Annotated in this window: 54 protein-coding genes, 1 tRNA gene and 7 pseudogenes (1 of these 62 running past the window's edge); 28 read left to right on the plus strand and 34 right to left on the minus strand. The window is 56.9% G+C overall.

The window, feature by feature from the left end:
• Positions 1 to 452: 452 nt before the first annotated feature.
• Both C7476_RS23905 and C7476_RS23910 read right to left on the minus strand, forming a co-directional pair.
• A complete protein-coding gene (locus C7476_RS23905) occupies positions 453 to 845 on the minus strand; it encodes a RidA family protein (protein WP_114432418.1) in 393 nt (130 codons plus the stop codon).
• Positions 846 to 1,129: 284 nt separating this feature from the next.
• Positions 1,130 to 1,765, minus strand: a complete 636-nt coding sequence (locus tag C7476_RS23910; RefSeq protein ID WP_342633359.1) for a L,D-transpeptidase — start codon at positions 1,763 to 1,765, stop codon at positions 1,130 to 1,132.
• A 144-nt stretch (positions 1,766 to 1,909) separates the two neighbouring features.
• On the opposite strand from C7476_RS23910, the gene C7476_RS23915 reads away from it, so the two are divergent.
• From C7476_RS23915 to C7476_RS23925, 3 genes and pseudogenes are all read left to right on the plus strand, one after another.
• Positions 1,910 to 2,812, plus strand: coding sequence for a LysR family transcriptional regulator (locus C7476_RS23915; RefSeq protein ID WP_114432422.1), 903 nt, complete (start codon positions 1,910 to 1,912; stop codon positions 2,810 to 2,812).
• A 286-nt stretch (positions 2,813 to 3,098) separates the two neighbouring features.
• Positions 3,099 to 3,482, plus strand: coding sequence for a nuclear transport factor 2 family protein (locus C7476_RS23920; protein ID WP_114432424.1), 384 nt, complete (start codon positions 3,099 to 3,101; stop codon positions 3,480 to 3,482).
• 241 nt (positions 3,483 to 3,723) lie between these two features.
• Positions 3,724 to 4,342, plus strand: a pseudogene (locus tag C7476_RS23925) (tyrosine-type recombinase/integrase).
• A gap of 221 nt (positions 4,343 to 4,563) precedes the next feature.
• Here C7476_RS23925 and C7476_RS23930 read toward each other — a convergent pair.
• Positions 4,564 to 5,150 (minus strand): annotated as a pseudogene (locus tag C7476_RS23930) (GNAT family N-acetyltransferase).
• Between the two features lie 367 nt (positions 5,151 to 5,517).
• Between C7476_RS23930 and C7476_RS23935 the strand changes: the two are divergent.
• From C7476_RS23935 to C7476_RS23945, 3 genes are all read left to right on the plus strand, one after another.
• Positions 5,518 to 8,898, plus strand: a complete 3,381-nt coding sequence (locus C7476_RS23935; protein WP_181872583.1) for an adenylate/guanylate cyclase domain-containing protein — start codon at positions 5,518 to 5,520, stop codon at positions 8,896 to 8,898.
• A gap of 22 nt (positions 8,899 to 8,920) precedes the next feature.
• On the plus strand, positions 8,921 to 9,301 hold the full coding sequence (locus C7476_RS23940) for a YybH family protein (protein ID WP_114432429.1): 381 nt from the start codon (positions 8,921 to 8,923) through the stop codon (positions 9,299 to 9,301).
• 292 nt (positions 9,302 to 9,593) lie between these two features.
• Entirely contained in the window at positions 9,594 to 12,926 is a 3,333-nt protein-coding gene (locus tag C7476_RS23945; protein WP_245426529.1) for an AAA family ATPase, read from the plus strand.
• A gap of 304 nt (positions 12,927 to 13,230) precedes the next feature.
• Here C7476_RS23945 and C7476_RS28350 read toward each other — a convergent pair whose 3' ends face one another.
• The 4 genes from C7476_RS28350 to C7476_RS23965 form a co-directional block, all read right to left on the minus strand.
• Positions 13,231 to 13,398 carry a hypothetical protein gene (locus tag C7476_RS28350; protein ID WP_181872584.1) on the minus strand — a complete coding sequence of 56 codons (168 nt, stop codon included), beginning with the start codon at positions 13,396 to 13,398 and terminating at the stop codon, positions 13,231 to 13,233.
• Positions 13,399 to 13,563: 165 nt separating this feature from the next.
• Positions 13,564 to 14,055 carry a BA14K family protein gene (locus C7476_RS23955; RefSeq protein WP_114432511.1) on the minus strand — a complete coding sequence of 164 codons (492 nt, stop codon included), beginning with the start codon at positions 14,053 to 14,055 and terminating at the stop codon, positions 13,564 to 13,566.
• 580 nt (positions 14,056 to 14,635) lie between these two features.
• Positions 14,636 to 15,238, minus strand: coding sequence for a general stress protein (locus C7476_RS23960; protein WP_114432434.1), 603 nt, complete (start codon positions 15,236 to 15,238; stop codon positions 14,636 to 14,638).
• 29 nt (positions 15,239 to 15,267) lie between these two features.
• On the minus strand, positions 15,268 to 15,588 hold the full coding sequence (locus C7476_RS23965) for a PepSY domain-containing protein (protein WP_114432436.1): 321 nt from the start codon (positions 15,586 to 15,588) through the stop codon (positions 15,268 to 15,270).
• A gap of 196 nt (positions 15,589 to 15,784) precedes the next feature.
• Here C7476_RS23965 and C7476_RS23970 point away from each other — a divergent pair, with 196 nt between their 5' ends.
• The 3 genes from C7476_RS23970 to C7476_RS23980 all read left to right on the plus strand — a co-directional run bounded on the left by C7476_RS23970 (position 15,785) and on the right by C7476_RS23980 (position 17,485).
• On the plus strand, positions 15,785 to 16,255 hold the full coding sequence (locus tag C7476_RS23970; protein WP_114432438.1) for a YciE/YciF ferroxidase family protein: 471 nt from the start codon (positions 15,785 to 15,787) through the stop codon (positions 16,253 to 16,255).
• 282 nt (positions 16,256 to 16,537) lie between these two features.
• Positions 16,538 to 16,873 (plus strand): hypothetical protein, encoded by a 336-nt coding sequence (locus C7476_RS23975; protein ID WP_114432440.1) that lies wholly within the window; start codon positions 16,538 to 16,540, stop codon positions 16,871 to 16,873.
• A gap of 535 nt (positions 16,874 to 17,408) precedes the next feature.
• Positions 17,409 to 17,485, plus strand: a tRNA-Met gene (locus C7476_RS23980).
• A gap of 422 nt (positions 17,486 to 17,907) precedes the next feature.
• Here C7476_RS23980 and C7476_RS23990 read toward each other — a convergent pair.
• Both C7476_RS23990 and C7476_RS23995 read right to left on the minus strand, forming a co-directional pair.
• Positions 17,908 to 18,216, minus strand: a complete 309-nt coding sequence (locus C7476_RS23990; protein ID WP_114432441.1) for a HigA family addiction module antitoxin — start codon at positions 18,214 to 18,216, stop codon at positions 17,908 to 17,910.
• A 42-nt stretch (positions 18,217 to 18,258) separates the two neighbouring features.
• Positions 18,259 to 18,537, minus strand: a complete 279-nt coding sequence (locus C7476_RS23995; protein WP_114432443.1) for a type II toxin-antitoxin system RelE/ParE family toxin — start codon at positions 18,535 to 18,537, stop codon at positions 18,259 to 18,261.
• A gap of 82 nt (positions 18,538 to 18,619) precedes the next feature.
• Between C7476_RS23995 and C7476_RS24000 the strand changes: the two genes are divergently transcribed.
• On the plus strand, positions 18,620 to 18,823 hold the full coding sequence (locus C7476_RS24000; RefSeq protein ID WP_114432445.1) for a hypothetical protein: 204 nt from the start codon (positions 18,620 to 18,622) through the stop codon (positions 18,821 to 18,823).
• Between the two features lie 20 nt (positions 18,824 to 18,843).
• On the opposite strand, the gene C7476_RS24005 is transcribed toward C7476_RS24000, so the two are convergent.
• On the minus strand, positions 18,844 to 19,125 hold the full coding sequence (locus C7476_RS24005; protein WP_147274718.1) for a hypothetical protein: 282 nt from the start codon (positions 19,123 to 19,125) through the stop codon (positions 18,844 to 18,846).
• On the opposite strand from C7476_RS24005, the gene C7476_RS24010 reads away from it, so the two are divergent.
• The 3 genes and pseudogenes from C7476_RS24010 to C7476_RS24020 all read left to right on the plus strand — a co-directional run.
• Positions 19,113 to 19,655: a putative metallopeptidase gene (locus C7476_RS24010; protein ID WP_114432449.1), complete on the plus strand. Its 543-nt coding sequence runs from the start codon at positions 19,113 to 19,115 to the stop codon at positions 19,653 to 19,655. The genes C7476_RS24005 and C7476_RS24010 overlap by 13 nt on opposite strands.
• A gap of 10 nt (positions 19,656 to 19,665) precedes the next feature.
• Positions 19,666 to 20,347, plus strand: a pseudogene (locus tag C7476_RS24015) (IS6 family transposase); the annotation flags it as partial.
• A gap of 51 nt (positions 20,348 to 20,398) precedes the next feature.
• A pseudogene (locus C7476_RS24020) lies at positions 20,399 to 20,707 on the plus strand (transposase); the annotation flags it as partial.
• 452 nt (positions 20,708 to 21,159) lie between these two features.
• Here C7476_RS24020 and C7476_RS24025 read toward each other — a convergent pair.
• Entirely contained in the window at positions 21,160 to 21,510 is a 351-nt protein-coding gene (locus C7476_RS24025; protein WP_114432451.1) for a hypothetical protein, read from the minus strand.
• Between the two features lie 384 nt (positions 21,511 to 21,894).
• Positions 21,895 to 23,919: an AfsR/SARP family transcriptional regulator gene (locus tag C7476_RS24030; protein ID WP_114432453.1), complete on the minus strand. Its 2,025-nt coding sequence runs from the start codon at positions 23,917 to 23,919 to the stop codon at positions 21,895 to 21,897.
• A 285-nt stretch (positions 23,920 to 24,204) separates the two neighbouring features.
• Here C7476_RS24030 and C7476_RS24035 point away from each other — a divergent pair.
• A pseudogene (locus tag C7476_RS24035) lies at positions 24,205 to 24,635 on the plus strand (transposase); the annotation flags it as partial.
• Between the two features lie 53 nt (positions 24,636 to 24,688).
• Here C7476_RS24035 and C7476_RS24040 read toward each other — a convergent pair.
• The 5 genes from C7476_RS24040 to C7476_RS24060 form a co-directional block, all read right to left on the minus strand.
• On the minus strand, positions 24,689 to 25,393 hold the full coding sequence (locus tag C7476_RS24040) for an IS6 family transposase (protein WP_114432454.1): 705 nt from the start codon (positions 25,391 to 25,393) through the stop codon (positions 24,689 to 24,691).
• A 137-nt stretch (positions 25,394 to 25,530) separates the two neighbouring features.
• Positions 25,531 to 26,526 carry an aldo/keto reductase gene (locus C7476_RS24045; RefSeq protein WP_114432456.1) on the minus strand — a complete coding sequence of 332 codons (996 nt, stop codon included), beginning with the start codon at positions 26,524 to 26,526 and terminating at the stop codon, positions 25,531 to 25,533.
• The gene (locus C7476_RS24050) at positions 26,523 to 27,389 is read right to left on the minus strand and encodes an amidohydrolase family protein (protein WP_114432458.1); all 867 of its coding nucleotides are present in this window, start codon (positions 27,387 to 27,389) and stop codon (positions 26,523 to 26,525) included. Before C7476_RS24050 ends, C7476_RS24045 begins: the two co-directional genes overlap by 4 nt.
• 6 nt (positions 27,390 to 27,395) lie before the next feature.
• Complete coding sequence (locus tag C7476_RS24055; protein WP_114432460.1) at positions 27,396 to 28,382, minus strand: aldo/keto reductase; 987 nt, start codon at positions 28,380 to 28,382, stop codon at positions 27,396 to 27,398.
• Positions 28,383 to 28,503: 121 nt separating this feature from the next.
• A complete protein-coding gene (locus tag C7476_RS24060) occupies positions 28,504 to 30,087 on the minus strand; it encodes a GMC family oxidoreductase (RefSeq protein WP_114432461.1) in 1,584 nt (527 codons plus the stop codon).
• A 226-nt stretch (positions 30,088 to 30,313) separates the two neighbouring features.
• On the opposite strand from C7476_RS24060, the gene C7476_RS24065 reads away from it, so the two are divergent.
• The 4 genes from C7476_RS24065 (at position 30,314) to C7476_RS24080 (ending at position 35,012) form a co-directional block, all read left to right on the plus strand.
• A complete protein-coding gene (locus C7476_RS24065; RefSeq protein ID WP_114432463.1) occupies positions 30,314 to 31,396 on the plus strand; it encodes a sugar ABC transporter substrate-binding protein in 1,083 nt (360 codons plus the stop codon).
• A 94-nt stretch (positions 31,397 to 31,490) separates the two neighbouring features.
• Positions 31,491 to 32,522, plus strand: coding sequence for an ABC transporter permease (locus tag C7476_RS24070; RefSeq protein WP_245426531.1), 1,032 nt, complete (start codon positions 31,491 to 31,493; stop codon positions 32,520 to 32,522).
• A 4-nt stretch (positions 32,523 to 32,526) separates the two neighbouring features.
• A complete protein-coding gene (locus tag C7476_RS24075; RefSeq protein WP_114432464.1) occupies positions 32,527 to 34,029 on the plus strand; it encodes a sugar ABC transporter ATP-binding protein in 1,503 nt (500 codons plus the stop codon).
• Between the two features lie 14 nt (positions 34,030 to 34,043).
• On the plus strand, positions 34,044 to 35,012 hold the full coding sequence (locus C7476_RS24080) for an ABC transporter permease (RefSeq protein ID WP_114432465.1): 969 nt from the start codon (positions 34,044 to 34,046) through the stop codon (positions 35,010 to 35,012).
• A gap of 74 nt (positions 35,013 to 35,086) precedes the next feature.
• Here C7476_RS24080 and gloA read toward each other — a convergent pair whose 3' ends face one another.
• Positions 35,087 to 35,503, minus strand: coding sequence for a lactoylglutathione lyase (gloA, locus tag C7476_RS24085; protein WP_114432466.1), 417 nt, complete (start codon positions 35,501 to 35,503; stop codon positions 35,087 to 35,089).
• Between the two features lie 158 nt (positions 35,504 to 35,661).
• Here gloA and C7476_RS24090 point away from each other — a divergent pair, with 158 nt between their 5' ends.
• The 3 genes from C7476_RS24090 to C7476_RS24100 are packed head-to-tail and all read left to right on the plus strand — an operon-like array spanning position 35,662 to position 38,630.
• Entirely contained in the window at positions 35,662 to 37,116 is a 1,455-nt protein-coding gene (locus tag C7476_RS24090; RefSeq protein WP_114432467.1) for an FAD-binding oxidoreductase, read from the plus strand.
• Positions 37,113 to 37,829, plus strand: coding sequence for a FadR/GntR family transcriptional regulator (locus tag C7476_RS24095; RefSeq protein ID WP_114432469.1), 717 nt, complete (start codon positions 37,113 to 37,115; stop codon positions 37,827 to 37,829). The genes C7476_RS24090 and C7476_RS24095 overlap by 4 nt, the downstream gene beginning before the upstream one ends.
• Before the next feature lie 57 nt (positions 37,830 to 37,886).
• Complete coding sequence (locus C7476_RS24100) at positions 37,887 to 38,630, plus strand: SDR family oxidoreductase (protein WP_114432471.1); 744 nt, start codon at positions 37,887 to 37,889, stop codon at positions 38,628 to 38,630.
• Here the strand turns inward: C7476_RS24100 and larB are convergent.
• Genes larB through C7476_RS24120 form a run of 4 tightly spaced genes read right to left on the minus strand, consistent with a single transcriptional unit; the run spans position 38,619 to position 42,215 of the window.
• Positions 38,619 to 39,296, minus strand: coding sequence for a nickel pincer cofactor biosynthesis protein LarB (larB, locus tag C7476_RS24105; RefSeq protein ID WP_114432472.1), 678 nt, complete (start codon positions 39,294 to 39,296; stop codon positions 38,619 to 38,621). The two genes, C7476_RS24100 and larB, sit on opposite strands and share 12 nt — an antisense overlap.
• Positions 39,293 to 40,093: an ATP-dependent sacrificial sulfur transferase LarE gene (larE, locus tag C7476_RS24110; protein WP_114432474.1), complete on the minus strand. Its 801-nt coding sequence runs from the start codon at positions 40,091 to 40,093 to the stop codon at positions 39,293 to 39,295. The genes larB and larE overlap by 4 nt, the downstream gene beginning before the upstream one ends.
• Complete coding sequence (gene larC / locus C7476_RS24115; RefSeq protein ID WP_114432476.1) at positions 40,090 to 41,289, minus strand: nickel pincer cofactor biosynthesis protein LarC; 1,200 nt, start codon at positions 41,287 to 41,289, stop codon at positions 40,090 to 40,092. Before larC ends, larE begins: the two co-directional genes overlap by 4 nt.
• 17 nt (positions 41,290 to 41,306) lie before the next feature.
• A complete protein-coding gene (locus tag C7476_RS24120; RefSeq protein ID WP_114432478.1) occupies positions 41,307 to 42,215 on the minus strand; it encodes an NAD(P)-dependent oxidoreductase in 909 nt (302 codons plus the stop codon).
• Positions 42,216 to 42,337: 122 nt separating this feature from the next.
• On the opposite strand from C7476_RS24120, the gene C7476_RS24125 reads away from it, so the two are divergent.
• Positions 42,338 to 43,090 carry a FadR/GntR family transcriptional regulator gene (locus tag C7476_RS24125; RefSeq protein WP_114432480.1) on the plus strand — a complete coding sequence of 251 codons (753 nt, stop codon included), beginning with the start codon at positions 42,338 to 42,340 and terminating at the stop codon, positions 43,088 to 43,090.
• 4 nt (positions 43,091 to 43,094) lie between these two features.
• Here the strand turns inward: C7476_RS24125 and C7476_RS24130 are convergent, their stop codons facing one another.
• From C7476_RS24130 to C7476_RS24155, 6 genes and pseudogenes are all read right to left on the minus strand, one after another.
• Positions 43,095 to 44,387, minus strand: a complete 1,293-nt coding sequence (locus tag C7476_RS24130) for a nickel-dependent lactate racemase family protein (protein WP_114432482.1) — start codon at positions 44,385 to 44,387, stop codon at positions 43,095 to 43,097.
• Between the two features lie 4 nt (positions 44,388 to 44,391).
• Positions 44,392 to 45,048, minus strand: a pseudogene (locus C7476_RS24135) (ABC transporter ATP-binding protein); the annotation flags it as partial.
• 62 nt (positions 45,049 to 45,110) lie between these two features.
• On the minus strand, positions 45,111 to 45,833 hold the full coding sequence (locus C7476_RS24140) for an ABC transporter ATP-binding protein (protein ID WP_114432486.1): 723 nt from the start codon (positions 45,831 to 45,833) through the stop codon (positions 45,111 to 45,113).
• Positions 45,833 to 46,831, minus strand: a complete 999-nt coding sequence (locus tag C7476_RS24145; RefSeq protein WP_114432487.1) for a branched-chain amino acid ABC transporter permease — start codon at positions 46,829 to 46,831, stop codon at positions 45,833 to 45,835. Before C7476_RS24145 ends, C7476_RS24140 begins: the two co-directional genes overlap by 1 nt.
• 29 nt (positions 46,832 to 46,860) lie before the next feature.
• The gene (locus tag C7476_RS24150; RefSeq protein WP_114432488.1) at positions 46,861 to 47,730 is read right to left on the minus strand and encodes a branched-chain amino acid ABC transporter permease; all 870 of its coding nucleotides are present in this window, start codon (positions 47,728 to 47,730) and stop codon (positions 46,861 to 46,863) included.
• A 77-nt stretch (positions 47,731 to 47,807) separates the two neighbouring features.
• Positions 47,808 to 49,028: an ABC transporter substrate-binding protein gene (locus C7476_RS24155; protein WP_114432489.1), complete on the minus strand. Its 1,221-nt coding sequence runs from the start codon at positions 49,026 to 49,028 to the stop codon at positions 47,808 to 47,810.
• Between the two features lie 344 nt (positions 49,029 to 49,372).
• On the opposite strand from C7476_RS24155, the pseudogene C7476_RS24160 reads away from it, so the two are divergent.
• The 4 genes and pseudogenes from C7476_RS24160 to C7476_RS27910 form a co-directional block, all read left to right on the plus strand.
• A pseudogene (locus C7476_RS24160) lies at positions 49,373 to 50,014 on the plus strand (TniB family NTP-binding protein); the annotation flags it as partial.
• Positions 50,015 to 50,281: 267 nt separating this feature from the next.
• Positions 50,282 to 50,641, plus strand: coding sequence for a hypothetical protein (locus tag C7476_RS28880; protein ID WP_245426534.1), 360 nt, complete (start codon positions 50,282 to 50,284; stop codon positions 50,639 to 50,641).
• A 1-nt stretch (position 50,642) separates the two neighbouring features.
• Entirely contained in the window at positions 50,643 to 51,209 is a 567-nt protein-coding gene (locus C7476_RS24170; RefSeq protein WP_114432490.1) for a type II toxin-antitoxin system VapC family toxin, read from the plus strand.
• Between the two features lie 36 nt (positions 51,210 to 51,245).
• Positions 51,246 to 51,653, plus strand: coding sequence for a hypothetical protein (locus C7476_RS27910; protein ID WP_147274719.1), 408 nt, complete (start codon positions 51,246 to 51,248; stop codon positions 51,651 to 51,653).
• 193 nt (positions 51,654 to 51,846) lie between these two features.
• Here the strand turns inward: C7476_RS27910 and C7476_RS24175 are convergent, their stop codons facing one another.
• From C7476_RS24175 to C7476_RS24190, 4 genes are all read right to left on the minus strand, one after another.
• On the minus strand, positions 51,847 to 52,077 hold the full coding sequence (locus C7476_RS24175) for a hypothetical protein (RefSeq protein ID WP_114432492.1): 231 nt from the start codon (positions 52,075 to 52,077) through the stop codon (positions 51,847 to 51,849).
• Between the two features lie 110 nt (positions 52,078 to 52,187).
• Complete coding sequence (locus C7476_RS24180; protein ID WP_147274720.1) at positions 52,188 to 52,391, minus strand: hypothetical protein; 204 nt, start codon at positions 52,389 to 52,391, stop codon at positions 52,188 to 52,190.
• 91 nt (positions 52,392 to 52,482) lie between these two features.
• On the minus strand, positions 52,483 to 52,731 hold the full coding sequence (locus C7476_RS24185; RefSeq protein ID WP_114432496.1) for a hypothetical protein: 249 nt from the start codon (positions 52,729 to 52,731) through the stop codon (positions 52,483 to 52,485).
• Positions 52,732 to 52,737: 6 nt separating this feature from the next.
• Positions 52,738 to 53,094, minus strand: a complete 357-nt coding sequence (locus C7476_RS24190; RefSeq protein WP_147274721.1) for a hypothetical protein — start codon at positions 53,092 to 53,094, stop codon at positions 52,738 to 52,740.
• 382 nt (positions 53,095 to 53,476) lie between these two features.
• Between C7476_RS24190 and C7476_RS24195 the strand changes: the two genes are divergently transcribed.
• On the plus strand, positions 53,477 to 53,752 hold the full coding sequence (locus C7476_RS24195; protein ID WP_147274722.1) for a helix-turn-helix domain-containing protein: 276 nt from the start codon (positions 53,477 to 53,479) through the stop codon (positions 53,750 to 53,752).
• Between the two features lie 349 nt (positions 53,753 to 54,101).
• Here C7476_RS24195 and C7476_RS24200 read toward each other — a convergent pair whose 3' ends face one another.
• Positions 54,102 to 54,311: a hypothetical protein gene (locus C7476_RS24200; RefSeq protein WP_114432501.1), complete on the minus strand. Its 210-nt coding sequence runs from the start codon at positions 54,309 to 54,311 to the stop codon at positions 54,102 to 54,104.
• A 348-nt stretch (positions 54,312 to 54,659) separates the two neighbouring features.
• Entirely contained in the window at positions 54,660 to 54,908 is a 249-nt protein-coding gene (locus tag C7476_RS24205; protein ID WP_114432502.1) for a hypothetical protein, read from the minus strand.
• A gap of 377 nt (positions 54,909 to 55,285) precedes the next feature.
• On the opposite strand from C7476_RS24205, the gene C7476_RS24210 reads away from it, so the two are divergent.
• On the plus strand, positions 55,286 to 55,325 hold the 5' portion of the coding sequence (locus C7476_RS24210; protein WP_114432503.1) for a hypothetical protein. Its footprint extends 290 nt past the window's final position; 40 of the gene's 330 nt are visible here — the first part of the coding sequence; it begins with the start codon at positions 55,286 to 55,288; the stop codon falls past the right edge of the window.

The following is a 55,325-nucleotide window of genomic DNA, read 5'->3' on the forward strand; positions in this document are numbered from 1 at the left end:
CCTTTCACACTTCGGCAGTTGATGACATCGAAGCGATTTGCTCCCAACTTTAGCAGAAATGCGATCAGAGACACCGACCGATTGCCATGCTGCCGGACCGTAAAGCGCCCTCATGTTAGCCATTCCTGAAACCACGCCGATTGCCAAAAGGGGACATCGCCATTGCAGAGGAAGCGGCAGCATGATTCAAATGAGAACAGCTCTCGCGCAGATTTCGCGAAGAAAGCCTACCCCGGGGCGGCCGCACAGTGACGTACGCACCCTGGGCCAGAATTGCGATAATGATCTGAAATGACTCAGCCGGACATTTGATCACACGCTTGCATGAAGGATCCGAATGCAGCATGCGCCGACTGCGCCGCTGGCCTCGCCGGAAATCCTTTCGAGCAGAAATTGCGTGCGCAAGCTACGAAAGGCATCGGCCGACTGTTTCAAACTCTAACCTGATGACATCAGCCGGGAATACGGGCGATCACCTTGATCTCGAAGTCGAACCCCGCGAGCCAGTTGACGCCGATCGCGGTCCAGTTCGGATAAGGCGCTGCCGGGAAGACTTCGCTTTTTACGGCCATGATCGTTCCGAACTGATTTTCGGGATCGGTATGAAAAGTCGTCACGTCGACGATGTCGTCAAGACCGCATCCACCTGATTGCAGGGTCGCCTCGAGATTAGCGAATGCCAGACGGACCTGAGCCTCGAAGTCCGGCTCGGGCGAGCCGTCGCTGCGACTGCCGACCTGACCGGACACGAACAGGAGATTATCTGATCTGATCGCAGCGGAATAGGTCTGTGAGGTGTAGAGGTCATGCCGACCGGCGGGGAAAACGGCGTCACGCTGGGCCATATGGAATTCTCCTCTGTTGCGGGTTGCTGGAAAGGGTGCCGACGAATCTGTCCGTCGCGTAGTCTTTTTGGTGCGGTGCACTATCCCGCCTCTCGCTTGAAGAAGTAATGCAGCACCAAGTGCGCCGGAGAGACAACCGCGACGAGCTCCCATCCTTCAGCGCCCAGCTTCCCAAGGTCGCCGGAATCCAAGGTTCTCTCGATCACTAGATATTCCCATTGCATCGTTCATTCTCCAATTGATCCTGAGCATATCCTTGGCAGCGGCGAGTACGATGAGCGGGTTCAACTGGTCGCAACGGCCATTGTCGGCAAGACCACCGCTTTCGTACCGACGGGAACTCGGTTGTAGAGGTCCATGATGTCCTGATTCAGGAGCCGGATGCAGCCGGATGACACTTTGGTTCCGATGGTCCACGGCTCGATCGTGCCGTGAAGGCGGTAATAGGTGTCCCGGTTTTCTCGGTAGAGATAGAGCGCACGTGGTCCGAGAGGGTTTCCCGCACCGCCGGGAAGGCCCTCCTTCAGCGGTCCATAGCGATCCGGGTCGCGGGCGATCATGTCAGGCGTGGGTCGCCAACCTGGCCATTCGGCCTTGCGTGCGATTGTAGCTTCGCCCTGGAAGTTGAAGGCCTCAATCTTGCCGACGCCAACGCCGTACCGCATCGCCTTGCCGTTCTCCAGGACAAGGTAGCAAAACCTTTCGTTCGGATCGACGACGATCGTGCCGGGCTTTTCGTTCGTCTGGTAGGCGACTTGTTGCCGGTAGAAGCGTGGATTCACTTTCTTCAGGTCGATAGCGGGAACTGGGAAGGGCTCAGTGTCGATGGCCGCATACATCGTCAGATAGTACGGATCGTCGGCAGGTGACTTCGGGGCCATTGCCAGAGGCTGTTGCGTCGCGCATCCTCCCAGTACCATTGGCAATCCAACAACAAACGAACGCCTGCTTATCGACATTTTCACATCAGTCCCGCGATATCTAAATATGGGAGGCATAAAGCCCGTGGCGCGGGCCGCGTCTATCCGTTATGGTGTGATGAATGCTATAACCAGAGGATATAAATGGACGTCAATCTCGCCCTCCGAGCCTTTGTCAGGACCGTTGAAAAGGGGTCGGTGACAGGTGCGGCACGCGATCTCGGTATTTCGCAGCCGGCGGTGACCAAGCATCTCCGCAACCTCGAACGCCATGTCAACGCGCGGTTGCTGGAGCGCACGACGCGCGCGGTCCGGCCGACCGCGCATGGGTTGAGACTTTATGAGGTGAGCCGTAATGCGCTTGCGTCGATTGAGGCCGCGATGGAGGGAGTTCGCCACGACATGGGCGAGATCGAAGGTGCCCTTCGCATCCACGCCCCGTCCTGCATTGGCGCGCAGCATCTTCATGGCATGGTAATGGAGTTCCAGAACAAGCATCCGGCAGTCGCGGTCGATCTCGTACTCGACAACCGCCAGGTCGATTTAATCTATGAGAATTTCGATCTCGCCGTTCAATATGGCAAGCAGGAACAACAGGAGTTGATCGTCCGCAGGTTCGGTTCGATCCGGCGCATTCTCGTCGCATCGCCGGAATATCTGAAACGTGTCGGGCCTATCGACAGTTTAAATGGCCTTTCAAAGGTGGGTATGATCACCACAACGACCATTCTGTCGCCGCGAGATACCCTCACACTATACAGAGAGGGCGAAATGACCGAGGTTTCCGTTCGCCCACTACTCAGAACCAACAACGCACAGGTGATGATAAACAGCCTGAAGTCTGGGCACGGTGCAGGTCCTGTCCAGGTAATCCTCGTATCGGAAGAGCTCGCCGACGGACGCCTGCTGCGCATATTGCCAGAATACGAGGTCAAGCCGACGGACGCATATTTGATCTATCCATCCACCAGATTCATGCGCCCTGCTGTGCGAGCCTTTACCGATTTTGTGGTTCCGAAATTGCGCAATGTCGAAGGCATCGACTGACTTTTTGACATAACTTGATTGTGCTATCGGCGCTGGCGCAGAAAATTCTGCGCCGAATGCGCTCCTTGGACGTGGTTCGTCATTACCCTGTCTGTTGAAGCTTCCTTGCGCAACGGCCCGGCATCCATCGAATACCGAACCCAGGAGGGGCAAGCCAGACTGCGCAATATTGGACTACAATTTGCCGGGCGCGTCGCATTGCTCGCGGGGGGAAGAACCAGATGGCAAGTTCGAGTTCCAAGTCTACGGAGGGCGCGAAAGCGCCCATTCTCACATGGAGGACGGCATGGAAACACTACAACGCAACAAGGCGAACGTGATCGCCTTCTATGTACTCATGTTCAACGACTGCAAACCGCGCGAGGCTATCGAGCGATATGCTGGTGCCGACTACATTCAGCACAACCCCCATGTGACAACAGGCAAGGACGGCTTTATCGAATATTTCGAGCGAATGGCGCGGGAGTGGCCGGGCAAGCGGGTAGAGATCAAGCGGGCCATTGCGGAGGCTGATCTGGTCGTTTTGCATTGCTTCCAGCACTGGCCGAACAACCACGACTATGCCGGGATCGACATTTTCCGGCTCGATGAAAACGGTAGGATTATTGAACACTGGGACGTGCTCCAGGTCATGCCCGAGAATTCAGCCAACTCAAACGGAATGTTCTGAGCATCCCATCTGGAGATGGCTGTTTGAGCGAGCACAAGGCCAGTTGACCTATATCGTTGAGGTCGAGTTGCCCACCGTGCTTGCTGACGGAGTGTCAGCATTCGAGCAACGGCTGTGACCGCCGCTTACCGGCGGCTTACCCAGTGTCTCGGCCGAGAACAGGACAGTCCGCTTTCGGCCCTTCATTCCTTGGGCCCCATACGTTTTCTCTCCGGCCAATGTTGGCCGAAGGAGACCTGAAATGGGTATTGCACAATACGATCCTGCCGCACTCGGCCGTCCGGCGTGGAACGCCGGCCAAGAAGCCGCTGAAACAGCGCCAGATTTGGACGATCCGCTTCTTTCTTGATAGGGAGACACGCATGAGAGATCGTGCGTTGTTTGACCTCGCAATCGACAGCAAACTGCGGGGCTGCGATCTCGTGAAAATGAAAAACGGGTGTCTCGTGACAGGAACGCAAATTCGAACTCGAGCCATCGTCGTCCAGCAAAAGACCGGCCGTCCGGTTCAGTTCGAAATCACGGCGGAGGTGAGGGCAAGTTTGCTTGCATGGCTTGAACGGCGAGGTGGAACAATCGACGACTACGCTTTTCCCAGTCGAGTCGACCACACCGATCATCTGAGTACTCGCCAGTATGCCCGATTGGTCGATGAATGGGTGACCGCAATTGGGCTGCGGCGCGAAGACTACGGCACGCACTCGCTTCGGCGCACGAAGGCCGCGATGATTTACAAGGCGACAGGCAATCTTCGCGCGATCCAAATCCTGTTGGGGCACACCAAGATCGAAAATACGGTCAAGTACCTTGGCGTGGACATTGAGGATGCGCTGGAACTAGCCGAGCACACTGAAATCTGAGCGCGTGCAGCCCCGCACAGTGGGGCTGCACGTGTTAACGAAACTTTCTCAATTCCAAAGATTGCGGTCAGGCGGCTATGCGCGCCCACATCTCGCTCCTCAAAGCTACGTCGTCCGACTTCTAAAAGCGAACATCGCCTATACCCGACTAGGCGCCCCGCCGGCCGTCTTCGCCGCGCGCTCGGCGCCAGTATTCCACAAAAATCTCATCGAACTGAGGCTCAACGCGGCCGCCGCAGCATTGGGACGAGAGTCGGCGACGAACCGACCTGGATCGCGCCGAGCGGTTCGAAGCCGTAGCGTCGGTAGAACGGAATGTTGCGCGGGTTCGAGGATTCCAAATAGGCTGGCGCGTGATCGCGATCGCACCGTGCGAGTGCGTACGCCATCAAGGCGTCGCCGTGACCTTCGCCTTGATGCGCCGGGTCGACGCCGATCAGCGGCAGGTACCAATGTGGTTCGGTCGGGTGATATGCGGCCATCTCCTCGAATATGGCCGTGGTTTCGGGGGCAATAGAGCGCGCAACCGTGCTCTCGATCACCGCACCAAGCTCTTCCTCGTCGGAATGTACTCCGGGCGATAGCCACAGCGCCGTCCCAGCGTAGCCGTCGGTGCAAAAGGCGCTTCCGTTAGAGAATGCGCTGCTCCCGAAGGCCCGGATCATTCGCGGCATGGCCGCAAGGTACTGGTGTGTCCATGCGGCCAGGTCCATCGCGCCATCGGATCCGCTGCAAACGCCAGCATGACCGTTTCGACCGCCACATCTTCCTCGGCCGCGGCCATAACTCTCACTGTTGGTGATTTCACACTGCCCTCCTGTCGTAGGTGGTCCGACGAGGCGCCCGCGCCCGTTTTCAGCTACGCATCGTAACTCGGATGGCGTGGGAGCGATACCGCGTGCTGCTGGCTCAGCGGTACTGGATCGGTCGCCGAAGGGCGGTTATCCGATAATTCGCCCTAGAGCAGACACTCCGCTACCGGCCCCAAGTCGGAATAATCCGCTTGGCGCCATTAGCGGACATTGTCCGCCTGGCAGCGCCTGAGGCCTCCACTACGAATATTTGATCGTCGAGTTCGGGTCGAAGCCAGCCACGCTATTCAGTGATTGTTATGAATGCATGAAGTCATGATGTATAGTGGTGGGTTAGGTGGTCGTTCTGAGAGGGGACCCCTGATGAACATTGCGGCTTGGCTAGAGAGTCTAGGGCTTGGACAGTATGCCCAAGCCTTTGAGAGTAATGCGATTGATGCTGAGACACTGCCCAAGCTGACCCCCGAAGATCTAAAGGAGGTCGGTGTCGCTGCTCTCGCGCACAGAAAGAAAATACTCGAAGCAATCGCTGGACTCGAGGGCGACCAGCATGCGTCGCCTTTGCGATCTTCAACCCGTATGAAAGCAGTCAATTCTCGAGACCAATCGTTTCCGGTTCGGCCACGTGAAGCCGAGAGACGCCAGCTCACAGTGATGTTCGTCGATCTTGTGGGTTCAACAGGTCTATCTACCCGTCTTGATCCTGAAGAGATGGGCACGGTCTTGCGGCAATTCCAGAATGCAGTTGCCGGCGACGTCGTCCGCTTCGACGGCTATGTCGCGAAACTTATGGGCGATGGTGTCCTTGCATATTTCGGTTGGCCGCAGACACATGAGGATGAAGCGGAACGTGCCGTCCGCGCGGGACTTGCCGTTGTTGAAACCGTCAAAACCCTTTCCACGAATGATCGCCAGCAACTTTCCTGCCGTATCGGCATCGCGACCGGCCTGGTTGTCGTCGGCGAACTGATAGGCACCGGGGCCGCACAGGAAAACGCCGTCGTCGGCGAGACACCCAACCTCGCCGCCCGCTTGCAAACGCTCGCCGAACCAGACACGGTGCTTATTTCCGAACTCACTTTTCGACTAATGGGAAAGCTTTTCGAGGTGAAGCGAATCCGCCCCCAGAAGCTGCACGGCTTCGACACGCCTACCAATTCGTACCAGGTAATTGCAGAGGGCAGAGCGGAAGGCCGATTCGACGCTCTTCATGTTGGAAGCACAGCGCCGCTGGCGGGCCGCGATCCGGAAGTAGCCCTCCTCGTTGAGCGATGGAACCTTGCGGCGTCGGGAGAAGGACAAGTCGTGGAGCTGTTTGGAGAGGCCGGGATTGGCAAGTCACGTATTCTCCAGGAACTTCGCGAGCGCCTAAAAGAGGAACCTATCACGTATCTGCGCTACTTCTGCTCGCCATACCATACAGAGAGCGCACTGTATCCTGTCACAGACCAGTTGCTGCGGGCCGCAGACATCAACAGAGCGGACCCGGCAGAAAAGCAGTTGATGTTCCTGGAGCAGGCGCTTTCAACGGCGCAGAATCCGCAAGAGGCGATCCCCCTAATTGCCGCCCTGCTGTCAATTCCCACAGACAGCCATTATCCGAAGCTCGACCTGATGCCCCAAAAGCAAAAGGCACGGACTTTCGAAGTTTTGATCGAACAGCTTGAGGCGCTCGCAAGCAACAATCCTGTCCTCATGCTGCTTGAAGACGCTCACTATCTTGACCACGTCTCCGCGGAACTCTTCGACGTGATCGTTGACCGAATGCAGCGACTCCCGATCATGCTGGTTGCCACCTATCGTCCGGAAGGAATTGTACGTTGGAACGGATTTCCCCATGCGACCGTTCTGACGCTGAATAGGTTGAGCCGAGCGCAAGCGGCTTCCATCATCACGACTATGACGGGAGGAAAACAACTCCCCGCACCAGTTCTCGATCAGATACTTTCCAAGACCGAAGGCGTGCCCCTGTTCATCGAAGAATTGACCAAGGTCATCCTGGAATCTGGCCTGCTCAACGAGAACGGCCAACAATACAAACTGTCCGGTCCGCTACCCCCATTAGCAGTTCCTGCGACCCTGCATGACTCTTTGATGGCCCGTCTTGATCGGCTCGCCTCAGTCCGGGAGGTTGCCCAGATCGGTGCAGTCATCGGGCGGGAGTTTAGCCACGAACTACTCCTCGCGGCCGCTGGTTTGCCGGAAGTTGAACTTGAGCGAGCGACAGACCAGCTCGTGACAGCCGGCTTGGTGTTCCGTCGAGGGGGCGGGAGCCAGGTCAGCTACGCCTTCAAACATGCCCTGGTACAGGATGCTGCGTACGGAAGCCTTCTTCTGAGTCGTCGGCAGCAATTGCACGCACGCATCGCGCACGTCCTGGAGGAACGCTTTCCGGAGATGGCGGCGACCGAACCTGAATTGCTCGCTCATCATTTCGGCCAGGCTTCGCTTATCGAAAAGGCGGTCGAGTACCACGAGTTAGCCGGAAGGCGTGCATTATCACGTTCATCGCCTTCGGAAGCTCTCATTCGGTTCGGAAACGCGTTGGGCGGATTGACCAGCCTTCCGGCCTCAAGGGAGCGTACGAGGCGTGAGCTTTCGATTCAAGTGGCGTTAGGCAGTACGCTCGTCGCAGTTCACGGATTTGCCGCACAAGAAACCGGGGCGGCATACCTGCGGGCGCAGGAATTGTGTGAAGAACTGGGCGAGATACAAGAGCTGTTTCCGGTGCTTTACGGCCTTTGCCTTTATCATCTCTATGCCGCCGAACTGGCGGAAGCACGCCGCGACGCGGACAGGCTATTGGAATTGGCCAACAGGAACAATGAGCGCCGCCTTTTATTCTTCGCCCACCGCGCAGCAGGCGTCAGCGCATTACCTGCGGGTGAATTTTCGCGCTCACGCGCACATTTGACGGAAGCTTTGGCGCTCTATGATCCACAAGAGCATCGATCTCCGGCATTCGTTTACGCCTTTGACCCCCGAGTCGTATGCCTCGACTATTTGGCGCGGGCCCAGTTGGTTCTCGGCCTGCCCGACCAAGCTCTTGCGACAAATGAGGAAGCGGTGGAAGAAGCGAGGAGGATCGGACACCGCAACAGCCTCGCTCTACCGCTGTTCTTTGGGGGGGTGATGCGCCAAATTCTCGGCGACGGTAGAGGGGTGAAGCTCCGTACCGCAGAACTTGCGAAAATATCGGGAGAGGCCGGATTTCGGTTCTGGCAAGCGGGAGCTACGATCCTGCAGGCGTGGGTCTTAGCAGACGAAGGCGAAATAGACCGCGGCCGGACCGATCTGCAGAGGGGCGTCTCCGAGTGGAGGAGCACAGGGGCACGGTACATGTCGCCCTACTTCGCCGCCCTGTTGGCACAAATCGAGCTGAAAGCTGGCAATCCTGCGGCGGCACTCCAACTGCTCGAAGACGCGCAAGTGATCATCGAACGGACTAACGAGCGTTGGTTCGCAGCCGAGGTGTTCCGCCTCCAGGGAGAGGCCCTGCTCCAGCTTGGGTCCGAAGGGGCTATAACGGCCGCGGATCGGTTCGGTGACGCTCTGACCACAGCACGTTCACAGGATGCGCGTTTTTGGGAGCTTCGCGCGGCAATGGGACTTGTCCGCATTGGCAATGGCGAAATCAATGCACGCGAGCGACTTGCCGAAATTTGCTCGAGTTTCACCGAAGGAGCAGCGTTGCCGGATCTGAAAGCCGCACAAATGCTTGCAGCGACAGTGGGATCAGCATAACCAACAAGAGTGGGAGGAAATCATGCCGGAATCCGACATCAATACAGTCGTGAAAGAAGCACAGCATCGCTGGAACACAGCGTTCAACGGCGGAGATGCAGCAGCAGTTGCGGCGCTTTACACCTTGGACGGCATAGTACTGCCGCCCACGCATGCTGCCGTGAAGGGAATAGCCGCAATTACCGAATTCTGGGCGGGTTTGATATCGGCAGGGTTCAGGGATCATGGCATCGAACTGCACGATGCACAGAGTGTCGGGGACCTCGCCTATTCCAACGGCAAGTGGTGGGCGACCGGTTCGGGGGACGACGGAAAGGAAGTACGCTTTGAGGGGACCCTCGTCACAGTATTGCGAAGGGAACGCGATGGTTCTTGGAAAACTTGCCTGCATATATGGAACTGACGCATGCTGGACACGACTAGCTGTGTTTCAGTCGTTCAAGTTGAGCTATAATTTGGGCCACTGGGCACAATGAACAGGTCTTGGCGCTCGATGGTAACGTCGAAAGAGCGAAGTCGCGGGCGGACGTAATGAAACTGACGGGCGGCGCAACGTCCCCTTTGCGCCATTTGCGGACATTGGCCCCTCGGTCTGCTCCTTTCCCAGCTGGCATCGCCTCGATTAGCGACTCGGAGGGGGTTCCTCAATGCGCTCGCACGATGTTAGACTGCCTCGGAACTACCCGGAGGATGTCATGGACATTGCCGCGTGGCTCGCGGGCCTTGGGCTCGCCAAATATGCCACGACCTTCGCCAAAAACGAGATCACTCCCGAAGTGCTCCCGCATCTATTGGATGCCGACCTTGAAGCGCTGGGCCTCCCGATGGGCCCGAGGAAGCTCGTGTTGGCCGCGATTGCGGAGCTTGGCAAGTCCGACATGTCAGCGGCCGGTTCAACGCCCCACCCGGAGCCAGAACGTCGCCAACTGACGGTGATGTTTGTTGATCTCGTCGGATCCACCGCATTGTCAGGTCGATTGGACCCGGAAGAAATGGCGGAGGTGATCCGGAGGTACCAACACGCGGTGGCCGCGGAGATCGCGCGCATGGATGGCCACGTCGCGAAGTTCATGGGAGACGGAGTGCTGGCCTATTTCGGCTGGCCGCGGGCGCACGAGGACGAGGCCGAGCGGGCGGTGCGGGCGGGGCTTGCCATTGCCGCAGCGGTCGCCAGGCTGGTGACGCCAGCGAGGGAGCCGCTTGGCGCGCGGGTGGGCATCTCAACGGGTCTGGTGGTGGTGGGCGATCTCGTCGGCGAGGGCGCGGCGCAGGAGGCGGCGGTGGTCGGCGAGACGCCAAACCTGGCGGCACGACTGCAATCACTGGCCGAGGTCGGCTGTGTGGTCATCGCCGCCTCGACGCGGCGGCTGCTTGGCGAACTCTTCGAGCTGATTGATCTCGGCACCCACGATCTCAAGGGTTTCGCCACTCCGGTGCAAGCGTGGCTGGTCGCTGGCGAGAGCCAAGCCGAGGGCCGCTTCGAGGCTCTGCACGGTATGCGGCTCGCGTCGCTTGTCGGCCGCGATCAGGAACTGGCCTTGCTCCTCAAATGCTGGCGGCGGGCCAAGGATGGCAGAGGTCAGGTAGCTCTGCTGTCGGGTGAGCCGGGCATCGGTAAGTCGCGCATCGCGATCGCCCTGCGCGAGCGGCTCCGCGGCGAGGAATGCGTGTCTCTGCGCTATCACGGCTCGTCCTATCACACGAACAGCGCGCTGTTCCCGGTGCTGGACCAGCTACGGCGGGCCGCCGGAATCGAGCACCACGATACCCCTGAGGTGAAGTTGGCCAAGCTGCAGGCGCTGCTTGTCTTGGCTGTGACTGACCCGAAATCGGCGATCCCCTTGATCGCTGAACATTTGGCGATCCCGACAGCAGGTCATTACCCAGCCCCCGAGGACGCACCGGAACAGAAAAAGGCGAAGACGTTTCAAGCGCTGCTCGCCCAGCTCGAGGGCCTCGCGGCCAAGCGGCCGGTGCTCATGACGGCCGAGGATGCTCACTGGTTCGATCCCACGAGCCTCGAGCTGTTCGATCGCGTCGTTGATCGGATCGAGCGGCTGCCGGTGTTGCTGGTTGTTACCTTCCGGCCTGAGTTTGCGCTCCGCTGGACCGGCCGACCGCATGTGACACTGCTGACGCTCAATCGTCTTGGGCGGAAGGAAAGCGCCGTGCTGATTGACCATCTCTCCGGTGGCCGGGCGCTTCCTGTCGAAGTGCAAGCGCAGATTCTCGCCAAGACCGAAGGCGTGCCGCTTTTCGTCGAGGAGCTGACAAAGGCGGTTCTCGAATCTGGATTGCTCTATGAGACTGGCGAGCGCAACGAGCTAAGCGGTTCACTGCCGCCGCTCGCCATCCCCTCGACGCTGCAGGACTCGCTCCTGGCTCGCCTCGATCGGTTGAGGCCGGTTAAGGAGATAGCGCAGATCGGCGCTGTCATAGGCCGCGAGTTCAGCTACGAGTTGCTCGCCGCGACCGCGCAAATGGACGAGCCAAAGCTCAGGGCGGCTCTGGATGAACTCGTCCGCGCCGAACTCGCGTTTTGCCGGGACACGCCCCCGGATGCAATCTACGCCTTCAAGCATGCGCTCGTGCGGGATGCCGCCTACGAGTCGCTGCTGAAGAGCCGACGCCAGCAACTCCACTGCCGGATCGCCACGGTCCTCCGCGAGCGCTTTCCCGACCGAGCGGAGGCGGAGCCGGAGGTGCTTGCCCATCATGCAACCGAGGGCGGTCTGCTCGACGATGCCGTTTCGTACTGGCATAAGGCGGGCTTGCGCGCCAATTATCGCTCGGCCAACGCAGAAGCCATCGCTCACCTCTCCAGGGGCCTGGATCTTCTGGCGACACTTCCCGAGACTCCGGCCCGCGACAACCGCGAGATCGACCTCCAGCTTGCACTTGGCATTCCACAGCTCGCCGCCAAGGGCCATAGGTCAGCCGAGGTCATGGCGGCCTATACACGCGCACACGCGCTGTGCAACAGACACGGCGGCGAGACATCCCGACTGTTCCCCGCCCTGCGTGGCCTGTGGACCGGCTATCGCGCCCGGGGACAGATGCGCACGGCGCGTGACCTCGCCGACGAGCTCGTCACGATCGCCCGGCACTCGGGGGACCAATCCCTGCTGCTGGAGGCCCATCACGCGCAATGGACGACACATTACTGCCTCGGCGAGTGGCGGTCAGTATGCGAGCACACCGCACAGGGTTTCGCTCTCTACCGACCTGAGCATTTCTCTCACACCTTCATATACAGCGGTCACGACTCTGCGGTGTGCGCCACTGCCCACGAGGGGGTAAGCCTGTGGATGCTCGGCTTTCCGGACCGGGCGCTGGCCCGCGCGGAAGAAGCCGTTACCCTGGCCCGCAAACTGGCCCACCCGCCCAGTGTCATGAATGCCCTTTCGCTTGCGTTTGTTCTTCACTGCTTCCGCAACGATGCCGCCGCGGCTAGGGAAAAGATTGAGGCGATGTCGCAGATCGCGCATGACGCGATGCCCCGCTGGATACCCGATGCCAACCTGCAAATGGCCTACATCTCGGCGCTTCAGGGCAAACAGCAAGCTCGGGCGGGCATGACCGCGATCCAGGAGGCGCTGGCAGCCGACGAAGACGTGGAAGCGAAGGGCTTTTACGTGTGCCTATTCGCCAACGTTTGCGGACTTGCCGGCGAGGCAGATGCCGGTTTGAATGCCTTGAAGCCAGCGATAGAAGATGTGGCGGCTACAGGCGTTCGCCTCTGGGAGTCGGAACTTCACCGGATCGCTGGAGATCTCGTGCTCGGCTCCGCAACACTCGACCTCGAGCCAAGCGAAGCACATTATCTCCGCGCCATCGAGGTAGCTCGGGAACAGCACGCCGCATCCCTCGATCTGCGCGCATCAACCTCGCTTGCCCGCCTGTGGGTCCACCACGGGGAGCGGCACAAAGCCTACGACCTCCTCGCCCCTGTCTATGCCTGGTTCACCGAAGGATTTGATACGCACGACCTCGTCGATGCCAAGGAATTGCTAGACCAACTTCGATAGGCGCGGGCGCAATTGTTCAAGCTGTTGCGCTGCGTGTTGCACACGAGAACAAGCATTGCACACTTCTTCAGATGGACATCGACAGTCCAAACGCAGATCGTGCAATTCCCGATTTTATAGCTGATCGCGATCTCGATCCGCAGGAATATTCCGGTTGGCACAACGACGCGCTTTACACGTTCTTTTCAACATCGCTGACAATCACCGCCCCGACCACCGTAAACTACAAGCAAGTCACCGGCAGGCTCTTCAGAGATCGACTAGTAGCTCTGCAAATGCTTAAGCCGCATGATATGGAACCGCCTCAGCCCCGATCCATTTTCTCCCGCAAGTCGGCGAGCGCATGCATTGCCGCTTCCTCGCGCGTCATGCCCTCTTTCATGTACTTGATAATCAGACGCTCCTGAAGTTCCAGCTCTTGCACAGTGTGTTCGTCCAAGGGGCTCTCCGGGGATTTGGACTTGCGCGTCATGGCCGCTCCACTTTGTTTCACCGTGAGTGTTGTCAGAAAAATGTGGCATTTTATTCATCATGCACAATGGGGAAATACGCACAGACGTTTGAGGAGAAGCCGAAGAATCCGGTAGCCTGCGCGTCCGGAAAAAAGCGCTAGGTGGCTCGGCAACGACGCCTGCAATCAATAGTAGGGTGAGACGCACGCCCGTCGCGGACCGTAGTAGGGCTGGAACGTGTTGTCGTAAGCCCTATAAGACCGGTAGCGCGCATAGCACCAGCGCGTATGTGTGTTGCCGCCATAATAGACCCGGCGGTAATTGCGTGGCGCGTAGTAGCGCGGACGGTAATAGGTCGGCCCGTAGTAGCCCTCATCGTAATAGCTGGGGCCATAATACCTCGGCTGCGCCAGCAATCCGCCGATGATTACGCCAGTCGCGAGCCCGCCCAGTGCCCAAGCCCAATCGTCGTTACCATTATAGTATCTATGCCCGCGGTAGCCTCGATAGCCGCCCCAGTATCCACGGTTGTAACCGCCGCGGTAACGCCTGTACTGGACCGGCTGCGCCTCTGCGACTTCGATCTTCGGCACGGCAAGGGTGGGAAACGCCATGGCCGGCGGGACGCTCATCAGCGCCGTCACCAGCGACAGGGCAAAGATTGCTAACCTTTTCATTGGCTTCACCATTCCTCTGCAGCGCCCCGCGTCGAATACGGCGCGCAAGGACGCTGCAGCCCTTCAAATGCGATGCGTAATTTTACCCTAAAATCGATTTTGACTCGAGAAAATTATGCATTGGTAGGAAAGCTTTCCTTCAATAATGGACCCATTCGCGGTGTCGCATCGCCCGGCGCGAAAAACGTATTTCGTTGATCGAGAACGCTCGTATTGTGGTTCTCTTTCCATCCGGTACGGTCCTTCTGCAGGTGAGGCCGCTTTGGGGCCAACACCGGACTCCGGGGAAAAGGCGCACATGCCGCGATTGTCGCAGCAATCTATCTCGCAGAATTCGACATGTGGTTCGATAACACACGTGCTGCGCGTGCACATCGCAAGATAGAAGCCGTACGTCGAAGGAATACACCGCAAAACGGCTTCCAGTCGGAAAGGACTTATTCATCACTGGAGCAGGAAATCCATTTGCGAATTTTGGTGGCAAAGTCGAACGAGTGACAACGAATGGACGACGGGTTGAAACCCTAGAATAAGGCCCACGCAGCCGACTTCTGCTGCGTCGGCCTCTATTCGATTTCGCTTAAAGCGGGCGATACATTTTGGCGCGATCACGTTCACGTACTATTTCTTCGTAGGTAAGATCAGGATTGTCCGCATCGAAGCGTTCCCAACCTTCCTCTCGATACATTGCTCGGCGTGATTCAATATCTACTGGGCGGTTTTCGTTCAGGATGGAGCGAGCGAGGTCGGCTTGGTCGTCGTCTACTCGCGCCGAAACCAGTGTACTGCCCCGGCGAACACCTTCTGCATAAACATGGGCTTCATCTTCATCCACTCCGGCACTCGTCAGCGAGCCGATAAGCCCGCCGGCAGCCCCGCCTGCCACTGCACCTGCCGCAGCCCCGGCCGCCGTCGCTGCGAGCCAACCTGCGGCAACAACCGGGCCTATACCAGGGATCGCCAGCATGCCGAGGCCAGCTAAGAGACCGCCTGTTCCACCAACAACAGCGCCGATGCCAGCGCCCGCGGCCGCTCCTTCACCGGCATTACTCTTGGTATCGACACCATCATGATCTCGGCCCACGATACTGATATCCGATGAAGACACGCCGGCGCCTTCCAGTGCGGTTACTGCTGCCCGTGCATCGGAATAGTCGTCGTAAAGTCCTGTAATCGTTTGCATAGTCAAACCTCCAATCTAATTTATTTTTCTTATTTAGCGGCTTCCGTGATGTTTCCCTGATAGTCCAACTTTACCTCAAACGACTTCCCGGACTTCATCGCTGTACCGGTCCAGATGCCGTCTTCACCCTTGGTCAGAGCTGTTACGTCGGTATATCCCTTAGCCTCTATCCGTTCCTTAGCCTGGCCCTCGGTAAAGCTATTGGCGCCTGCTACAGGAGCGGCGGGATTTTGGGTGTCAGGCGTGGCAACCGCTGGGGTTTGGGGATCGGTGGACGGCTTTGCCGCTTCTTGAGCGTTTGCCGTGGCGATCACGCTCAAGGCAGCAAAGGCTAATAGTAGACGTTGCATTTTTTTCTCCCAAAGCAGGATTTCTGTTGCTGGGAGATCAACCCATTCGGCGGTGTGAAGGTTCCGGAGCCGAAGCAAAAGACCTGAAGATTTGGGCAAAAGGGTTCTGACGGCCGCACCCCGTCTCGCATTAAATCCGGAACGATCAAATTAGCTGCGAGTTGTTGACGTGCTGAATTGAAACCGGAGCACCAATATGAAAACACTTGCAGAGCTGTTCGAGCACACCCTCAAAGATGTTTATTACGCCGAGAATGCTATCGCAAAGGCCCTTCCAAAAGTATCCAGCGCGGTAAAAAACCCAGCGCTTAAACAGAGCTTGGACGACCACCTTGCAGAAACAAAGAGCCAGATCAAAACCTTGGAAAAGGTCTTCAAGACCATTGGTGTGAAGGCGCAAGGCGAGAAATGTGATGCTGCGGACGGTCTCTTAAAAGAGACGGACGGTGTTCTGGCGGAAGCCCAAGGCGTTGCCTTGGAAGCTGGGGCATTGGCCGCTTGCCAAGCGGTGGAACATTATGAAATCGCTCGTTATGGTTCTCTGCGCGAATGGGCAAAGGTTCTTGGAAATGAACAGGCTCATGTTCTGCTGAGCGAGATTCTTGATCAAGAAAAAGCAGCCAATAACAAACTTACCAACTTAGCCGTCACCTCGATCAATAAATAACAGTCGCAAAGCAGCATTAAAAAACCCGGCAAACATGGTTTGCCGGGTTTGACTGCTATTACGGAAATTTTAGAATTAGTAGTCCAACGCAGGTCGCTGGGGAGGCAATTATCTCGCGCGTTCAAGCCATTGTGGTTTGCGTTGACGCCGGGTTGAAATAACAGACCTACGCCGAGGGCATGTGAAGAGCTTCACGGCTTCCCGCCATGGAAAGCTATTCACCAGATTCTGGCGGAACTATAAGCAGTTCTACCGGTTCACCTTTCAACGAAAGGACGAACAATGGTCAATCAGCGCACACCAGATAACAACGTTAAGGAAACCGCGAGGGAAGCGAGACAGGGTCCGCTTGGTAAACCCGTTCTTTGGGTTCTAATTGGTGGCTTGCTTCTTGCACTCTTTGCCTGGGGTGGTGCCGAAATGTTTGGCGAAAGCACTGACAATAAAGCTATGCAAGGTCAGAATGCCCCTACGACTGGTCAGAACAAACCTTCCGATCAGGCAACGCCGCCAACAGGCGATCAGCCAACGACTAACGCACCTGCGGAAAAGCCCACGCCACAAACTGGATCGGGCGGAGATACCCAAGGCAAGCCGCAAAGTATTGCGCCCCAATAGGATTTTTGCGGAGTGGAGAAGTGGTCATCTCGTAGGGCTCATAAGGCCATACTCTCCAAATTCGCCGCCGCTTTTCGATGCGACCGTCGGGAGGGGCAGGCGCTACGACACCAAGGCCTACAAATACGTATGCCCGCGGACGGCGCAGTCTTGCGGTCGCTTGCAAGCCGTTCTCGATGACGTATGGAAATAATCACAATATTTCTCTGCGGAAAGAAAATAATCCTTCATGTAGGATGAAAATCAGTCTATACGCATATGCAGGATGATTTGATGTTCAGTGCGGACCTAGGGACAGGGAACACTCGCCGGTCAAACCCAGCCCGAGCAATAGCTTGAGGCAGTTGGATTCCTATACCGTAAGACCAACGTCATTCGTAGATCATGACTAAGAGGTTCGTCACGACTATCAAGCCGATGGTTGTAAGCGACATGAAAGCAACGAGGTCATTCATGGAATGATCCTCCTTCGATAACTATTATACGCCTTGGTGCGAAATTTTCGAGAGAGGCTTTATAGGATTTAATCCATTCATGCGGAGTGGAGAGATGGTTATCTCGTCGGGCTCATAACTCGAAGATCGTCGGTTCGAATCCGACCTGCCGCAACCAAACTCTACTGGACGCACCCTTGTTCAGCCATGCAGCCTTTAAAGGTGTGTCTGATGCGATTGCGCCGTAAATCCAATAACGGCGGGCCATCGCCTGGGTCTGGGATGCTCGCCCCCGGCAAATTGCTTTTGCACGTTCAAGTTGACCTCGCTCGTTGGAAGCGGTGCGGTGCTACTGGATGAAGTATTTGTGCAGGCAGTGAGAGTTACCGCCAAGATCGCAACGATAATTGTTTGCACGGCCCCCTCCGATACAAAACGCCAAGATCTGGGAAGGATGAGAATACGGACTGCGCGTAAAAACAAGCAACCCGAAGGCTGGTATCCAGTTCGAAGTCGGCAAGTCCTTTGCCTGGACTTCACGCCAGCCAACTAATCGTCCGCACATTATAGTGCGCTTGCGGCGGCCTACGGGTCGCCGTCTCAAGCTACTTTTAGCGTCGGAACTTTGCTCAGATCGGTTTCACGTTCGGCATGCCACGCATCATATGCGGCCTGCGTCCGAAGCCAGATCGCAGCACCATCGCCAAACATCTTGCCGAGACGAGCAGCGACGGACGGAGATACGGGCTTCTTCTCGCCCAGGATGTCGTAAAGCTGCTGACGGGAAATGCCGAGCATATTGGCAATCTCGACTTTCGTCTTGCCAGTGGCCGGAATGAGTTCGTCCAGCAACGCGCCAGGATGGGATGGGCAGCGGCCTATTGGCCGAGTGACTTCATAGAGAGCCATATAATAAAATCCTAAATGGTTGTGGGCGCAATGCCCGGTAGTTCAGTGGTATTGTTCGAAATCAACCTTTGTCGCGTCCTTTCCGTCAAATTCGAATGTGATGCACCACGGGCCGTTCACATGAACTGTAAAGCGTGTTGGATTGAAGCCCTTTAGCGGATGGAAGTCAAAACCCGGAAGGTTCATATCTTCTGGCTTCTCCGCGTTATCAAGACGATCCAAACGGACCAGAATGCGCTTTTGAATCTTAGCGTCGATCTTGGCTGTCTTTCCTGTTTGGAACAGGTCGGCAAGCGCTTTGTTCTTGAATGTCTTGATCATGTGATTTTGTAAGCAATCAGCGTACAATTGTCAATGGATTGTATGCAAATAGCTTACATTATTTCCTTGACTGGAGTTGCACATGAGGTGGACCAAAGGCGAGCCTGAACCGGCAATGACGGATCCCATCCTTGTCACGCACAAGGAACACGGCCTAATGCTGGCAACATGGCAGGAGCACCGCGGCAGCTACATCGGCGTCAAGGCGAAGGGTGACACTCATGCTCCGTTCTTTCATATGGTCATTGAGCCTGGTGTGATAACGAAGTGGTTCAAGCCAAGTTGACGGCAAACGCCACAAGAGCTTTACTTGCGCGTCTTTCGAGCGCGGATAAAATCGTTGATCCTTTCGCAATCACCATTGTATTTTTTGATCAACTGTTCTGCGTCATCTTTATTAAGACCAAACGCTTCCATAAGATGGTCAATGGTATAGGTCTCTCCAGCCTTTCCAGAGGTGCGGTTCTTCCAACCCGAAGCCTGTTTATCGTGGGTCATTACTTTTTCCTCCGCGCATACCGGCGCGCAGATTATTGGACGCTCACCAACGCCGGAATGCAAGCGAAGATCGATTGATGATGGCGTCACGCCCAATTCCAACAGGAGACATTATCGCCGCTGATGCGAGGATAAGCTTTGCTCCGGCTCCTGAAATGGTCGAGTGGGTTAGAGCGACGTTCATCGAAGATGATGGTAAGCTTTTCAATCCCGACCACTTGCATTTGCAATCGGCATCAATTGGCATGCTCTGGACAAATGTCAGCAATAGCCGCAAGGGCCGTCGCATCGTCGGTCAGTGTGAAGAGGGTCAGCCATCCGGCACGATGGGGAAGTGGGGCAAGGCTCGTGCAGAAGAGCAGATCGTCGGATGGTTCGGCCACGTGCCGGATTTCATTCTCACCTTCAATGCTGACTACGCCCTGTCATGCAGCGATGCCGAGTTCTGCGCATTGGTCGAGCATGAGCTCTATCACGCCGCACAAGAGACCGATCCGTTCGACGCTCCGAAGTTCCGCAAATCGACAGGACTGCCAGCATTCACCCTACGAGGACATGACATTGAAGAGTTCATCGGTGGGTGTTGTCACCTTGTTTATGGCTTAAGGTTTGCAGGGTAGAAGCAGAGGTATGAAGCAACCTCGCATCAACTATAAGAATCATCGATTTCCACCACAGATCATCGCTCATTCAGTTTGGCTCTATTTCCGGTTTCCCTTGAGCCTGCGTCTGGTCGAGGAAATGTTGCTGGAGCGCGGTATTGTGGTTTCGTACGAGACAATCTGGCGTTGGGGAAAGAAGTTCGGTCCGCACTACGCGCATCGCCTTCATCGCAAGCAACCGGGCCGTGCTGATATCTGGCATCTCGACGAAATGGTCATTAGCATCAATGGCAGAAAGCACTGGCTATGGGCGTGCTGTTGATCAGGACGGATATGTCCTCGATGAAATTGTCCAGAGCCGCCGCAATACCAAAGCAGCGAGGCGATTGCTCAAACGACTGCTGAGAAAACAAGGCATGGCGCCCAAGCGCATGATCACCGACAAACTGCGTTCTTACGGAGCTGCCCGGCGTCAGCTCATGGCCCACGGCGAACATCGGTCGCACAAAGGGCTGAATAACCGGGCGGAGAACTCCCACGTACCGTTGCGAAAACGGGAGAGAGTGATGCAGGGCTTCCGTTCGCCGGACAGCCTGCAGCGTTTCGTTTCGATCTTCTCTGCAGTCCGCAATCTCTTCGTCCCACCCCGCATAAGCCGGTTCGCATTTCAAATTCACTTGCATCGCCTCGGCGCCATGGCCGAGTGGAAAAACCAGATCACTGCTTCTATAAATCCTTTTGCCAACAAGGTGACAACGCCCTCGACAGTGTTCGCCATAATGCGTGACTTGGCCATGCGCTTCAACGGCATCTTGCGCAGCAGGAATTCGGAGGCACTGGATGAATGGATCGATGATGCCATTGACACCGAACTCACGGCGATCATGCGTTTCGCCAGCGTTTTGCGCCGGGATATTGATGCCGTCAAAAATGCAATCGAACTCCCTTGGAGCAACGGTCAAGCCGAAGGGCAGATCAACCGCCTCAAGATGCTGAAGCGAGCAATGTACGGTCGCGCCGGCCCAGAACTGATGAGGGCAAGAATGCTGCTGCTGAATCACAGAAATTGAGGATGAACCCAGTTAAGTGCAATGCGACGCCGGCGTGAGGCCCAACCATGAATCTGTCTCCGAATCTTGCATAGGGGCCGATATGCGCAGGTAAAGCGGAAGCTCCTCCATGGGCGGCAGTGATGCCTTTGCCCTGGCTGGCGGAGCATGCGGCTGTTGGGATGAACGGCCATACACACAGGAATGCCGATCCGGTCGAGGGCCGGTCACCTCGGCCATCCGGACGATGCCCAAACGGGGAAAGTGCGGCCGCAACCGGTTCACGGTGACGTCCGCATCAGTTAGCGTTGTCGATGACGGTTCATCGAGATGGGGGCAACACGAAGGTTCGCTTCGTCCGCCGTCAATCAACCAAAACCGGAATCCCTGCCAATGGTTTCATTGCCCTCCATCAGTCCGCGAAGCAGCAATCTTGCAAACCATCCAGGTGCCGGAACGTGTTTGCAATGTGGTCACTCTAAAGCAGCCGGACCAGCGGAACGCGCCCGTTCAAACGGGTTGCAGCGACCGTCGAAGGAGAGCGCCCGCTCGGACGGATCGCTGCGACCGTCGAAGGAAAGAGCCCGCTCGGACGGTTGGCTACGGCCATCGAAGGAGAGCGCCCGTTCAGACGCATCGCTTCGACTATCGCCCGCGGCTATTCCGCGGTTTGTCAATTTGTTGATCGAATTCAAGAATTCCAGGCCTGCTAATCCCAAGGAACCGATCACCTCCCGATCGAGATACTCGGCACTGTGTGTTTCCATGTTCACGAGCCAGAGCTTGTTGGTGTCTGAGTCATCCACGATTTGATACTTTGCCATGCGAATAACCTTTCTATGAAGGAGAGCCCACACGGCAAAGATATGACGATTCCGGTTTTGATCAAGAAAACAATTCACTTCATCTTTTTAATGTCCAGTACTTTACCTTATTCTTATCACATCCAGATCGTCGAATGCTATCTGTCGGCACATTGGATCGACTGCCTACAGCGACCGCAATATCTACTCTCTTGATTGCGATTATTCCGTGCTTTTTCGCGTTCTCGTAACAATCTTAACTAACTCATCATCAAGTGCACCCCAGGCCGTTAAAGCCCTGTCAGCCGGCGACGACGTCCCCCTCTCAACATTGACCAACCAAAACTCATCGTGCTCTGTACTTCGCCATGCAGATAATTCCTGTGTTGGATTTGAAGTTGAAGACTACTGGAACCCTGCTTCACGCAAGGATGCTTCATATTTTGCGCGCTGTTCGGGAACCCTCAGACAAACACTCTTGGTCCACGCATCAATCCGAAAGGTCGGACTATCTACCAGCGCATAGTTTCGGTATTCGGTCGCCTTTTCCTTCTCGCCAAGCATCGCCCAGCTTGCAGCCATGAGGCGGGCTGCAGCGCGGGGGTTTTTCATTTTCTCAAGAAAGCTGATGGCTTCGGTGTGACGATCGAGGCTATGAAGAGTTCCTGCCCCCACCCAATAGTAATAATCCGGAGCGAGGGGATTATGTTGAATCGCTTGTTCAATTTTTTCGAGGGCCATATGGAGATCGCCATAGTGGGTCAGCGCATCGGCATAATCGGCAAGCAGATCGGCATGTTGCGGATTGATGGATTCGCCTTGGTCGAAATATTCAAGACTGTTGTCAAATTTGCCGAGATACATGCTGATGGTGCCAAGTTCGCGCAAAGGCCGTTCATCGTCCGGATCGGTTGGTGCGGCGCGCTTGGCAACCTGCTCACCCTCAAGCAGGATATCTTTCTCACTCCGCGCAAGCATGAGCCATTCCTTTTGCATCGTGCGCGCGATGCCGCTGAGCGCCGGCACGAAGTCCGGTGACGCAGTGAGAGAATTCTTGAAGGCCTGGCGCGCCTGACGCAATTTCGGAAGGTCGAATCTGTCGACATCCCTCTTGCCGATCAGATACCAGTAGTAGGCGTTCGGATCCTGGTAGAGCTTATTGTAGCGATCGAGTTCGGACTTCTTGATGAGCGAGACGACGGAGAGAATGATGCGGATCGACAGCTGGCGATATTGCTGCTCGGGCAGAACATAGTCGAACTTCTGTTTTTCCGCCCAGACGATTTCCTGGGTGGCGACATCAATAAGCTTCACCGACAGGAAACAGAAACCGTCGAGGCGAACGATCTTGCTGTCGACCGCATAGTTGACGCCGAATTGTTCACGCAAACCCTCAAAACTGTCTATCGGGGAATCGGTGACAACCCTCTTCGATGTATAGGGCGCCACAACCGACAGTGTACGCAGGCGGCAAAGCCCGATGGTGATATCGTCTACCAGCGAGGCTGCAAGCTGCTCCATCGGATCCGCTGCATTATGCGGCATATAAAGGACCATGACTCGCGGCAGACCAGCCTTCTTGTTCTGCTCAAGCTGGGTCGTCGCCAGGATCGATTGCGGGGTCTGGATCTCCACGCCATTGGCAACGAGCGGAGGAGCCGGCTGCGGCAGGATCAGGGCTCGCGTTGTCGCTGGTGAAAGCTTGGGCAGCAGCTGCTGATAGAGCTCGATCGTCTCTTCTTCCGGATCGACATCGAGATCGTCACGGAGCTTCTTGGCGCATTCGCGGAACGTGCGTTCCACCTTCGCGATCAGACCCAGTTGCGATGCGGTCTGCATCAAAGTGCGATAGCCGACCTCCTGATAGGGATCGATCTCGATCAGCTTGCGGGCGCATTGACGCTTTTCATCGATGCTGACGCCAACCGGCTGGTTGACCATCCTCAAGAGTGTCGTGATCAGATCATCGCGCAGCTTGACGCGCTGAACGTCCAGCCATTCGTCGAAATCGGAGTTCTGCGGCTCGTTATGCGCGAGCAGGTCGCCAGTATAAAGGCCGGCGAGACTGAGGACAGACTCTATGTCGCCCAACTGCGCAAATTCCAGATATTCAAGGAGATCGATGCTGAGCAGTTCTGCTCTCACCTGCGACAGGTTAAGATAGACATATGTGGCGTCGCCCTGGACAAGGTTGAGGCCGTACTGTTCCTGAAATTTGCGGATGCGCGCCAGGCTCTGGCGCAAATTCATGGAAGCATGGGCCTGATCCGTATCGGACCAGAAAACCTGAGCAAGCTTGCCGCGGGAAACAGAATGATTGGGACTCTCGAGAAGCAGATAGACTATTATACGAAGAAAGTTCGCAGGTACGCGCGGGACGAGTTGCCCGCCCAGACTAACAGTTGCCTCTCCAAAAACCGCCAGCTTCATTCCGCCTAAACCCCGGATTTTATTTGATTTTCTGAATACGTAACCCTGTCAATCGATAAATGCCGTTCTGCCTTGCCATTAACTCTACTATAGCTTCAAATAGTTCACTAGAGGGAGTATTAGCAGCATAAAGCCGCAAAGGTTCTCTGCGAATTCATGGCTGAATCGCCGATCTTTGGTATGAATTAATGCTTATCCCGGTCGCTCAGGTATACACTACATTGGCCTGCTGCCGGTTTCATAGACACTGAGTTAAGGTGTTCTGCATGAAACCGGAGAGTATGAATGCAAAGACGAAAGTTCAGCCGCGAATACAAGCTTGAAGCGGTGAAGCTGGTGAAGGAGCGTGGTGTCGCTGTTGCACAGGCTGCCCGCGACCTCGATGTCCACGAGAATGTGCTGCGCAAATGGATCAGGGAGCATGGCTCCGATCCGGTCCAGTCCTTGGGCATGGACAGATGAAGCCGGAACAGCTTGAGATCGAACGGCTGCGGCGCGAGGTCGCGAAGCTGAAGGCGGAGCGCGATATTCTAAAAAAGACCGCAGCCTACTTTGCCCGGCGTGTCTGGCATAATGTGCTGGCTGAAGGCTTGTCGTGCGGTCTTCATCGCATTGAGCGGCTGATGCGTCAGAATGCGCTCCGGGCGAGGCCACGTCGGCGCGGCCTGCCGAAAGATGCGGGCGACCGTGCGGTCATCATGCCGAATGTGCTGGATGGTCTTGTCACATAAACTGAGTTGAAGTGGGGTTTGCCTCTCTACGGTCTGTTTCAGGCAGTCGCAATCGTTGCGATGTTCCACTGCGCCATCGCATCGAGACGATGGTGGCGGATGGCATATGCTGAACGGTCAGAGCGAGGTGGGACAAACACATTTCTAAGAGCTGAGAAGATCGCGACGAAGCATTGCAGGCCTCCTTGAGATCGGAAGCCCTGCTTTATCCGCTCACGTTTTCGTAGCGGCAGGTGCGAATTCTCCGCCCGGTTATTCAGCCCCTTGTGGCTCTGATGTTCAACGGCCGGCATGATCTGACGCCGTGCTGCTCCATAGGAGCGCAACTTGTCCGTGATCATCCGCTTCGGCAACATACCCTGCTTCTTCAGCAGGCGCATCAGCAAACGTCTGGCAGCCTTGGTATTACGACGGTTTTGGACAATCTCGTCGAGTACATAGCCTTCCTGATCAACAGCCCGCCACAACCAGCACTTCCTGCCTGCGATGGTGATCACCATCTCGTCGAGGTGCCAGACGTCAGGCCGGCTTGGCTGTTTGCGACGAAGGCGCCGGGCATAGCTCGGGCCGAACTTGATCCCCCAGCGCCGGACCGTTTCATAAGAGACAGTGATCCCGCGTTCCAGCAGCATTTCCTCAACGAGCCGCAAGCTCAATGGAAATCTGTAGTAGAGCCATACGGCACGGGCGATGATCTGAGCCGGGAAACGGTGACGCTTGTAGCTGACGGCAGGCTGGTTCATGCCACGCCTTCTAGCTCAGAAGTGCTGACGCTACGTTTATGTGACAAGACCACTTCGAAGCATATATCGGGAAGGTCGGCGGCAAAGCGATAGCATTCACCGAGCGAGTGCCATCAGGTTTGACATCGGGCGCCAGGCTATCCTGCGATCAGATTCGACTGCGCGGCATCATCCCAGAAAGACCTCGAAATTTCCCATTCGAGCCAACGGACATTCTGATCGACGCGTTCCTTGTGGCTCATACCAATGACGGCAACTGAAACGGACGAGTGGCGAAACGGAAATTGAAGCGCGGCAGCCTGTAGGGGTATATTGTGCTTTTCGCACAAGGCCTCGAGGCGCTGGGTTTTCTCCATAACGGCGGTGGGTGGCGCCTTATAGTCATAGGTGACGTTGGCGGAGGTGGGGCCCGAGGCCAGTATTCCGGAGTTGAAAACCCCGGCGACCACGATCTCGACACCTTTGCTCGCCGCGAGTGGAAGAAGGTCATCCGCTGCGCTTTGATCGAGTAAGGTATAACGTCCAGCGATCATAACAGCGTCAAGGGTGGCATTTTGCAGGAAACGCGTTGCAATATCGCTTTCATTGACGCCAACACCCACCGCTCTTATGTGACCCGCCTTACGCAAATCATCGAGTGCGCGGTAACATCCGTCGATTGCTTCATCGAAGCGTCGTTCGAAGGTCTCTCCATGTGTGTAGCGATCGACATCGTGGATATAGACGAGATCGAACTCGGAAAAACCGAGGCGATTGGCCGATTGTTCGAGTGACCGCATTGTCCCTTGGTAGCTGTAGTCAAATACTGGCTTCAGGCGAAGCGGCGACGCCCAAATTCCATAATCGACATCCTCGCCACGAGGCGGCACGAGATAACGCCCGACCTTGGTCGAAACCGTGAAACTTTGGCGCGGCACCGTGCGGAGAAACTGGCCAAGCCGCAATTCACTGAGGCCGTGGCCATAAAGCGGAGCGGTATCAAAATACCGAAATCCAGCATCGTAGGCGCTGTGCAGCACCTCCTGCGCTTGCGCTTCCGGCACGTCGCGGTAGAGCGTGCCGATACCGCTCGCGCCAAAACCGAGCCGTGACGCGAATCCAATGCGGCTCTTTCCGACTGGTTCAAGGCTCATAATTGAAAGCCCGGTAGCTTATATGCCTCGATGGCCGAGCCGCCGAAAATGTGTTCGCGTTGTTGCGCTGTCAAATCCGGCAGACATTCACGCAACGCACCGATAACATCATCATAGCCGCCTGCAACCAGACAAACGGGCCAATCCGTGCCGAACATGCAACGGTCGGGACTAAAGATTTCAAGGACATGGTCGACATAGGGCCTCAGATCGCCAGGCGTCCAATTCTGCCAATCGGCTTCGGTGATCATGCCTGAAAGTTTGCACCAGACATGCCGCCGCTCGCTGCGGAAGCCTTGCATGAGTTCGGCCCACTCATCGTACTCGCGGTTTTTGATGTTTGGCTTGGAAATGTGATCGAGAACAAAGCGTAGCTCGGGAAAAGTTTGTGTCGTCTCGATCGCCGACGGGAGTTGGGGAAGATTGGGAACGAGGTCGTAGACCAGACCGGCATCCTGAACGGCCTGAAGACCCCTGCGTACATCATCGCGCAAAAGCCAGTTCGGATCGGATTCTGTCTGGATCAAATGCCGTATGCCAACCAGCCACTTTCCGTTCGGACTTTGCTGGAGTTCCGCAAGCGTATCCGCCACATGCGGATTCGCCAGATCGACCCAGCCGACCACGCCGGCAACAAAATCGGTGTTTGCCGCCGTCTCGATGAAATCCCAGGTCTCACCGAGATCATTCCAAGTCTGCACAAGAACAGTCCCGCGCACGTCGTTGGCATTCAAAGCCGGGCGCAGATCGCCTGGCTCAAACTTGCGGTTGAGCGGTTCGAAGGGGCCACTCAACCACCCATAGTCACCACCACTTGCCGGATCCCAGAAGTGGTGATGTGAATCGATAATCGGAGATGCCATGCTAAATCACCAGCGCTGATGGACGTAGGGCTTGATGTCCTGCTGATAGATTTCCCGGATCTTATCCATCGTATCAGCGGTTAATGGAGCAAGTTCGACTGCTTCGGCATTCGAGCGTGCCTGTTCAGGATTGCGGGCACCAGGAATTGCGACGGTGACAGCGTCGAACATCAGTATCCAGCGCAATGCAAATTTGGCCATGGTCGTGTCACCGGAAACGAGCGGGCGGACCTTTTCGACCGCGTCGAGACCTTTTTCATAAGGAACACCCGAAAAGGTCTCGCCCACATCGAAAGCTTCGCCATTGCGGTTAAACTGGCGATGGTCGTTCTCGGCAAATTTCGTATCGCGCTTGAACTTGCCGGAAAGCAGCCCGCTGGCTAGCGGCACGCGGGCGATGATCGCCGTCTTCTTCTCCTCGGCAAGCTCGAAGAACCGCTCGGCCGGTCGCTGGCGGAATGCATTGAAGATGATCTGCACGCTGATGATGCCGGGATATTCGAGGGCCTTGAGGGCTTCTTCGACGCGCTCGACACTGACGCCGTAGTTCATGATCTTGCCCTGCTCGACCAGCTTGTCGAGTCTCTCGAAAACCTCCGGATGATAGTAAAGGTCTGTTGGCGGGCAATGAAGCTGCACCAGATCGAGCGTGTCGGTTTGAAGGTTCTTCAAGCTGCGCTCAATATAGCTCGAAAGGTTTTCGGCGCTGTAACCGGCAACTGTCTGTTCTGGCAGGCGCCGGCCTGCCTTGGTGGCGATGAATGGTCTCTCGCCGCCGCGCTCCTTGACGACTTTAGCGATCAGCTGCTCGGAGTGACCATCACCATAGACGTCGGCGGTATCGATGAAATTGACACCGCTGTCGAGCGCCGAATGAAGCGCTGCCAGCGCCTCCTCATCATTCACCTCACCCCAGGCAGCGCCGATAGCCCACGCACCAAAACCGATTTCACTAACCTTGCGGCCAGTGCGTCCAAAGTCTCTCATTCGCATGTTTGATCTCCCTGTCGGCGCCATGTCCCTATCAGAACCTGCGGCGCATCAAAAAACGCAGTCTTCCATCTTTATCCAACATTTAGTTGTACGACAACCCTGTAAGACGACGTTAACGTCTTTATCTGCCGTCGCGGATTATGTCCGCAGCTTTTTCTCCTATCATGACGGTGGCGGCATTGGTGTTCGAGGAGATCAACCGCGGCATGATCGAACTGTCGCAGACACGCAGCCCTTCGATGCCGCGAACGCGAAGTTGCGGATCGACCACTGCGCCCTCCCCGGTTCCCATGCGGCATGTACCGACAGGGTGGTAAGCCGAGCGCGCATATTGCCGGGCGAAGAGGGCTGCACTTTCTCGCGACGTTACTGCATCACCAGGGAGATGCTCGCGGCGAATGAATGGCCGGAATGCAGGCTGCGCGAGAATCTCGCGGCTCAGCATGATGCCATCGATGGCGCGTTCCAGATCATAGGGGTCCGAAAAGGCATTCGGGTCGATGATCGGGGCATCGCGTGGATTTGAGGAGCGCAGCGTCACGGAACCACGCGAACGCGGCCGGACGTGATAGGAGTTCAACGTACAGCCATTACCACCAGGCACCGAACCGATGCCTTCCTCGACCCCGGCCCCGGGGAGAAAATGGAACTGTATATCCGGCGTCTTCTCGCTTTTGTCACCCCACCAGAACGCGCCGCCTTCGACGATGTTGGATGCGATCGGTCCTTTGCCGAACAGCGTGTATTCGAGACCGGCCATGAATTGCCAACGACGCTTCTTGTAGCGGTCAATGCCATAGGGACCCGACAGTTCCGCCAGCACATCGACATCCATGTGGTCCTGAAGATTTTGCCCGACGCCCGGTAGATCAATAATGACTTTCACGCCGGTGGCTTTGAGATGCGTCGCATCTCCAATTCCCGAAAGCATCAGCAGTTTTGGCGAGCCAATTGCGCCCGCCGCCACAATCACTTCCCGTTCAGCGCGCAGGATTGACGAATTGCCGTTCTCGGTGATTTCGACGCCCGTTGCGCGTCCGTTGTCAATGACAATGCGATTGACGAAAATGCCTGTTCGAACGATGAGGTTTTTGCGGTCGAGCACCGGTTTGAGGTAGCCTACGGCAGTGCTGCTGCGCTTGCCCCTTTTCGTTGTGGTTTGATAGAACCCGGTTCCCTCCTGATGGGCGGCGTTGAAATCGGCGGTGAAGGGCATCCCCGCCTGTTGTGCAGCCTGCACAAATATTCGCGTCAGCGGGTGTGGATTGCAAAAGCTGACGCCGAGCGGCCCCTCATTGCCGTGGTAATCGCCGACGAAGGTGTCATTGCCTTCAGACTTCTTGAAGTATGGAAGGACGTCCTTGAATGACCAGCCGGCACACCCCTCTTCCAAAGCCCAGGTGTCATAATCTTCCGGGCATCCGCGCGTGAAGACCTGGGCATTGATGGAACTGCCGCCGCCCAAGACGCGGGCTTGCGGATAGACCATGGTGCGGCCGTCAATCTCGCTTCCTGCGGCGGTTTCGTAGCCCCAGATCAATGGTCCCGCGGTCATCTTGAAAAACCCGACCGGCAGATGGATGTAGAAATTCGTATCGCGCGGACCGGCCTCGAGCAGCGTGACGGATACGCTCGGATCCTCTGACAATCGCGCGGCCAGAACACAGCCAGCGGAGCCACCGCCAACGATGATATAATCAGACATTCATATCCTCCCGTGCCGGACGTAAGCTTTGGAATTGGCAGAGCACCGGCATCCTTCAGATGCGTACAATCTCAAGTCTCTTGTGAAGCGTCAAGAGAAAGGGTATGGTTATCGTGTTGGGGGGTTGTCGTACAATTAGGAGGTTGGCGGCATCCGCTTCACTTGCATTTTCATGCTTCGAGGAGAGGCTTTCACAGATCTGATTTCCACCCGGGAGGATAGAGGAATGAGTCACAGGGCAAGTATTGCACAATTCGGCCAGATAAACCGCCGGACGTTGATGATGGGCGCCGGTGCCGGCTTGGCAGTGGCGGCAATGCCGAAACGGCTGTGGGCGCAGGGAGCGCCGACGCTGGTTACCTCGATCCGCTCGCTTTCGAACCCGTACCACGCCGTGTGGAAGACAGGCGCAGAGGCCTATGCGGCCTCGGTCGGTCTGGAGCACGTTACGCTCGTGTCCGAGGGCAACAGCGAAAAAGGGATCGCCGACATCAAGGCGATGCTCGCCAAGACCGGCGGCAACATGGTGCTGAATTCCGATCCGAACGATACGCCGGATGCGCGCCCCATCGTTGAAGCCTGCAAGAGTGCCGGTGCCTCCGTGGTGACCCAGTGGAACAAGCCCGCCGATCTGCATCCGCGCGACTTCAATCCGAATTACGTATCGCACATTGAGTTCGATGGTATCGCCAGCGGCAAGCAGATTGCCGAGATCCTCTTCAAGACAATCGGCGGTTCGGGCGGCATCATCGCACTCGGCGGGCTGATTTCGACCACGGCGGCCATTGAACGCAAAAAGGGTCTCGACGAGGCTCTTGCCGCGAACCCGAACATCAAGCTTCTGGATTTCCAGGTTGCAAACTGGAAGTCCACCGAAGCGTTCGACCTGACCAGCAATCTTCTCACGCGGTTCGGTGATGACATCAAGGGCGTATGGGCAGCCAACGACGACATGGGTACGGGCGCTCTCGAAGCGCTTCGCGCCGAAGGTCTTGCCGGCAAGGTCCCAATCGTCGGCATCGATGGCATCAAGACCGCCGTGGACGCCGTGCGTACGGGAGAATTTGCCTGCACGATCACGTCTGATCCGTTCTGGCAGGGCGGCATGGGCCTATCCATCGGCTACAATGCCCACACGAAGAAATTCGATCCCGCGACCCAGCCACCGGAGCACCGCGAGTTCTACGGCAAAGTGGTTTCGATCACGAAGGACAATGTCGAGGAATATTATAAGAACAATATCGACTCCAAGCCAACCATGGACTGGAACGATCTCTGGGGTCGGGTGACCGGCGCAATTCGCGCCTGAAAACCAATAAAGGACGCGGCCCGGCCGCGTCCTTTATTGCGAGTCGTGGCGTTGGTTACTGTTCTTTCCCATCTTTCATGCGGGATGTAGTCTGTTGACAATCAATTCTGAAACCATGAAGTCCATTTCGAATACGGAGCCGAAGACGGCGATGCAATCGTTCTGGAGCCGAGCGGGCAAGGCGAGACGTTGGCGTGCCTTCGCGCCATTGGCGGTTCTGATCGTCCTTTGTATCCTTATCGCGATAGCCAACCCGAACTTCATCGAGCCGCGCAATCTCATACGCGTTGCAAATTCGGCTGCGGTGCCTTTGACGCTTGCCATGGGCATGACCTTTATCATCCTGCTCGGCAGTATCGACCTTTCCGTTGAAGGTGCCGTGTCGGTCGCGGCAATGGTGCTGGTTCTGCTTGCCACAAACGACAGCAATACCAACAACTACGGCTGGTTTGCCGTGATCGCAGCCATAGCAGCGAGCACGGTGATGGGTCTGGCGAGCGGATTTCTGCAAACCACTCTGCGGATACCATCGTTCATGGCGACGCTCGGCGTATGGTTCATCGGCCTCGGCTTTTCAGTCTACATGCTTGGCGGTTCGGCCGTGCGCTTGATGGACGAGAATATCCGCGCCCTGGCGTTGTCACGCTTCCTCGGCTTTCCACTGGCAGTCTGGATTGCGATCGCTGCATTCGCCGTGGCAATCGTCATCCAATATCACACACGCATTGGCCGTCACATCATGGCGATCGGCGGCGGTGAAGACGTTGCGGAACTCTCCGGCATCAATCTGCGCCGCGTGCGCATCATGGCTTTCGGTCTCGCCGGTTTCTTCTTCGGTGTGGCCGGTGTACTCGCCGCGGCACAGCTCGGTCAGTCCAATGCGGTGATTGCCGATGGCCGGCTATTTGCAGCGGTGACCGCCGTCGTCGTTGGCGGCACCGCACTGACAGGAGGCGAAGGTGGCGTTCTCAATACGCTGGTCGGCGTTCTGATCGTGACGGTGCTTGCCAACGGCATGATCCTCCTTGGCATCTCTCCTTATATTCAGCAGACGGTGCAAGGCCTGATGATTATCGCCGCCGTTGCGCTGTCGCTGGATCGCTTCAACCTCAAGATCGTGAAGTGACGCCATGTTTGCAGCAAACGGAATCAGCAAGTCTTTTGTCGGCACACACGCACTGAAAAACGTCGATATCGAAATCCGGCCCAATGAAGTGGTCGGGCTTATCGGCGAAAACGGTGCCGGAAAATCAACACTGATGCGCATTCTTGCTGGCACGCATCGTCCGGATTCGGGAACGCTTACGCTCGACGGCCAGCCACTTCGCATGCGCAATGCGCGCGACGCCGCCGGCCATGGCATCGGCATGGTATTTCAGGAGCAGTCACTGCTTTTGAACATGACGGTCGCCGAGAACATCTATCTCGGGCAGGAGCACCAATTCACCCGCTTTGGTATCGTCAACTGGCGGGCAATGAACGATGCCTCGCGCCGCCAGCTTGCAAAGATCGGCGTCGACATCGACGTGACTGCCCGTGCCTCTGGACTGACTTTTGCCGCACGCCAGATGGTGGAACTTGCCAAAGCCCTGACCCTTGAGGAAAGCGTCGACCGGCCCCTGGTCATCCTGCTGGATGAGCCAACCTCCGTCCTGAGCGCTTCCGACATCGACGTGCTGTTTGCGCGGGTGAAATCGCTTAAATCGCGCGCAAGTTTCGTGTTCGTCTCACATCGTCTCGAGGAAGTGCTGCGGATATCCGACCGTGTATATACGATGAAAGACGGCGCCGTCGTGGCCGAGCATCGCTCTGAGGATGTGACAGCCCCTGCCCTGCACGAGATCATGGTCGGCCGAGGGTTGCAGACCGAATACTACAAGGAAAGCAAGCAGGACGTCCCGCGCAGCGAAGTTATCGTAGAGGCATCCAAGCTCGGTGTCGCCGGTGCGTTCCATGATGTCAGCTTCAAGATACATGCAGGAGAAATCATCGGTATCGCCGGGGTCGTCGGTTCGGGACGCGAGGAAATCACGCGCACGATCGGCGGTTTCCTGCCTCAAACCGAAGGCAAGTTGACGATAAAGGGCGAAGCCGTCCGCTTTACCTCGCCGGAACAGGCCGTGCGCAAGAGCATCGGCTATATTCCGCGCGAGCGGCGCGTCGAGGGGCTGGTGATGTTTCTCTCGGTTGCGGAGAACATCACGCTTGCCGACCTTTCCTGCGTCATGCGCGGCGGAGCGATCAATTACAAGGAAGAGAGAAAACTCGCAGTTGACTGGATCAACAAACTGCGCATCAAGACGCCCGGACCGGATGCGGCTTGCCGCAAACTCAGCGGCGGCAATCAGCAGAAGGTGGTTCTCGCCCGCTGGATGACAGCGGGTTCGCGCGTATTGATCCTCGATCATCCGACGCGTGGTCTCGATGTCGGCGCCAAGGAGGAAGTCTACGATCTCGTCAGGGATCTCTCGGCGCAGGGTATCGCGATCCTGCTCATCTCCGACACGCTCGACGAGACGATCGGTCTTTCACACAGGGTATTCGTCATGCGTGACGGTGAAGTCACCGCAGAGTTCGACGCCAGTCGCGGAAAGAAACCGGATCAGGTCGAACTACTGCGCGAGATGGTTTGAGAAGGGGAGCGACCATGAAGAACTCTTTCGATTTCAGAACCATGCTCGCCAATGCCTGGGTCCAGGGTGCTATCCCTCCAGCGCTGCTCGTCGTGCTCGTCATCATCGTCGAAATAGGTTCCCCCGGTTTTTTAACCGGTGAAACCCTGGCGCTGCTCTTGTCCAACACAGCGGTGCTATTCATTCTGGCGACCGGTGTCACCTTCGTCATTCTTATCGGCGGCATCGATCTTTCCATTCAGGCCGTCGCCTCGCTTGCCAGTGTCATTCTCGCCCAGTTGCTGCCGTCGATGGGGCTGCTCGCCTTTCCCGTGGCGATTGCGGCGGGTCTGGTCTTTGGTATTCTCAGCGGCGTTGTCCATGTCTGGCTGCGCGTGCCGTCATTTGTGGCAACGCTTGCGACTGGCGGCGTGGTTGCGGGCATGGCGTTGTGGCTGGCAAACGGCCGGGCGATCACCATCGAGGAAGGCGGGCGGGCAAGCACCTCCTGGATCAATGCGACGATTGCCGGAACACCCGTTGTTGTCCTGATCGCTATCGGCGTCGGGCTCGCGAGCTATCTCGGCTTGCGCTATAGCCGCTTCGGGCGGCAGAGCCTGGCTGTGGGTGCTGGCGAACCGGCGGCCTATGCGGCAGGTATCAATGTGGATCGCACCAAGATCATTGCCTTCGCCCTTTCTGGCACCCTCGCCGCCATCGCCGGCGTGATCCTCGCGGCGCGCCTTTCAAGCGGTTCGCCGAGCCTTGCCAACCAGCTTCTGCTTCCGGCCATTGCTGCGGTTATCGTCGGCGGTACAGCAATCACAGGCGGTCTCGGAGGCGTTGGCCGCACCGCCGTCGGCGCACTGATCATCTCGATCGTTCGCATCGGCATGACGTTCGTCGGTGTAAATATTTTCGCGGAGAACGTTGTTTTTGGCGCCGTGCTGATCGCAGCCGTGGCCATCACCATCGACCGCAGCAAGATCGCGATCATCAAATGAGCAGAATCGGGATTAGTCACATGACTTGCCGGAGCCGCGCCGCAAGGACGTGCAGGCGGCCCCTCAGGCAGAACCTATTTCATCGTATCAAGGCCAATCAATTCGATCTTATAGCCATCGGGATCTTCAATGAAGGCGATGTGCGTGGTGCCGTGCTTCATCGGCCCCGGCTTGCGGGGAATGCTGGCCCCGTTACGTTCAAGCTCCGAGCAAACCGCGTAAATGTCGTTAACACCAAGGGCGAGGTGACCGAAGCCGCTCCCGATCTCGTAGGGAGCCGCCTGATCCCAGTTATGGGTAAGCTCCACAACCGTGTTGTTCTCCTCCGGACCATATCCGACAAATGCCAGCGTGAACTTGCCGTCGGGATACTCGTCGCGACGCAACAGTTTCATGCCAAGCAACTCGGTGTAGAATTCGATCGACTTCTCCAAGTCGAAAACCCGGATCATGGTGTGCATCATTCGAAAGCGTGTGTTGGGATCACTCATGGTGTTCTTCCTCCTGCAGATGATCGCTTTAGGTTGATTTTCAATAACAATTGGCAAAAGGCAAGGCCGCCGCCGCTTGAAATTCCAAATCACAGTTGTATGATAACATGGCAACAGGGATAGTTGTCCAGTTGTTTCGCTGTCGCGGAGAATCTGAAATGAACGTATTGCTGCCCTCTAACAGAAAGTCACTCGCTGCGCTGACCGCAGCGATGCCAGAGGGTATTTTACTTACCACTGAGGCAGACATGGCACGCTATAGCCGCGACTGGTCGGGCGACCACTTTGGTCAGCCATTGGCCGTTGCGCGTCCGCGCACCGTCGAAGACGTTTCGACGCTTATGACGATCTGCTTCAGGGAAGGCATCCCGGTCGTGCCGCAGGGTGGCCTGACTGGACTCGTGGGCGCTGCCGTCGCGGCGCCTCAAGGCGGTGAAGTCGTCATCTCGCTGGAACGTCTGAACCGATTGCGCTCCATCAGCGCTATCGATTTTGCCATGGTGGTTGAGGCGGGCTGCATTCTTGAGGAAGCCAAAAGCTTCGCCGAAGCGCATGACTGCGTGCTTCCCATAACCTTTGGCGCGCAGGGGAGCTGTCGGATCGGCGGCAATGTCGCAACCAATGCGGGCGGCTTCAACGTCCTGCGCTATGGCATGACGCGAGACCTTGTGCTTGGCCTCGAGGTCGTCCTTGGCGACGGGCGGGTGTGGAATGGCTTGAAAGTCCTGCGCAAGGACAATCGTGGCTACGATCTGAAGCAATTGTTCATCGGCAGCGAGGGTACGCTGGGGATCATTACCGCCGCTGCGTTCAAACTTTTTCCGCGGCCAACGCAGGTCGTAACCGCGCTGGTGGGCTTGCGGTCGGTCGAAGATGCCATGGCGCTCTACGCCCGCGCCCGGCGTGAATGCAGCGACTTGCTGACGGCCTTCGAGCTGATCCTTCGTGGCGGTATCGACATTGCATTGAATGCCGGTGCCGGACTGGCGGACCCCTTGAGCGCGCCCTACCCTGTCTACGTTCTGATCGAGGCTTCCGCCGGTGGCAGGGTGGATCTGAAAGCGATCCTCGAAGACTTTCTTGGCGATGCCGGAGATATCGTTGTGGATGGCGTCGTGGCGTCCAGCAAAGCGCAAGCCGAGCGGCTTTGGCTGTTGCGCGAGACGATGGTCGAGGCGCAAGGCGGCGGCGGCCGCTATCTGAGGACGGATGTTTCAGTGCCGATCTCGAAGCTTGCGGATTTCGTCGCAGATGCGCTGGCCGAACTTGCCAAGCACCATCCTGAAGCCCTGGCCGTGACATATGGTCATGTCGGAGATGGAAACGTTCATCTCAACATCGTACCCCCGGCAAACAGCGAACCTGAAGAGATCGAACATCTGTTTCACGAGACAGAAACGATTATCTTCGATGTGGTAGACCGTTACAGTGGATCGATCAGCGCCGAACATGGTATCGGCCGGGTCAAACAAAAGGCGTTTCTCGATCGGGTGGATAAAGTTACTCTCGACATTGCCGGGCGACTCAAGGACGCTTTCGATCCAAAGCACATTCTTAGCGATGGCCGGATCCTGGGGACACATTCAAGTATTGGGGGTATAGCTGATCGATGACGTTGAAGCTCGACAAGGTCAATCGCGGGCCCCATCTTTCGACATTGGTGGCCAGTTCGATCTCCCGTGAGATCGCTCACGGGCGGCTGAACCCCGGCGACCAATTACCGACCGAGCAGGCGCTTGCCACCACCTTCGGCGTTAGCCGGAACGTGGTGCGAGAGGCTATTGCCCGGTTGCGTTCCGAGGGCCGCATCTGGTCGCAGCAAGGACGCGGGGCCTTTGTGGCAAACGTCGCGAATTCTCCGGTACTGACCATCGATCACGATGCCCTGCAACAGGCGGACGCGTTCAAGAGCCTGTTCGAACTGCGCGGTGCACTGGAGGTAAAGGCTGCGGCCCTTGCTGCCGAGCGGCGGACCGATGCTGACCTTGAAGCCTTGAAAAGCGCATTGACGGCAATGAACACTGCGCCTTATGGCAGTGTCGCCTGGTTGAAGGCTGATCTCGAATTTCATCGCGCCATCGTCGCGGCAACCCGCAACAGTTACATGGAACAGTTCTTGATCTTCGTGTCCGAGCGGGTGCGCGAGAGTATTCTCGCGGCGGGCGACCAGCAGGGCTCCGATGATATGGCAAGCACGACGCTTGGCGAACACAATCGCATTCTCGACGCGATTACAGCCGGCGATGCCAACGCTGCCCAAGAAGCCATGCAACTGCACCTTAATGGCGCAGCGCGGCGTGTGGGCCTTCGTATCGATGACCTCTGAGACGATTAGCTTTCAGACGCTCTACTTCACACACAACAATTCCAAGGACGGGTTAAAATGACACGCAGGCTTGAGGGAAAGACGGCAGTCGTAACAGCTGCCGGACAGGGTATGGGGCGTGCCGCTGTCCTGGCCCTTTCACGCGAAGGTGCAAAGGTAATAGCCACCGATCTTGATCAGGCCAAACTGGATACGTTCAATGACATCACCGGGATCAGCATCCGCAGACTGGACGTGCTCGATCCCGCAGCCATCACCGCCTTTGCCGCCGAAATCGTGGCACCGGACATTCTCTTCAATTGTGCCGGGTTCGTCCATCATGGCGCCATCCTCGACTGCGACGAGGATGCCTTTGATTTTTCCGTCAGTCTGAATATCCGCGCCATGTACCGGATGATCCGGGCCTTCCTTCCCGGCATGATTGACCGCGGTGGCGGCTCCATCATCAACATGGCCTCGGTTGCTTCGACGATCATCGCCGCGCCCAACCGCTTCATCTACGGCACGACCAAGGCTGCCGTCATCGGCCTGACGAAATCGGTCGCTCTCGACTATGTCGGCAAAGGTATCCGGGCCAACGCGATCTGCCCTGGAACGGTCGACAGCCCCTCATTGCATGATCGGATGCGCGCATTGGGTGACTACGAAGCCGCGCGGTCGGCCTTTATCGCGCGCCAGCCGATGGGCCGGCTAGGCACTGCCGAAGAGGTCGCCGAGCTTGTGGTTTTCCTCGCTAGTGCAGACTCGGCCTTCATGACCGGAAATGCCATTGTGGTCGATGGCGGCTGGTCAAACGCCTGAACGGCGCAGCCGTTCAGAGCTTGAAAGAATACGCAGCGCGGCACTGGCGGCGCCGTAGCCATTGTCGATGTTGCAGACCACGAGGCCGGGTGCGCAACTGGCAAGCATGGCGTTAAGCGCGGTGCGCCCTCCTTCGGCAGCACCATATCCGATCGATGTCGGAACGCAGATAATGGTACTTGATACCAGTCCGCCAAGTACGCTTGCCAAGGCCGCATCCATTCCGGCGGCCGCAATGACGATTGGATGTGTTCGTATCTCTTCCAGTCGTTCGGTGAGACGCCAGAGACCCGCGACACCGACATCGGCAATCACCGTCGCCCCGACGCCAGCATGACGGAGGGTTCGTTCTGCTTCCCGCGCGACCCCGATATCGGAGGTGCCGGCGGCGACGATTGCTATGGCCCCTCGTGATTCGATTGGTTTTAACGATCCGAAAAATCCGGTGCTTGAAACCGCGCAGTAGTCAATCGCATCACGGTTCGCGGCGGAGAGACCTTCCAGCTTTTCCACCGTCAGCCTCGTCAGCAGCAAGCCGGCACCCCGTGCGTTCGCCAATTCGAGGATGGCCCCAATCTGGTCCACGGATTTCCCGGCGCAGAAGATCGCTTCATCGAGGCCGATGCGATTGGTTCGGTCGAAATCAAGCACAGTTTCCGTTGTCATGATGTGCCGGTCCGCAGGAAGGCGCTGCCGTTCCGGTACGGCGCGAAGGCAAGGGATTTTCCGGCCAGATTGAGGGGCAAGAACGACATGATCGACGTCTCCAGCAATGTGCTGTCAGCCACCGTCAGCGATTGCAAGCTTTCTGCGTCAAGTTCGACGACCACTCCAGTGCTGCGAACCCGGCAGCGCACTGTCCGTGGCTGAAGTTTCTCGGCGAGGAATGTTTCCACCGAATGTATGAAACCCAGTGTTTCCGGTTCGATCCGAATGGAAGTTTCCACACGGCTGGAAAGACAAGGCGAAGAGGGAAGCTCTGCGACATCGCCAAGTCCAAGTCCGCGCGCGAGTTGACGGACATCGTCCTTGTACATTCCCGCTTCGACATAAGGGTGCCGCACTCCATGATCACGCGCCGCATCGAGTCCGGGACGATATTCGCCCAGATCATCGACGTTGGCGCCGGACACGATCTGCCGGCTCGAATGTCGGGCGATCGTGCCATAGAGATTGCCCTTGCAGAAAAAGCAGCGGTTGACCGGGTTGCTGCGATAGTTGGCGTCTGCGAATTCGCCCGCATCCACTACCTGAAGGTCCCAGTTTTCCCTGACTGCCCAATCCCGCACCCTTTGCGTGGCTTCGGGTGGCACCGCGGGCGAAGCAGCGTGAACCATATTCACGCCGTCACGTCCGCTCAGGCGATGTGCGGCCGCTGCGAGTGTCATTGAATCGACCCCGCCACTGACGGCGACGGTCAGCGGACTTAACCCGACTAGTATGTCTTCAAGCGTCTTCTTCACGATTTCATTCCCGTCTTTGCCGCCGCTTCCGCCTCTTGTCTGCGTCTTTGCCTCGTCGCTGCATTGGCCGTGTCGCCAACATCACTGGCCTCCGCTTTCGCGGTTTGTCCGCTCGGCCGCTTCACCAGTTTGACACGCATGGGACTGAACTCCACCTCTGCATCAACGATTTCGCGCGGCAAGATCGCGCGGTCGACAATAGCGTGACGAATGCCGATGGTCGTGGTTTCATCGAAGGCCAAAGCCGCGATCTGCCCAACCGCGTCGGGTTTTGCCAGAACGCGCACGCCGGTCATCATCCGGCCCTTCTTGCCGAAGACAGGCATCTGGACCACATCGAGCACATCCTTATGCGCTCGCAAGTTTTCGATCCCCTGGGCGAGATCCTCGCCGGTCTGGTCATCGATTTCAAACTCTAGAACCGCGACCCGATCACTTCCGGCAACACTTGCTGCAACAGGCTCAAAACAAATCACGCGCACGCAATTGCTCATTCCCGGCAATTTGCGCGTGCCAAAGCCAAAACCCGATGCGACGAGCCGCCGCGGTTGCGGCGATATCGTCCCCTGCTTGCAAAGATAGCGCAGGATCGCCGCCCCGGTGGGTGTTACCCGTTCTCCGGGGATCCCGTCGTCGATGGTTGGCAGGCCCTCGAGCAGCAGGGCGGCTGCCGGTGCCGGAACCGGTAAAATACCGTGTGCTGTGCGCACTCTGCCAGAACCGAGTGGGATGGTGCCGGACGTCCAGCGCGTCGCATTTAACTGGGCGATCAGATAGGCAGCAGCGACGATATCGGCGATCGAATCCCATGCGCCGACTTCATGAAACTCCACTGCTTCGGCGGCGGAGCCGTGCACGCGCGCCTCGGCATCCGCCAATAGTGAGAAGATGCCGATGGCATGTCGGGTGGTATCTGCGTCGAGCGACGAAGCTGATAACGCCGCCCGAATATCGCGCCATGCCGTATGGTGATGGTGTCCGTGGGTTGTATCCGGGCCTGACCGTTCGACGAGGAAGCGGCGGCCGGTCAATATACCGTCATCATGGCTGACTGTCCTGCACGATACACCCTCCAGCATCGGGGCGTATGACAGTGCAGTCATCAAGCCCGCTTCCAGATCCGGCTGCAGATCAAGGATGGCAGCAACGAACATGTCACCTGCGATGCCGCCAACAAGATCGAGATGCAGTTCCATGAAATTCTGATTTCCCGTCAATCGGCCAATGGTGCCGGGCTGGTCAACGATACGCCATTGAGACCTGCTACCACATCGGACAATGCGGGCACGAATTCCTCGCCGTGTCCAGTCGCCACCGCTGTCGCGAAGGAATTGCGAACCGCTGCGCCGATGGGATTGGCGATCGATGCCGACTGCGCGAAGGACGCCAGATAGGACATGTCCTTGAGCGCGTTGACCATGGCAAAGCGTTGCGCGTTGGGGTTGCGGTTGAGGACGAATTCAAAGAAGGCCTGATAGAACCCGCAATCCATCCTGCTACCGCGGATGACGCTGTCAAAAACCTGAGGCGTCAACCCGGCTTTTGCGCCAAGCGCAAGCGCTTCCGAATAGATCGTGGCATAGCCCATGGAAAGGAAGTTGTTGAGAAGCTTCATCGTGTGGCCGCTGCCCGTCGGGCCCGTGTGGATGATGCGCGCGGCGAATGCCTCGAGGATTGGCCGTGCCCGCGCCACCGTTTCTGCGGATCCGCCTACCATGACGTCAAGCGCACCTTCCGCTGCTTCTTTCGGTGTGCGAGCCAGCGGTGCATCGATCAGGATGCTGCCTTCCCCCAGTTCCGCTGCCAGTTGCGCGGTTATAGCGGGATTGGAGGTCGAGCAATCGATGATAAACAGCGCTTTATCTGCTGCGAGCAATCCGTCCGCGCCCTTGAGAACCTGTTCGACCTGGGGCGAACCCGTAACGCAGAGAATGACGACATCCGATGCGAGCGCGAGGTCCCTCGGTGTCGCAGCCTCGGTCGCCCCGTCCTTGACCAGCCGCTCGAGCGCCTCGCGGCTGCGATGCGCGAAAACAGTGAGCGGCCGGCCCTTGGCAAGCAGGTTAGCGGCCATGCCTGAACCCATACTACCCAGTCCGATGAAGCCGATCCTGTCTTTCATGCTGTCCTCCCAGGGATGTTGATCGTGTGGACCACACCCGTTTTGCTTTTTTCCGTTCGTTGCGATAGCAACATTGTCATGAAATCTTTCAATGCGATTCCCAATGAAGGTCGTTTCAGACGATGAAGGAGCAGGAAACCACGCTTTTCAATACGATCCAGCAAACGCCCAATCTGCGCAGCGGGTTGGTGGATACGCTGATCGCACAGATTGAATCGGGCGACCTTGCACCTGGTCAGCGTCTGCCGACCGAACAGGCGATCATGATCGCAACCGGCGTCAGCCGCACAGTTGTGCGCGAGGCTCTGGCCTCGCTGCGTGCCAAAGGCCTTATCACCACCAAACAAGGTCTTGGGGCGTTTGTTTCGGACGATCCGACGCCCAGATCCTTTTCCATCATACCGACCGACCTTGAATCGATCGACGAGGTGCTCCGTATCCTCGAACTGCGCATGGGTATCGAGGTCGAGGCTGCGGGACTTGCTGCGCAGCGTCGCACGCAAGACGATGTGGATCGGATGGCGTCGAGACTTGATGCTCTTGAGAAATCCATCCAGGCTGGTGGTCCGGGCGCTGAAGAGGATTTCGCCTTCCACCGCGCTATCCTTGTTGCAACCCAGAACTCCTACTACGCCCGGCTGTTCGATACCTTCGGCAGCGCCATGGTCCCGCGCCAATGGGTCAGATTTGACACGATGAACGCCGCGGAACGGCAAAAACACGTCGCCCGTATGCAGCGCGAACACCGCGCGATCCTTTCGGCAATCCGCGACCAGGATGAACGTGCTGCTCAGAAAGCCGTTCGTACGCATCTGACCAAAAGTTCCGCCCGCTTCGTCGAGCTGCGTGACCGCGCCCGAAGAGGCGAAAGCTGAACTGTCAGGCGGCGAAACGCGGAACGACATAGGGGCCCTCCGGTATGATCGCGACCGCTCTATCGCCGCTGTGGGCAATGCTTCTTTCGATTGCCTTGCCGATATCGTCAATCATGTGAACGCCTGTTAGCGTCCGGTCATCACCGGACAATCCGGTGGTATAGAGTTCGACACGCCCAAACCGCATTGACTTCAACTGCATCTCGGTCTGCCATTCGTCGATTTCAGCAAGGTTCTTCGCAGTCAATGTCGCAAGAAAGCGCTCGGGCCCGAGTTCGACAAGACGTGCCTGAGCTTCGCGAAACTCCGCTGAGCCAAATCCTTCCGAACACTCCGAAGCGATGATCAGTGTGCCGCCGGGTTCTAGAATATCGAGTGGTGTCACCATGCCCTTGATCGTCTGGTAATAGGTCTTGTCGAGCGGATAGCCGGCCGATGACGTGACGATGGTTGAAAACTTTCTCGGCGACGCAATCTGCGTAACCTCACTGACAAACGCCACGGCCGCCGCATGGCTCGCAATAATCTCGCCAAAGGTGACGCACACCAGATCGCGATCTTCATCAAGGACTGTGTTAAGTCCATAAACATCGCCAAGCATCCGGACGATTTCCAGCTGCTCTTCATGCAGGGGATTGCCAATCAAATTGCACTGGACCGCGAGCGGATCCTCCATGAACCGGGCCGAATGGAACGTGCGGATCGTCTCATGATGCGCCACACCCGGCGCAATCACCTTCCGTCCGCCAGACCAGCCGGCCATAAAATGCGGCTCGACTAGCCCGGTGGCAATTCGAAGGTCGGCTTCCACGAACCGCCGGTCGAGTTTGACCGGAGTTCCGCGTGTCGCCGTCGGCCCGAGGTCGATATGATCTTCCTCGTTGCGGGCATAGTGGTTTTCCACCCGCACGTTTTCGAGCACCCAGGGATCGCCGATTAGTTCGGCAAGTTCATCGCCGAGGTTGGGCCTGTGCAGGCCGGTGGCAATGAGAACGACAATCTTGTCGCGGGGTATGCCCGCTTCGATCATGGTTTCGATCATCGGGCGCAGAAAAAGCCGATTTGGCACGGGACGGGTGATGTCACATATGAGGATGCATGCGCTTTTGCGTCCTCGTGCAAGTTCGGCCAGCGGCGGTGATCCGATGGGCCCGTTCAGTGCCGCCGTGATGGCTGCCGGCTGATCGGCGATCTTCGGCAAGGCTTGCTTCCGGATGATCGTCGGTCTCGCGATGCCCGGCAGCCTTAATGGGAGATGGCCGCGACCGAAAGATATGGTGATTGTTTCATCCGCCATTTTCCTACCCCGCGACGCCGCCAAGATAGAGCTCGCGCATCAGCGACATATCCCTGAGCTCCTCGATCGGTCCTGATATAGCAATGCGTCCGTTTTGCATCAGATACCCCCGGCTTGCAACCGAAAGTGCAAGCCCTGCATTCTGTTCAACCAGCAAAACTGAAGCGCCGAAGCGTTCGCCGATACCGAGGATGATACCTTGGATTTCTTTGACCAGCAGCGGCGAAAGACCGAGTGACGGTTCATCGAGCAGAAGGATACGCGGCCGCGCCATGAGACCCCGGGCGATTGCCAGCATTTGCTGCTGGCCGCCGCTCAGTGAACCACCCTTGTCCCGGCGCTTGACTGCGAGAATGGGAAAGAATGTTTCCATGGTTTTAACGTCTGCGTCGATCCCCTCCCCGTCCCGGCGCGTATAAGCTCCGAGCCGCAAATTTTCTTCGACGGTCATATCGGTAAAGATGCGGCGGCCTTCGGGGACGAGCACCATTCCGCGTTGTGCCATGACATCGGGTGCCTGACCGGTGACATCGGAACCATCGAAAATGACCGAGCCGCTGCGGGGCTTCACCAGACCGGCGAGCGTGCGCAAAAGTGTCGACTTGCCCGCACCATTGGGACCGAGAACCGTAACAACTTCCCGTGCTGCCAGGGTCAACGAAACGCCGCGATTGACGATTGTCGGGCCGTAGCCTGTGGTTATGTCGGAGATGGTGAGCAGCATTACAGCGCCCCTCCGAGATAGACTTCGAGGACTTTGGGATCGTTCAGCACATCCGCGGTGGGCCCGTCAGCGATTTTTGACCCGAAGTCCAATACGGCGAGGCGTCGGCACAGCATCTGCATCAGTTTCATATCGTGGTCGATGACACAAACGCTTATGCCATGCTCCGGAAACTGTTCAACCAGATGCACCAGCGTTTTTGTCTCGCGATCGTTCAATCCGGCTGCCGGCTCGTCCAGCAGTATGAGCGATGGCCGTGTTGCCAGCGCCAAAGCCAGACCCAGCAATCGAAGGCGTCCGAATGGCAATATGCCCGCTTTTTCTTCGGACAATCCTGACAGGCCGACGAATTCGAGAAGACTTGCCGGTGTCGTCCAAGGAAAATTTGCAAGCGCATTGCTGCAATGCTCCGTCGCGATCTGGACGTTCTCAAAAACGCTCAAACCGGGAAAGGCCATGGCTTGCTGAAAAGTATAAGCGATGCCGGCGCGCGATACGGCATTTGCCGGGATTCCGGTGATGTCCCGGCCGCGCCACGATACCGTGCCGGCAGTCGGCTTGTGCACCCCAGTCACGGAGTTGAACAGTGTCGTCTTGCCCGAGCCATTCGGTCCAACGACACCGAGGATCTCTCCTTCGTCTACGGCCAAGTCCACCCCGGCGAGTGCGGTAACGCCGCCGAACTGCTTACGCAAGCCTTTGATATCGAGCAACGCACCCATTATTTACCCTCCCGTTCGACGGCAGGCTCGCTTGGCTGAGCGGGACGGCGGTCGAATATCCTGTGCCAGCCAGCAATAATTCCGGCGATCAGACCATTTGGAAGAAGCAGGATCACCGCGATCAGGCAGACACCGTAGAGAATGCGCGACTGAACGGGATCAAGGTTGAGCAGTTCCGGCAGGAATGCGACGAGTATTCCGCCAGCGAGAGGTCCGAGCAAAAGCCGCGCCCCGCCTATCATCACCATCAGCGCGAGATAAATGCTTGGAAAGGACGAGAACTGGCTGGGGGAGATGTGCCGCAGGAAATAGGCGAGTAGAACACCCGATGCACCAGCAAATACACCGCTGACAATGAAGGCTCCGATCTTGTGGCGGCCAACATTGATGCCAAGCGAAGCTGCGAGTTTCTCGTTCTCGCGGATCGCACGAAGAGTCCGGCCGTAGCGGGAATTGATGATGGCCCAGCTGGCAATGGCACTCAGCGCCACGAAAAAGACCACCATCAGATAGTAGTGCGTTAGCACGTCTATCGACAAGCCGAACAAGGAAACGGGCTGCTGCACATCAAGTCCGGACGCAGCCCCGGTATAGTCGCCGCCATTGGTCAGGATGATCGACAGCAACTGCCCGAAAGCAAACGTCATAATGACGAAATGGTGGCCGCTGACGCGGAGCGAGGGGATGCCTATCAGTGCCGCGACGATGGCTGCCATGATCCCTGCCAGTGGAATGGAGAGCCAGAACCCTATGTTGAAATCGCGCGCAAGGATTGCGGCCGTATAGGCTCCGATTCCAACCAATGCGGCATGGCCCATCGAGAGTATGCCGGTTTGGCCGAAGAGTACGGACAGACCGTACAGCGCGATAACGTTGATGCCGGCGGAGATGGCCAACGAGAGAAAGCGGTTGCTCGGCGACAAAAGCGGTACCAATGCCAACAGCACAAGTAGAAGGAGGACTGGTAGAAGCGATCGGAATGAGTTGCTTACGGGCATCAGGGGTAACACTCTTCTATATATCGCGTTCATGCCATCTTCGGGCCGCTCGTCCCGCCGAAGAGACCATTAGGCCGGAAGAGCAATACGAGAATCATCAGCCCAAACGAATACGCATCGGTCCATTCAGAGAAGCCGTAACCGGCGCTCAGACCTTCGACGATGCCAAGAATGAGGCCGGCGACAACCGCTCCCGTGAGATTGCCGAGGCCGCCGATAAGCGCGACCGCAAAGCCTTTCATCACCATCGTTCCTCCGGTGAAGGGAGTGATTGGAAACAATGCAATGAGGAGCCCTCCGCCAAGACCGGCAAGCGCGCTTCCGAGAACGAACACACCCGTGATATAACGGCGAACGGGGATTCCCATCAAGGCGGCCGTATCGCGGTCTTCGACACTGGCCCGAAGCGCGCGGCCGTAGCGGCTTCTGGTGATGGCAACGAAAGTCATGGCGACGACTGCGGCAGTTACAAAAATGACCATGACCCGGACGGACGCTATGCGTACGCCGCCGATCTCCCACACCGTATTGAGTGGCCGCGGAACGCTTTTCTGATTGGCGTTCCAGAAGAAGATGACGATGTGCTGCAACACAATGATCAAACCGAGCGAAACGATGAATCCATTTGTCGGACGCTCAAGCGTGAAGCGGAAAAGGCCGCGCTCCAAAGCGAAGCCCATCACCGCCACGACGATCATTGCAAGGATGATTGCCAGCCAGAAGCTGATGCCGTTGGCGACCGCCAGCCAGGTCACGATGCTGCCGACCATCAGGAATTCGCCATGGGCAAAATTGATGATGCCGGTCAAGCCGAAGATCAAGGTGACACCGACTGCGATCAGCGTGATTACGCTGGCGATCGAGAGCCCGTTGAGAATTTGTTGCAGGAGTATGTCCACAGTCTGCTTCCGGTTCAGATCATCATTCGGATAGCGTTCCGGCCGCCCCGAAGGGCGACCGGGGGTCCTTGGGGGGACTATTGTTTTGGCGCGTCAGCCGGCGGTTCCTGCATGGCGCAGGTGATATCGCCACCCGGCGCTGCTGCGCAGACTTCGGTCGCGTGGGTTACCTGGTGTGTCGCGTTGAACGCGAGGTCGTCGGAAACCACACCCTTGTGATGCAATGTTTTTAGCGCTTCAACCGTCTTGTCGGGATCGAGCGAACCAGCCTTTTCCCATGCTTCGGCAAGGAAATGCACATAATCGTAATAGAGCAGCGACACGGACGACGTCACACCCTTTGGTGCACCGGCCGCAAAATACGCGTCAAAGTACGCTTTGGCTTTTGGATTGGACGACTCGCCCCAGCACACTGGCACGCAGCTCATCGCTACGGGGACATCGGCCGATAGCCCCTGCTCTTTCCAGATACCGGGGTCGACACCGAAGAGGAAATAGCTAGGTGCAACACCGAGTTCCAGCGCCTGGGGAAGTGCAGTCAGCGTCGAATCGCCATTGTACCAGAAATGGACGACATCGGGTTTCAGGCTCTTGGCCCGCGTAAGAAAGGGCGAAAAATCCGTCGTGTCCGGAGGATAGAATATGATGTCCGGCACTTCCTGGCCTTCGGATTTCAACGCAGCGAGATAATAGGACGACAGGAATTGCCCCGTGGCGTCATTTCCGACGATCAGCACGGATTTCTTAAGCGGATGGCCGACAAGCGGCTCCAGCAGCTTGAGCACACCACGCGCGGTCGATCCGCTGCGCTGAAACTCCTGAGGCTCGGTCTGGAAGAGATAGTGATCTTCTCCACCGCTGGCGACAGAACTATCCGTCAGCACTTTGGCAAGCGTACTGTTGCCTGCGAAATGCAGGACCTTGGCCGGCTGGGTGATCTTCGCCATGGCCAGGGTGAAGTCGTGGGTTTCCGATCCGAAGATAGCCGCGACTTTCTCGTCACGCACGAGTTCTTGCGTTGCCGCGATTGCCGTCGAGATATCAGTGCGGTCATCGCGCTTCAAAAGTTCGAGTTTGTAGGTCTTATCGCCGACCTTTACACCGCCCTCGTCATTGATCTCCTTGACGGCGAGGCTAACACCTGCAGGTAACGTGTGCCCCGCGGAGACAAAGGCGCCTGACTCGGCCGCCACGACACCGATCTTGATTGTATCTGCCGCATCCTCAGCAAGCGCTGGATATGCCAGCGCCCCGAGGAATAGCGCGACGGTCGCGCCCCTCAATAAAACCGATTTCATAATACAGATCCTCCCGATCCATGCTTTGCAATCTTACCGGGTTGTCGTACAACCATGTTCTCTGTTAATCTTGCAATCGCGAGTTGTCAAGCGTAGCGGAGCGAACGACCTGAAAAGCTCGCCAAGTGTCAACTGGCCCCAAAATCCGCAAGATACGAGAATTCGGGCCAGGTGGGGTAACGGGTGGTTCTCCAGGTGGGGATGTAAGGTTCCGCATTAAAGTAAAAGGCGAAAGGCCTGATCAAGATTTCTGACAGCAGGTCGAGCTTTGATAACCAGCCCGGCAACCCACGCCTGTGTAAAGCAAAAGCACAATCAGATGACCGCATCTCTCATGCTCCGCTAAGACGATGATCATGAAGCGGTTCCGCGATGAATACCCTCCTCGCTTCAATCCCGTCACGGGAACTTTAAGGACCCCGGTTCTTGCCATGGAGATGACCAGCCGGCCCGGCGAACGACGGCTCTATGCGGAACTGCTCACCCTTCTTGGAGCGCCGCAACGGCCCCGCGCTGATATCGCCCAGATGGAACAGGCGGCGTTGCGGATTATGGAAGCGATCGGTGTACGGGTACAGGTCATCGACGAGGTACACAACATTCTCGCCGGTTCCTACCATGAGCAGCGGATCGTTCTGAACACGCTGCGCTTCTTGAGCAATCGTCTCCAGATCTCGCTCGTCTGCTTCGGCGTCAACGAAGCGCGAGAAGCCATTGGGGGCGATGTTCAACTCGCACGCAGGTTCGAGCAGTTCACATTAAACCGATGGGCGGCGAACGAACAGTTCGAGACCCTCGTTGCTTCGATCCTTCGCAACACGCCGCTACGCAATCCTTCTCTGCTCACTCCGAAATCGCTGCGGCGGATACTGCAGATCACAGAGGGCATCACCGCCAATATCTTCCATATGATCAACAACCTCGCCATCGAAGCGGTCGAAAGCGGCCGCGAGCAGATCACGAACGAGGCGGTCGACAATTGGGAAACCGCTTCTCCCAGCCGACGATCTCCAGGCTCGTTGCGAAGCGAAAGACCAAGAGCTGATGTCGGCAAAGACCCTTCCCGGACTCACTGTTTTTCAGGTATATCGTGCGAGCGGTTTCGACCACGACTACCCTAATTGGGTTTCAATTTGCATCAATGATGCGGACAAGGCGGCTTGAGTGCCGCCTTTAGTTTTTTGTTTCTTGAAATTCCGACCGATTGTATTATGTTTAACAAAATTGGTTTTTGTTAAACAGGAAGTACCATCATGACGGCTAAGCTCGCCTTCCCCACCCGCCAAGGACGGACAAGTCGAACGACCAAGCGCGTGCGTCGTCCGAGCAAAGAACAGCTGCACCGCATTGAAGTGCTGAAACGGCAGCGGGAACGTATCCAAGCCGTCATTGAGAGCGCGAAGCGGTCCGGACTTCTGGAAGAGAAAACTGGGCGCATCGCCGGGCGTGTGAGCGCAGAGCTGATTGAGCAGGCGAAGGCCAGGACCGGTTTGACTTCCGACACAGAGCTCGTGGAATTTGCTCTTGCAAGTCTGGCGCTCGAGGACAATTTTGCGGAGACCTTCCGCAAAACTCAGGGAACGGTGGATCCGTCTCTGAGGCTCGGATTCTAAGTTGGCTGAATTCGATTTCGATGCGGCGGTTCGCTGGGCACGGTTCGATCCTAAGAAAACTTTGAGTCGTCGGAAAGACGTTGATCTGCCATTTCTCAGTGAGTCAGCCGAGGCAGGCCCCGACCTTCTGCTCGACACCTGCGTATATATCGATGGGCTGCAGGGTCGTGCCCCGCGGGCCATCGCCGATATGCTTGCACTCAGGCAGGTCAATCACTCGACCATCGCAATTCAGGAGCTCATGCACACTGTTGGTGTGCTGGATCCCAATCACACAGGCACACAGACAGCTGTTAAACAGATTGCTATGACTGTCAAAGATATGCCCCCTCACCGGACATTTGCACCAGATCCGGATGTTTTGGGCAGAGCCGCCCTGCTTTCTGGCATGTTGTGTCGCCTGCAAGGCTATAAAGCCGATGCACGTCTTCGCGCTCTTCATGAGTGCGTACTGTTTTTGCAGGCTCAAAAGCTTGGGTTCACGGTTCTCACCGGGAATATTAGTGACTTCGATTATATTATGCAGCTGATCCCAACCGGGCGCGTCATGCTGTATCGACAGATCTGACAAGTCATCTCGCAAAGATCCTAAGGAGTCATTGGATTGAAATCTGGACAATCAAGGATCGAACTAGCTCAAGAACTCAAAGACCAACTTTCCCAAATCGGCGACAAGAGGATTGAGCGATTACCCGCGGCTATTGATGGCATGAATGTTCTCGCGGCTTCCTTTCCGGATCAATATCATTGGCGGTTCAAAACTGCTGAGGCTCTCCGCGCGGAAGCTGAGGAGCTACGCCGCCGGAAGGCGAAGGCTGTTGATCTAAATGTGCTGTACTGGCGCGATACGTTAGCGATAATTGAAGCACACACCGTTATGTCTGTGTGGCGAATGCTAGATATCGCTCAGTCAGCGTTCCGAGCTTTAGAGGAAGATAGTTATCGCCATCGTCGAGCGCGCCGGACCGGCCATACTCGAGATGCTTCACGCCTGTACCGCCAATTGCCGTAAAGGAAAACGGCATTGGCGTACCGTTCTTTCATGCGGACGTTCGCCTAGCGAAATATGAGCATACGAATGGTCAAAGATGACAAGATAATCCGAACGCTGAGGAAGTGGTTTCGGATCATCAAATGAAAACCAACTGCAGGGTATTTATTCGTCTCTTTGCCTTGAGAACTGGGACATCCCCATAATCCGTTGTCTAGCTAGCCCTCACATAAACGAACGGAACCTCGTTCTGTTCGGCCCAAAGCAGCGATGCCGTAACCGCCTCGTCGAGGGTCCCGAACGGGGCCGGCTTGAAGAACGCCGGACCATCGATAGCAGTCAATGAACCGGATGCGACAAACTTGCCTTCGGTTGCCTCAATCAGCACCCAATCTTCGTTTTCCGGTGGGTTTTCCGATTTTTCAATGTCCTGAACTTGAGTCAATGGTTCCTCCTCCGTGTCAAACCGTTTATCACCTCGGCGGACCGCTGTTGGATCATTGGATCTCCCAACTTTGGTTCAGTAGCGATATTAAAGTGCGGTGGCCTGGCCGCCTAGCGGTAGCCGTCATGGCCGAGCGCCTTCATCGCAATCTGAATATCAAAGAGTGTCCAACCTGCATCCAATGCCTCGGCCAGAACCTTTTCGGACGCGAAGTGCTTGTCGACCAGCAACAGCTGCTCGTATCGCGAGGAAACAGCACGAATGCATTCGAGGTGACGGGAAACATAGGCTCCGACTTCCTTTGGTCCGTCCACACCCAATCCCTCGTTAACCATTGACGAGGGCCTGCGCCCGACGCTCTAGGGATGATGTAACAGAAGCGCTCCCGTGGCCGCTGCAGTTGCCCTAAATTCTCGTCATTAGCCTGCGTTGTATGATCGGGCGCGCAGCCGTGTTGGTCATGTCACGCTTGACCGCCCGCTCATCCTCGTTTTCTTCGATATCCCGGATTGCCCCGTTATCCAAATCCGATTCAGGACCGGCAACGCCGGGGATGCCGGAGATTTTTGGATCGCCGGTCCGATCATACTCGGTGGGGACGAAGTCCTCGTCGGGACGACCAGCCTTCGGAACGCCGCGAGGCGGCACGTTCATCGATGTCTACGCTGCCTTCGTCGTCGAGGATATCGAGGGCAGTATCTGCAAGATCGGCGCTGACGCCAGACACGGTAACAAGGTAGCCGCCCCGCGGAGCCCCTCTGAATATGCCGCGCGGTCCTCGTTTGGAAAAAAGAAATCACCCAGCGACTCCCAAAATCCCTTGTGAGCATCGCTCGAAGCTGTTTCCGGGTTCGACTCCGTGTCGTAGTTGCCCTCGACCAGTCGAATACTGTCTCGGGCTATTCCCGCTCCGACCAATCGCTCCACCGCTCCTTCGGCGGCACCCCGATCTTCATAAAAAGCAGTCAAAGTATTCGATGGTCTCGACATGGGTGAATTTTCGGCGAACTCTTCCATTTGGGTATCCTCCATTTGTTCTTTTCGACCCAAACTGGATCGGAAGGTCATTGAACTTTTCGAAGTTTCTGACAAGTATGGCGGAGCCTCGTTTGTCTGCTTGTTCAACCGGCGGCTCCGGCGTTGGTTCCAGAGCCGCAGAAATTATTGAGATCCCCTGTGGGGGCATTAAATCCCCGCAGAGTCCCACAGCCATGCGGGCTGGGTCTTTTCATTTGCCTTCGAACAGGGACTATTCTGGCTTTGCTTTAGGGAAACCCCTGATTGTCGCCTCTTCTGTTGCAGCGTAAACTATCGGCGTAGGCAAAGGCCCACCCCGTCCCGCGCCTCCCGCCGCTGCGGCCAAAGCCCGGCGGCGGTCTTTTACTTTAGCAATCATTAATTGGCGCATGGTCTCCTCGGCGCGATGGTAACGTTAATTCGTAATTCGGCAGCAGCCCGCATTGATAAGGACCTTGGCGCAAAGCTGAGAGCCTTTCGCTTGGCCGCCGGCCTCACTCAATCAGAGCTCGGCGAACTTATGGGCTTATCGCACTCGCAACTGCAAAAGTATGAGATCGGGAAGGACCGCATGGCCGCCTCGACTCTGGTGCAGTTTTGCAAGGTGCTTAAGCTAGACCCGATGGCATTCCTTGGTGATCACTTCCACCGGCGGTGACACCCGATCCGATGGCGCGGCTATCGGATTGGCCAACGTAAATTGGTCCAAAAAGATTGCGTTTCGCACTATGGGCAATGCGTCGAATTTGTCCGATCCCGAGGCCGATACCTTCGGTGGATGGCATTCCATATCAGTTCTCAGTATAGGCAGAATAAGTTCGGCAACTACGTTCGTCACACTATATTTGGGCGGACTCGATTTGAATGACCCGACCCAACCAGTCGCTTCACCCTCCTTCGGCCAAGTCACCATCTTCGTAAAAAGCAATCATCGATGTGTCGAGATAGGTGAATTTTAAGCAAACTCTTTGGCCAATTGACGGCTGCAATTCTGGCCGAACCCATTCTTACTCACGAGGCTTGCTGGCCTGCCAGGCGAGGCCTCTCTCCCGCCAAACGCCAGTAATCATTCTTTCAATTTCGTCCGGACTGTGTTGTTGGAAGCGACCCGCCAGTGTCGTCGCCAATGCATAGCGATCAATCAGCGCAGGCTTCATCTCCTCTGCCTTATCGGCATGCCGATTGATTTCGCGCATAAGTTCCTCGTCATCCGTCATGCTGTGGACCTGCCTCTCCTAATGACTTGTCCTCATCTCAAACCTGGGCAACCTCTTGCTGACCTGGCACCCGGACCCGAACCATACATAAGACATTGTATGTTGAGCCTCATCATCTGCTCCGCCGACCGCGATCGCGGTAGAATACAGTCTTGGCACTATCCTAGTGCTGCGTCATGTTTTTGGTGTCCTGCAGCATCTTCCAGCTCCAGATGTCCTTTCTTATTTCCATCTCCTCCCAGCCGGCTTCGATAGCATCTTTGATATCGATTTTACCAAGCCGCTTCTTGATCGCATTCTCTCACTCCAACCACCGATCCGGATCGTCAACCTTTATTTTGGGCGACGCTATGCGGGCAGCCATGAAGCATCCTCTGCGCCAGGATCCTCTCTGGCTCGTATCATGTCCAAGAGAGCCCGCCTCACCTCCTGCTCAGTCCAACCGACTTCAATGGCCTCCACGATCAATGCCTCAAGAGCTTCGCTCGACCGCTCAGCACTTTCCGCAATCGCCGTAAACCGCTCTTGCAAGGCTCGCTCGCACTCTTGCCACCGATTAGGATCGATGGAGGGCAATACGGGAGAAACGATAGTCATGTAACCTCCGTTCGATCAGCTTGTATCCGTCCATATGCTTCACCGGATAAGCACCTGACCAGAGAAGGAATCGCCTTGCGAACCTCTTGATCACGTCACCCTGATTTCACCACCTCAATCTGCAAACGTAGAAGCTTCCCATGCGGCATTGGTTCCCCGCGCGACTTCCGATTTCAATGCATGTTTCCTGCACAGCTACCAACACGCATGGCCATCGTCTCGATTTGACAAGCGCTTGGAATGGAATGGTATTGTCGGAGCATTAAGGGTACGCGGACAAGGTCGCCTTGAACCCTTGGATCTCGTTCCGGTATTCGGATTGTACTCTCAAACGAGCTCGGCCATGGCCGGCCCTGCGCAATTGGTCTCGGGAAAACATGACCATCGATTGGATATCAACACTGCAGGAGCAGGCGG

Origin of the sequence: Phyllobacterium bourgognense (assembly GCF_003337575.1) — a bacterium.
Classification (GTDB): domain Bacteria; phylum Pseudomonadota; class Alphaproteobacteria; order Rhizobiales; family Rhizobiaceae; genus Phyllobacterium; species Phyllobacterium bourgognense.

What these genes read in the sequence shown, in the direction of transcription:
- larB (WP_114432472.1), bottom strand. Translation starts at nt 39,296, where the DNA reads ATGACAACGGAAACTGTGCTTGATTTCGACCGAACCAATCGCATCGGC.
- C7476_RS23905 (WP_114432418.1), bottom strand. Translation starts at nt 845, where the DNA reads ATGGCCCAGCGTGACGCCGTTTTCCCCGCCGGTCGGCATGACCTCTAC.
- C7476_RS24055 (WP_114432460.1), bottom strand. Translation starts at nt 28,382, where the DNA reads ATGCGAATGAGAGACTTTGGACGCACTGGCCGCAAGGTTAGTGAAATC.
- C7476_RS23995 (WP_114432443.1), bottom strand. Translation starts at nt 18,537, where the DNA reads ATGATCAAGACATTCAAGAACAAAGCGCTTGCCGACCTGTTCCAAACA.
- C7476_RS23940 (WP_114432429.1), top strand. Translation starts at nt 8,921, where the DNA reads ATGCCGGAATCCGACATCAATACAGTCGTGAAAGAAGCACAGCATCGC.
- C7476_RS24100 (WP_114432471.1), top strand. Translation starts at nt 37,887, where the DNA reads ATGACACGCAGGCTTGAGGGAAAGACGGCAGTCGTAACAGCTGCCGGA.
- C7476_RS28880 (WP_245426534.1), top strand. Translation starts at nt 50,282, where the DNA reads ATGACGGCTAAGCTCGCCTTCCCCACCCGCCAAGGACGGACAAGTCGA.
- C7476_RS24045 (WP_114432456.1), bottom strand. Translation starts at nt 26,526, where the DNA reads ATGAGCCTTGAACCAGTCGGAAAGAGCCGCATTGGATTCGCGTCACGG.
- C7476_RS24130 (WP_114432482.1), bottom strand. Translation starts at nt 44,387, where the DNA reads ATGGCGGATGAAACAATCACCATATCTTTCGGTCGCGGCCATCTCCCA.
- C7476_RS24025 (WP_114432451.1), bottom strand. Translation starts at nt 21,510, where the DNA reads ATGGCAAAGTATCAAATCGTGGATGACTCAGACACCAACAAGCTCTGG.
- C7476_RS23910 (WP_342633359.1), bottom strand. Translation starts at nt 1,765, where the DNA reads ATGGTACTGGGAGGATGCGCGACGCAACAGCCTCTGGCAATGGCCCCG.
- C7476_RS24095 (WP_114432469.1), top strand. Translation starts at nt 37,113, where the DNA reads ATGACGTTGAAGCTCGACAAGGTCAATCGCGGGCCCCATCTTTCGACA.
- C7476_RS23975 (WP_114432440.1), top strand. Translation starts at nt 16,538, where the DNA reads ATGGTCAATCAGCGCACACCAGATAACAACGTTAAGGAAACCGCGAGG.
- C7476_RS24050 (WP_114432458.1), bottom strand. Translation starts at nt 27,389, where the DNA reads ATGGCATCTCCGATTATCGATTCACATCACCACTTCTGGGATCCGGCA.
- C7476_RS23935 (WP_181872583.1), top strand. Translation starts at nt 5,518, where the DNA reads ATGAACATTGCGGCTTGGCTAGAGAGTCTAGGGCTTGGACAGTATGCC.
- C7476_RS24205 (WP_114432502.1), bottom strand. Translation starts at nt 54,908, where the DNA reads ATGACTATCGTTTCTCCCGTATTGCCCTCCATCGATCCTAATCGGTGG.
- C7476_RS24040 (WP_114432454.1), bottom strand. Translation starts at nt 25,393, where the DNA reads ATGAACCAGCCTGCCGTCAGCTACAAGCGTCACCGTTTCCCGGCTCAG.
- C7476_RS23990 (WP_114432441.1), bottom strand. Translation starts at nt 18,216, where the DNA reads ATGGCTCTCTATGAAGTCACTCGGCCAATAGGCCGCTGCCCATCCCAT.
- C7476_RS28350 (WP_181872584.1), bottom strand. Translation starts at nt 13,398, where the DNA reads ATGACGCGCAAGTCCAAATCCCCGGAGAGCCCCTTGGACGAACACACT.
- C7476_RS24060 (WP_114432461.1), bottom strand. Translation starts at nt 30,087, where the DNA reads ATGTCTGATTATATCATCGTTGGCGGTGGCTCCGCTGGCTGTGTTCTG.
- C7476_RS23945 (WP_245426529.1), top strand. Translation starts at nt 9,594, where the DNA reads ATGGACATTGCCGCGTGGCTCGCGGGCCTTGGGCTCGCCAAATATGCC.
- C7476_RS24075 (WP_114432464.1), top strand. Translation starts at nt 32,527, where the DNA reads ATGTTTGCAGCAAACGGAATCAGCAAGTCTTTTGTCGGCACACACGCA.
- C7476_RS23965 (WP_114432436.1), bottom strand. Translation starts at nt 15,588, where the DNA reads ATGCAACGTCTACTATTAGCCTTTGCTGCCTTGAGCGTGATCGCCACG.
- larC (WP_114432476.1), bottom strand. Translation starts at nt 41,289, where the DNA reads ATGGAACTGCATCTCGATCTTGTTGGCGGCATCGCAGGTGACATGTTC.
- gloA (WP_114432466.1), bottom strand. Translation starts at nt 35,503, where the DNA reads ATGAGTGATCCCAACACACGCTTTCGAATGATGCACACCATGATCCGG.
- C7476_RS24010 (WP_114432449.1), top strand. Translation starts at nt 19,113, where the DNA reads ATGATGGCGTCACGCCCAATTCCAACAGGAGACATTATCGCCGCTGAT.
- C7476_RS23960 (WP_114432434.1), bottom strand. Translation starts at nt 15,238, where the DNA reads ATGCAAACGATTACAGGACTTTACGACGACTATTCCGATGCACGGGCA.
- C7476_RS24155 (WP_114432489.1), bottom strand. Translation starts at nt 49,028, where the DNA reads ATGAAATCGGTTTTATTGAGGGGCGCGACCGTCGCGCTATTCCTCGGG.
- C7476_RS24125 (WP_114432480.1), top strand. Translation starts at nt 42,338, where the DNA reads ATGAAGGAGCAGGAAACCACGCTTTTCAATACGATCCAGCAAACGCCC.
- C7476_RS24200 (WP_114432501.1), bottom strand. Translation starts at nt 54,311, where the DNA reads ATGACGGATGACGAGGAACTTATGCGCGAAATCAATCGGCATGCCGAT.
- C7476_RS23970 (WP_114432438.1), top strand. Translation starts at nt 15,785, where the DNA reads ATGAAAACACTTGCAGAGCTGTTCGAGCACACCCTCAAAGATGTTTAT.
- C7476_RS24030 (WP_114432453.1), bottom strand. Translation starts at nt 23,919, where the DNA reads ATGAAGCTGGCGGTTTTTGGAGAGGCAACTGTTAGTCTGGGCGGGCAA.
- C7476_RS24090 (WP_114432467.1), top strand. Translation starts at nt 35,662, where the DNA reads ATGAACGTATTGCTGCCCTCTAACAGAAAGTCACTCGCTGCGCTGACC.
- C7476_RS24190 (WP_147274721.1), bottom strand. Translation starts at nt 53,094, where the DNA reads ATGGAAGAGTTCGCCGAAAATTCACCCATGTCGAGACCATCGAATACT.
- C7476_RS24185 (WP_114432496.1), bottom strand. Translation starts at nt 52,731, where the DNA reads ATGAACGTGCCGCCTCGCGGCGTTCCGAAGGCTGGTCGTCCCGACGAG.
- C7476_RS24000 (WP_114432445.1), top strand. Translation starts at nt 18,620, where the DNA reads ATGAGGTGGACCAAAGGCGAGCCTGAACCGGCAATGACGGATCCCATC.
- C7476_RS23955 (WP_114432511.1), bottom strand. Translation starts at nt 14,055, where the DNA reads ATGAAAAGGTTAGCAATCTTTGCCCTGTCGCTGGTGACGGCGCTGATG.
- C7476_RS24065 (WP_114432463.1), top strand. Translation starts at nt 30,314, where the DNA reads ATGAGTCACAGGGCAAGTATTGCACAATTCGGCCAGATAAACCGCCGG.
- C7476_RS24145 (WP_114432487.1), bottom strand. Translation starts at nt 46,831, where the DNA reads ATGCCCGTAAGCAACTCATTCCGATCGCTTCTACCAGTCCTCCTTCTA.
- C7476_RS23915 (WP_114432422.1), top strand. Translation starts at nt 1,910, where the DNA reads ATGGACGTCAATCTCGCCCTCCGAGCCTTTGTCAGGACCGTTGAAAAG.
- C7476_RS24120 (WP_114432478.1), bottom strand. Translation starts at nt 42,215, where the DNA reads ATGAAAGACAGGATCGGCTTCATCGGACTGGGTAGTATGGGTTCAGGC.
- C7476_RS23920 (WP_114432424.1), top strand. Translation starts at nt 3,099, where the DNA reads ATGGAAACACTACAACGCAACAAGGCGAACGTGATCGCCTTCTATGTA.
- C7476_RS24140 (WP_114432486.1), bottom strand. Translation starts at nt 45,833, where the DNA reads ATGGGTGCGTTGCTCGATATCAAAGGCTTGCGTAAGCAGTTCGGCGGC.
- C7476_RS24080 (WP_114432465.1), top strand. Translation starts at nt 34,044, where the DNA reads ATGAAGAACTCTTTCGATTTCAGAACCATGCTCGCCAATGCCTGGGTC.